This window comes from Streptomyces sp. NPDC002104 (assembly GCF_053593795.1).
The window spans coordinates 1-55,591 of record NZ_JBSFDF010000039.1; the positions used below are offsets into that span (position 1 = coordinate 1).

Sequence of the window (55,591 nt, forward strand, 5' to 3'; positions counted from 1 at the left end):
AGTGGGGCCTGGACTACATGAACTCCCGCTACGGCAGCCCCCAGGGCGCCTGGACCTTCTGGCAGAACCACCACTGGTACTAAACCACCAGCGGACCACGCGGACCACGCGGATCACGTGGACCACGCGGACCAGCGGACCAGAGCGGAACACCAGCGCATGCGAAGGCCCCGGCGGCCGACCTCCCCAGGTCCGGCCTCCGGGGCCTTCGCGATCCCATCCCACAGGGTCCAAAGGCGGCGCAGCAGTGCTACAGCCGCTGGATGATGGTGCCGGTCGCCAGCGCGCCACCCGCGCACATGGTGATCAGCGCGAACTCCTTGTCCCGCCGCTCCAGCTCGTGCAGGGCGGTGGTGATCAGCCGGGCCCCGGTCGCACCGACGGGGTGGCCGATGGCGATGCCGCCGCCGTTGACGTTGACCTTCTCCAGGTCCTGGTCGAAGACCTGGGCCCAGCTGAGGACGACGGAGGCGAAGGCCTCGTTGATCTCGACGAGGTCGATGTCCTTCAGCGACATGCCGGCCTTGCCCAGTACCGCCCGCGTCGCGTCGATCGGCCCGTCCAGATGGAAGTGCGGGTCGGAGCCGACCAGCGTCTGGGCGACGATCCGGGCGCGCGGCCGCAGCTTGAGCGCGCGGGCCATCTTGCGCGAGGCCCACATCACGGCGGCGGCGCCGTCGGATATCTGCGAGGAGTTCCCGGCGGTGTGCACGGCGGTCGGCATGACCGGCTTGAGCCGGGCCAGGCCCTCCATGGAGGTGTCGCGCAGGCCCTCGTCCCGGTCGACCAGCCGCCACATGCCCTGGCCGGCGGCCTGCTCGGCCTCGGTGGTGGGCACCTGCACGGCGAAGGTCTCCCGCTTGAACCGCTCCTCGGCCCACGCGGTGGCGGCCCGCTCCTGGGACAGGACGCCGAGGCGGTCCACGTCCTCGCGGGTCAGGCCCCGGCGCCGCGCGATGCGCTCGGCGGCCTCGAACTGGTTCGGGAGGTCGACGTTCCACTCGTCCGGGAAGGGCTTGCCCGGGCCGTGCTTGGAGCCGGAGCCGAGGGGGACGCGGGTCATGGCCTCGACCCCGCAGGCGATGCCGATGTCCATGACACCGCCGGAGATCATGTTGGCGACCATGTGGTTGGCCTGCTGGGAACTGCCGCACTGACAGTCCACGGTGGTCGCGGCGGTCTCGTACGGGAGGCCCATGGCCAGCCAGGCGTTGCGGGCCGGGTTCATCGACTGCTCGCCGGCGTGGGTGACGGTGCCGCCGACGATCTGCTCCACGCAGTCGGGCTGGATTCCGGTGCGGGCGAGGAGTTCGCGGTAGGTCTCGCCGAGGAGGTAGGCGGGATGAAGATTGGCGAGCGCGCCCCCGCGCTTGCCGATCGGGGTGCGTACGGCTTCGACGATGACGGGTTCCGCGGCCATGAGCTCGTCCTCTCCTGCTCCTGCGTAGCGCACAGCGCGCATCGGCTAGCGCGCCTCAGCTGACGGGCGGGCCGTCCCGGCGCCCCACCCGAACTAGTACGCGTTCTAGTTCTCCCCGCAGTCTTATGACCAGAACACCCGGTACGCAAGGGTCTTGCACGCGGCTTCCACGGATTCCACACGCAACAGTTGGCGCGGGGCCCCTTGTCACTTCTAGAACTCGTTACTACCTTCAAGCCAACTTCTGATGGGCCGTCAGACCTTGGAGTCGCCCGATGACCTGCCCCGCACTGCCCGAAGGCTTCGACGCCACCGACCCGGACGTGCTCCAAGACCGGGTCCCGTACCCCGAGTTCGCGTCGCTGCGGCAGACCGCACCCGTGTGGTGGTGCCCGCAGGAGCGGGGCATCACCGGCTTCGACGACGAGGGGTACTGGGCCGTCACCCGGCACGCGGACGTCAAGTACATCTCCACGCACCCGGAGCTGTTCTCCTCCACCACCAACACGGCGATCATCCGCTTCAACGAACACATCCAGCGCGATGCGATAGATGCCCAGCGACTGATCATGTTGAACATGGATCCGCCGGAACACACCCGCGTACGCCAGATCGTGCAGCGCGGCTTCACCCCGCGGGCCATCCGCGGGCTGGAGGACGCCCTGCGCGACCGCGCCCGGAAGATCGTCGCGGAGGCCGTGGAGGCCTCCGCCGACGGCAGCTTCGACTTCGTCACCCAGGTCGCGTGCGAACTGCCGCTCCAGGCCATCGCCGAACTGATCGGCGTACCGCAGGAGGACCGGTCCCGGATCTTCGACTGGTCGAACAAGATGATCGCGTACGACGACCCGGAGTACGCGATCACCGCCGAGGTCGGCGGCAACGCCGCGGCGGAGCTGATCGGCTACGCGATGAACCTGTCCGCCGCCCGCAAGGAGTGTCCGGCCAAGGACATCGTCACGCAGCTCGTGGCCGCCGAGGGCCAGGGCAACCTGGGCTCCGACGAGTTCGGCTTCTTCGTCCTCCTTCTGGCGGTCGCGGGCAACGAGACCACCCGCAACGCCATCAGCCACGGCATGCACGCCTTCCTGACCCATCCCGAGCAGTGGGAGCTGTACAAGCGCACCCGGCCCTCCACCGCCGCCGAGGAGATCGTCCGCTGGGCCACCCCCGTGGTGTCCTTCCAGCGCACCGCCACCCAGGACACCGAACTGGGCGGGCAGAAGATCAAGGCCGGCGACCGCGTCGGCATGTTCTACTCCTCCGCCAACCACGACCCCGAGGCCTTCACCGACCCCGAACGCTTCGACATCACCCGCGACCCCAACCCCCACCTGGGCTTCGGCGGCGGCGGCCCGCACTTCTGCCTCGGCAAGTCGCTGGCCATCATGGAGATCGACCTGATGTTCAACGCCCTGGCCGACGCCCTGCCCGACCTGCACCTCGTCGGCGAGGGCCCGCGCCGGCTGCGCGCGGCCTGGCTGAACGGCATCAAGGAACTCCGGGTCAGCCACGGCTGACCCGTGACCCAGGACGGCAGGGGCCCCACCTCCCACGCCCGGCCCCTGCCGTCCCTGACCACCCCCACCACCCCCGACCACCCCCGCCACTCCCGGCCACCCCCGCCACTCCCGGCCACCCCCGACAACCCCTCGGTTGTTACCCACCAGTCACCGGTCGTTACCATCCCGCCACCTTCGGGATCATTGCCTTGGCGGCGGGCCGGACCCCAGACTGCCCGGATGAACCTCGATGACCCCAGCGCGAGACGTTGGCAGCGGCTGCCCACGACGTGGCAGCGGATGGTCGATCTCGGCGACGGGTCCGAGCCCCTGAGCCAAGGGGTCCTGGCCCTCATCGAGGCCGCCCGCGAGGAGCCTGAACTGCGCCGGCTCTACCCGTACACCAGCCACTTCACCCTGTGGTTCAGCGCCTCCGCGGGCCACCCCTTCGCCGTGACCGCCCCGGCAGTGGAACCCCTCCCCGACGGCCGCTTCCGCGTCCGAGGCCCCCGCCAGACCACGGTCCTGGGCGAAGCCGACACGGCCCGGGCGGCCATAGCCCTGGTAGTGGCGAACCTCCCAACGGAATAGCCCCGGCCCACCCCATCCCAGCCCCTCCGGCGCTCGAGGCCCGGCGGCCCGGCCCCCAGCAACGACGCCCCACGGGCGGGTCCGGGGCGCAGCCCAAGGCAGCCCGGGGCGCGGCCCCAAGGGGCCCGGGCGCAGCGCAAGGCAGGTCCGGGGCGCAGCCCCAAGGAAGCGCGGGCGCAGCCCGAAAGGGGCCAGGGGCACGGCCCCAAGGCAGGCCGGAGGCGCAGCCCGAAGGTGGCCCGGGGCGCAGCCCCAAGGGGCCCGGGCGCAGCCCGAAGCAGGTCCGGGGCGCAGCCCCAAGGGGGCCCGGGCGCAGCCCGAATCGGGTTCGGGGCGCAGCCCCAAGGCAGGTAGGGGACGCAGCCCGAAGATGGCCCAGGGCAGAGCCTCATGGTGCCCGGGCGCAGCCCGAAGGGGTCCGGGGCACAGCCCCGAGGGGCCCGGGGCGCAGCCCCGAGGGGCCCGGGCGCAGCCCGAAAGGGGTCCGGGGCGCAGCCCCGGGGAACGGGCGAAGGGTGGGTAGGGGACCTCGCCCCGCAGGGCCGAACCACCCGCACCGGCCCGCCGCCCCGCCCCGTACCACCCAGCCCCACTCCGGTCCGGTCCGGCCCGCCCCGCCCCACTCCGCCCAGGCCGGGCCGGCCCCGCCCCAAGTGGCGCAAGCCACCCCGCGGGCGGATCCTGGCAGAACGCGGCGATCCATCGCGAAGGGGTGCCGGGGCGGGCTGCTACACCGCCCCGGCACCCCTTCGCGCGTCACCCGACCGCACCCGACCCCACAGCTCAGGCCCGAGTCCGCTCCGCGGACCCCGCGGACCCCGCCCCCACCCGTTCCGGCCTCCGAGGCCGCGGCACGGAAACCCCGGCCGGCACCGCATCCCCCCGGGGACCGGACAGTACGTACACGAGCCCGAACCCGGCCCCCACGACCACCGCACCCCCGACCGCGTCGAGCACCCAGTGGTTGGCGGTGGCAACGATCGCGCACACGGTGATCGTCGGATGCAGCGCCCCCAGCAGCTTCTGCCACCCCCTCGGCGCGAGCGTGACGATCACCACCCCGCACCACAGCGACCAGCCGAAGTGCAGCGAGGGCATCGCCGCGTACTGGTTGGAGATCGCCGTCATGGCCCCGTAGCTCGGGTTCGCCAGGTCCTGCACCCCGTGCACGGTGTCGATGAACCCCAGCCCCGGCATCAGCCGCGGCGGCGCCAGCGGGTACAGCCAGAAACCTATGAGCGCCAGCACGGTCGCGAGCCCCAGGGAGGCCCGCGCCCAGCGGTAGTCCTTGGGCCGGCGCCAGTACAGCACCGCGAGGATCGCCAGCGGGACCACGAAGTGGAAGGACGTGTAGTAGAAGTTGAAGAACGCCTCCAGCCACGGCACGCTCACCACCGCGTGGTTCACGGCGTGCTCGATGTCGATGCCGAGCGCCTTCTCGATCCCGTGGATCCGGCTGCCGTTGCCCTCCGCGAGCGTGCGGCTGGTGGGCGCGGCGGCCCGGATGTGCGAGTAGAGCGAGTACCCGACCCGTATCAGGAGCAGTTCCAGCAACAGGTTCGGACGCGACAGCACCCGCCGCCAGAACGGCAGCAGCGGCACCCGCGCCCACCGCGCGGGCGCGGGCCGGCCGTAGGCCGTGGGGACGGGCTCGCGCCAGTACGGGGACGAGCGCGGCAGGAACGGCACGGCGCAGGCCGCCGCGAGGGCCGCGAGGAGCAGCACGTTGTCCCGTACGGGCGCCAGCGCGACCAGGTTGGGCAGCAGCACGTCGCTCGGCAGGGTCATGGCGAGGACCACGGCCACCGGCCACACCGGCCGGTCGGCGGCCCGCTTGCCGACCTTGCCCGCGACGGCGAGCAGCACCCACAGCAGCTGGTGGCGCCAGCCCGTCGGGGACACGGCGACGGCCACGCAGCCGGTGATGGCGACGGCGAGCAGCAGCTGGCCGTCCCGCGCGTAGCGGGCCGCGCGGCGCAGGCCGATCCAGACGATCGCGGCCGCGAGGGCGGCGTAGAGCAGGATCTCGCCGGGGCCGGACAGGCCCAGGCGCAGCAGTGCGCCGTGCACGGACTGGTTGGCGAGGCCGTCGGGTGCGCCGCCGAGCCCGGTGCCGACCAGGTGCTGGACCCAGTACGTCCACGAGTCGCTCGGCAGGGCCGCCCAGGACAGCGCGGTGGCGCCGGCGAAGGTCACGGCGGCGGAGCGCGCGGAGGTCCTGCGTCCGGACAGCCACAGCAGCGGTGCGAAGAGCAGCAGCGCGGGCTGGAGGGCGGCGGCCAGGCCGATCAGGAACCCGGAGGGGCGTTCGCTCGGGACCCGGAACACGGCGAGGAGCACCAGCAGCACCGGCAGCACGGCGGTCTGCCCGGGCATCGCGGCCTCGCGGACGGGCAGCGAGACCATCATCAGCGCGACCAGCACGGGCGCGGCGAGCAGCGCGGTGCGCCGGGGCACGGGGTCGGGCAGGGCGCGCGCGGCGACCAGCCCGACGGCGGCGACGAGCAGCAGGGTCACGCAGGTCCAGGCCACCTCCAGGGAGGGCGCGGCGAGGCCCAGGAGCGGCTTGAGGACCAGCCCCGCGAAGGGGGTCCCGGTGAACTGGCCGTTCGTGTAGAGCGAGCCCGGCAGGCTGCCCGGGAGGTGGAAGCCGCTGAGCCACTCGCCCGGTGGCACGCGCAGCACGACCGAGGCCTGCCTGACGGCGAGCACCAGGGCCAGCGCCCACAGCATGAGGCGTGCCGCCCCGAGTCTTCCGCCGCTACCGCCTATGACCCCGGCATGTCCGTTCGCACCACTGTGCTCCGCCGCGTTCGCCACGCCTCGCCGGCCTCCCGCCCTGTTGACTGCAACCCCGACTTCGCCTGGCTGCCGCGTTTCGTACTGCGTTTCATACCGCGCGCTTCATTTACCCGGACGACGATATCCCCCGCGCGATACCTAGGATGGCGGGCATGAGCATCGTGAAGATCAACGCCCTCACCGTCCCGGACGAACAGCGCGCGGTTCTGGAGCAGCGGTTCGCCTCCCGCGCCGGCTCCGTGGAGAACTCGGACGGCTTCGAATGGTTCGAGCTGCTCCGGCCCGTCGAGGGCACCGACCAGTATCTCGTGTACACGCGGTGGCGTTCCGAGGAGGACTTCCAGGCGTGGATGGAGGGCCCCATGAAGGCGGCCCACCAGGGCGGCGGCGCGGGCGGCTCGGCGGGCGCCGAGGGCGGTGCGGAGCGGCCGAAGCCCGCCGCAACGGGCTCGTCGGTGTGGTCGTTCGAGGTCGTGCAGCAGGCTGCGCCGAAGCAGGGCTGAGCACCGGCCGGGCCCGGAGCCACGGCTCCGGGCCCGGCCGTCTCCCTTCGCCTTCGCCTTCGTCCTTCTCCGTTCGCCCTTCGCCCTTCGCTGCCGTCCGGCTCAGCCCCAGAAGGCGTTCATCTCGTCGATGTCCTCGATGCAGACGTCGAGGTCGCTGATCTTCCCGCCGACGATCGTGAAGAAGATGCCCTCGTGGATCTCGATCCCGCGGTCGCCGCGATCGGCGCGCGTTGTGTGGAAACTCATGACGTGGCCGCGGCCGTCGGCGAGCAGTTTGTCCAAGTGGAGCCGCATGGTGCCGCGCGTCTCCTCTCCCATCCGGCGGTAGAGGTCCAGAACTGCCTCGCGCCCCTTGTGGTGTCCGGAGATGGGGCTGCTGCCGGGGACGTGCTGGATGACGTCGGCCGTCATCATGGTGCTCAGCTTCTCCATGTCGCCCTGGCCGAAGGCCTCGTAGCCGCGGCGGATCAGGGCACAGTCAGGATGCTCCGACATGACGGTCACGCCCTTCGTGCGTACGTTTTGACCCTTTTCCTATCATCGGCCCGGCCCTGTGGATATTCCAACGCGGACGGCCGCGGACCGCTCCACAATGACGGCATGACCAGCAACGAGCCGCTCCTCACAGCCACGTCGCCGATGCCGACCACAGCCCGCCCACCCACCCCCGTCCCCTCTCCCTCCCCATCCGGGACCTGGCAGGTGATCGCCGAGCCGTTCACCACCCCGGACGCCACGCTGCTGCGCCGCGGTTACTACGCGGAAGTGGCCGGCCGGTACTGGCGGCGGTCCGTGACCGAGGCCGAGATCGACCAGGGCCTGCTGGACTTCCCGGACGACGACCTCACGGCGCCGACGGGCCGGTTCGTGGTCGGCAGACTGGACGGTCGGCCCCTCGCCTGCGGCGGGATACGCCTCCTGGATCCCGTCACCGCCGAGCTCACCCGGTTGTACGTGGACCCGCGCGCCCGCGGTACGGGTGGCGGGGCGGCCCTGCTCCGGGTCCTGGAGGACGCGGGCCGCGCGCTGGGCGCCGAGCGGGTCCGGCTGGACACCCGCTCCGACCTGGTGGAGGCCCGCGCGCTGTACGCGCGCCACGGGTACGCGGAGATACCCGCCTACAGCTCCGGCCCCTACGCCGAGCACTGGTTCGAGAAGCGCCTGGCCTGACCGCTCACCCGGCGGGGCAGCCCACGGGGACCGGCGGCTCACCGGGACCGGCAGCTCACCGGGACCGGGGGCTCACCGGGATCAGCGGCTCACCCGGCACGGTGGTTCACCTGGCGGAGTGGTCCCGGCGGGGCAGGGCCTCGTAGGGCTCCTCGTCGACGGAACCGCAGAGCTCCGAGTTGATCTCGGCGACCAGCTCGGACAGGTCGGTCGGGCGGTCCGCGGTCCACCAGTCGCCGAGCAGTTCGGCGAGCGACTCCTCCCGCGCGGCGGACAGCTTCAGCGCGCTCTCGCGTCCCTTGTCCGTCAGGACCAGCGGCAGACCGTCGCGGACGGCGAGCCCCCGTTCCTCGATCTGGCGGCCCGCGTCCGTGATGGCCCGCAGCGGCACCATGGTCTTCTCGGCGAGCACGGCCGGGTCGGCGCTCCCGTACCTCTTGATCCGCAGCAGCAGCCAGCTGGCGGCGGGCAGCAGGTCGTAGCCGGCCTTCTCGGTGATCTTCTCGTAGACGTGCTTGCGGCCCTGGAGGGTCCCGAGCACCGTCAGGGCGCGGGCGACCTCCTCCCGCGATGAGCGCTGGACGGGGTTGGAGGCGAGGGTCTCGGTGACATCGGGGGCCGTCACCGAAGCGCGCAGCTTGTCCTCCTTGAGGAACCAGGCCACGACGAAGGCCACCAGCACCACGGGCGCCGCGTAGAGGAAGACGTCGGTGATGGAGGTGGCGTAGGCGTCGAGCACGCGTGGTCGCAGCACGGCGGGGAGGGCCCCGATGGCGCGCGGGTCGGCTTCGAGCCTGCCCGCGTCCACCCCCGGCGGCAGCGGGATCCCCTTGAGCGCACCGGCCAGCTTGTCGTCGAGCCGGTTGGTGAAGATCGTGCCGAAGATGGCGACGCCGAAGGAGGCGCCGATGGACCGGAAGAAGGTGGCACCGGAGGTGGCGACGCCGAGGTCGGCGTAGCTGACGGAGTTCTGCACGACGAGGACGAGCACCTGCATGACGAGTCCGAGGCCGGCGCCGAAGACGAAGAAGTAGACGCTCATTTCCCAGGTGGAGCTGGTGCGCTCCAGCTGGTGCAGGAGCAGCAGCCCGACCGCGGTCAGGGCCGTGCCCGCGATCGGGAAGACCTTCCAGCGCCCGGTGCGGCTGACGATCTGACCGGACACCGTGGAGGTGATCAGCAGTCCGAGCACCATCGGCAGCATGTGGACGCCCGACATGGTCGGGGAGACGCCCTGGACCACCTGGAGGAAGGTCGGCAGGTAGACCATCGCACCGAACATCGCGAAGCCGACGATGAAGCTGATGAGCGAGCAGAGGGTGAAGGTCCGGATCCGGAACAGCTTGAGCGGGAGCACCGGCTCCACGGCCCGCCGCTCGACGAGCACGAAGCAGACCAGCAGGACGAGGCCGAGCACCGCGAGCCCGATGATCTCCGGGGAACTCCAGCCCCACGTCCCCCCGAGCGAGGCCACGAGCACCAGACAGGTCGCGACGGAGGCGATGAGGAAGGTGCCGAGGTAGTCGATGGTGTGCTTCTCGGTACGCACCGGGATCTTCAGGCTGGCGGCGATGACGACGAGGGCGACCAGCCCGATGGGGAGGTTGATGTAGAAGACCCAGCGCCACGACAGATGATCCACGAACAGTCCGCCCAGCAGCGGACCCAGCACGCTGGTGGCTCCGAAGACCGCGCCGAAGAGCCCTTGGTACTTGCCGCGTTCGCGCGGCGGGACGATGTCCCCGACGATCGCCATCGACAGCACCATGAGCCCGCCGCCGCCCAGCCCTTGGAGCGCGCGGAAGCCGATGAGCTGCGGCATGTTCTGCGCGAGGCCGCACAGCGCGGACCCGATCAGGAAGAGCACGATGGCGGACTGGAAGAGCTTCTTGCGCCCGTACTGGTCCCCGAGCTTGCCCCACAGCGGCGTGGCGGCCGTCGAGGCGAGCATGTAGGCCGTGACCACCCACGACAGGTGCGCCATACCGCCGAGATCGCTGACGATCGTCGGCAGGGCCGTCGACACGATGGTCTGGTCGAGCGAAGAGATGAGCAGCCCCAGCAGCAGCGCTCCGATGGAAACGAGCACCTCACGCGAGGCGTGTTCGGCGCTGGGGCCGGATGTCCGCTTCCGCGGGCCGGGCTCCGTGGTCACGTCCTGCACCATCGGCTCCTCCTCGGGCCTGATCGACTCCTCCATCCTGAGCGGTGTGTCCCGTTATGGCCTCTCGGGCGGGTTGGGCGGGTTACCGGGGGTCTGCATAATCGCTGGCAGCGGCCAGGTCGTCTCTTTCGGATCTTGTCGGCTGAGTCCGCGGCGTCTGGTGCCGTGCCTGGCCGCACTGCCAGGCGTCGCGGGCCCGGCAAGATCCGAAAGAGACGGCCTAGGGGAGGGATTCGAGTGAGCACTGAGCACTGTCCGGATTGCGGCACGACGGAAGGCCCCTGCGACTGCGCACCAACCTTCCAACCCCTCCGCATCCGCCCCTACATCTCCCTCCCGACCCCACCCCGAACCCCGGCAACCCCAGCCCACTCGGGCGCGGCAGACGCCCCGGCCCACCCGGCTTCGCCGGCACACCCAGGCCGGCCTGACACCCCAGCCCACCCGGGCGCGGCAGGCACCACGAACCACCCGGGCCCACCAGCCACCCCAGCCCACCCGGCTTCCCCCGCAAACCCGGGCCGACCTGGCTCCCCAGCCCACCTTGACGCGCCAAGCACCCCGCCGTACCCGGGCGCGGCAACCACCATGAACCACCCGGGCACGCCAAACTCCCCGGCCCACCTAAGCGCGGCAGGTGCCGCGGGGCACGCGGGCCCACCAGCAGCTCCTTCACACCCAGGCGCGGCAGCGGCCTCCACCCACCGGGGCGCAGCCCCCGGCCCCGCAGACCCCTCGGCGCACCCCGGCCAACCGGGCACCGCCTCCGCCCGCCCCGGTCCGGATGACACCCCGCCACGCCACACCGACCCGGTGGACACCGCGCCGTACCCGGTCCGCACGGCCAATCTGCCGCCCTACACCGGCCCCGCAGGCGCCGCCGCCCACCCCGAGCCGACCATCACCGGCCCGGCGGGCAGCTCGCCGCACCAGGCCGGCGGGGCGGCCGGCTTCCCGGCCTACCCCGGCCCGGTCGACCCCGCGTCGCCCCACCCCGGGCCGGCCGACAGCGCCGGCAACCCGTCACGCCCCACCCGCCAGACCCCCGCCGCGCAGCCGCCGACCGGGGCTGACACTCCCGCGTACGGGACGCCCGTAGCGTCCCTGCCCGAAGAAACGATGCAGCTGCGCCCCGTCCCGGCGTACGAGCCGTACGCCGCTCCCGGGACACCCGGGGCCAACGGCCCACACGGGTCGCCCGAGGCCCACACGGCGAACCAGCCCGGCCCGGCCTACGACGCCCACGGACCCAACGGCGCAGGCGGGCCGTACCCGCCCAGACCCCCGCGGCGCCGCATACGCCCGATCCCCGCCGCCGCAGCCGCCATCGTGCTGATCGGCGCAGCCGTCCTCGCCCTGCGGTTCACCTCGGGTTCCGCCTCGCCGGATGCCAGCCTCGCCGACGCGAAGCCCTCCTCCCCCTCGGCCGGCCTCGCCCAGGCCGCCCCGTCACGGCCCGCCGGGAGCACCAGCCACTCTCCCTCTCCCTCCCCGTCGGCGTCCCCCTCCCCGTCGCCCTCCCCCAGCCCCTCCCGGTCGACGTCCGCTTCCCCGTCCCCCTCGGCCTCCCCCACCCCGACCCGTTCCTCGACCCCCTCGGCCGCGCCGTCGCCCACCCCGAGCCGGAGCTCCTCGCCGACCTCGCGGCCCCCGACGCACGCGCCGACCCTGCGGTACGGGGACTCGGGCCCCGAGGTCGAGAAGCTCCAGCGCCTGCTCGCGGCGCAGGGCATCTACCGCGGAAGGTACGACGGCCGGTACGGCGCCCGTACGGAATCGGCCGTCTCGACGTTCCAGGCGTACAACGGCATCGACGAGGACCCTTGGGGCGTCTACGGTCCGGCGACCCGTCGCGCCTTGGAGGGATAGAACACACCGCATCCGGTGGCGAGCACCCCTCCCCGTTTTGTATTCTTCAGGAACAAAGTGGTTCCGTCCTCACTCCCTGACCGGTGGACGGAACCACTTGTTCTCTTTCCCGTCCCGTCTGGAGCCTCTCCGATGCCGGCCAGCACCACCACCGCCCCCGCACCCACCCCCACCGTCCTGACCGCCAAGGCCCTGCTCCTGGACATGGACGGCACCATCGTCAACTCGGACGCGGTGGTCGAGCGCTGCTGGTACGACTGGGCCGTCGCCCACGGCCTGGATCCGGAGGAATCCCTCAAGGTGGTCCACGGCCGCCAGGGCTACGCCACCATGGCGATCCTTCTCCCGGACCGCCCGATGGAGGAGAACCTCGCCGAGAACGCGGTGATGCTCGCCCGCGAGACCGCCGACACCGAGGGCGTCGTCCCGATCGGCGGCGCCCCCGCGTTCATGGCCGCCCTCAGCGCACTCCCGCACGCCCTGGTCACCTCCGCCGACACGGCCCTGGCCACGGCCCGGATGACGGCCGCCGCCCTGCCGATGCCCGAGGTCCGGGTCACCGCCGAGTCCGTGCAGGCCAGTAAGCCCGACCCCGAGGGCTTCCTGATGGGCGCGGCAGCTCTCGGCGTGGACCCGGCCGACTGCATCGTCTTCGAGGACTCGGCCGCCGGCATCGCCGCGGGCCAGGCCGCGGGCATGCGGGTCATCGGCGTCGGCCCCCGCGCCGCCGCCCACGGCCCGACCGCCCACGTCCTCGACCTGACCGCCGTCGCCGTGACCGCCTCCCCCGACGGCTCCATCACCCTCACCGTCCAGCCGGCCTGACCCGGACAGCCGACCGCGCCGCCGGCCGGCCGTACGACCCGACACCCTGGTCGAGCGGCCGGCCGGCAACGGCATGACGGGCGGGGCCGGGCCCGACGCTGGACGGCCGGGCGGAACAGTTCCAGGCGAACCCCGTCGACCGGATGACCGAAGCCGGCGCCTTCCGGGAACGGGCTGACATCACGCCCTTCCCCTCCCCCGCCGATCCGGTGCGCACTGCCACCACTCGATCCGGGCACGGTTCCCTCAGGCGACGCAGAACTCGTTCCCCTCGGGGTCCTGCAGCACCACCCCGTAGTGCGTCTCCAACTCGTCCAGCACACGCAGCACCGTCGCCCCCGCCCCGGTGAGCCGCTTCACCGTGTCGTCCACCCTCCGTATCCGGAGCTCCATCGGAACTCCGCGCCCGCCGCTGACCTTCAGGTCCCAGTGCATCCGGTTCTTGCCCGTCTTGGGCTCCGGAACCTGCTGGAACCACACCCGGGGCCCCCGCCCGGACGGGTCCACGATCGACTCCGGCAGGTCCCCCACCCCATCGGGCAGCTCCTCCTCGGGCACCCCCATGCCCTCCCAGTACGCGCGCCAGGTCGCATGCCCGTCCGGAGCCGGCTCCGGCACGTAGCCCAGCGCTTCGGTCCAGAACGTCACCATCACCCGCGGATCGGCGCAGTCGACGGTCAGCTGCAACGTGGTCTCCATGCCCTCAGCCTCGCAGCCGGGTCTGACAACGCGAGGTACCGCCGGGCAACGCGAGGTACGGTCGGGCTCCGCGCACCGGATCGCCGAACGCGCGGTACGAGCACGGGATTACGGGATCACTGGATCACGGGATCACGGGATCACGGGATCACGGGATCACGGGATCACGGGACGACAGAACCACGGATCACGGACACGGATCACGGACCACGGGGGACATGCCATGACCGAACTGATCGCACTCTTCGCCCTGATGGGGATCACGGGGCTCTATGCCGTCGTCAAGGTGATGCGCCGGGAAAGGCGCCGCCACGCGGACCCGGCGGACGGTCTGCTGATCGAGCTGGAGCGCACCGAGCAACTGCGCAAGGACCGGACCACCTACAGCTCCCACACGGTCCACAACAACCCCTTCACCACCCGACCCTGATTTTCAATCACGGCGCCGCCCCCGGAACGACCGGGCGCGGCGCCGTCGTCATGCCCGCCGCCCGCGCGGCCACCGCCGCCTCCCCCGGACGACTCAGGAGCGGGCCGGGACATTGACCCCACCCCCACCCAACCTGCCCAAGCCGTCCCACATCCCCAACTCCCCCCACCCCGAGGCCCGTCACCCACCTCGCCATGACATGCTCATGCCTTCAAACTGTCACCTCGCGCCCATCCCCACGAAACCCGGCGCGGCCAGCATGGCCGGGCCCGACAACCCACCACCCACCACCCGCACCCACCACCCGCACCCATCAGCCCACCCACCCGCACCCTCCCAGGAGCCCTCATGCCCTCCATCTACGCGCGTCGACTCGGCGCATTCGCCTCCATACTCGCGGCCGCCTCCCTGACCACCCTCCTCTCCGCCCCCACCGCCGCCGCCTCCCCTCCCACCCCCATCAGCGCCGCGGCCGCCCGCTCCTACCTCGCCACCGTCACCCCCAAGACCGAGGGCACCACCAGCGGTTACAGCCGCGACCTCTTCCCGCACTGGAGCACCGTCTCCGGCACCTGCAACACCCGCGAGACCGTCCTCAAGCGCGACGGCTCGGGCGTGGTCCAGGACTCCGCGTGCGCGGCCGTCAGCGGCAGCTGGTACTCCGAGTACGACGGCGCCACCTGGACGGCCGCCTCGGACCTCGACATCGACCACATGGTCCCCCTCGCCGAAGCCTGGCGTTCCGGCGCCAACTCCTGGACCACCGCCAAGCGCCAGCAGTTCGCCAACGACCTCACCCGCCCCCAGCTCATCGCGGTCACCGACAACGTGAACCAGGCGAAGGGTGACCTCGACCCCGGCAAGTGGCTCCCGCCGCGCACGGCGTACCGCTGTACGTACGCGCGCATGTGGGTCGAGGTGAAGCAGTACTGGGCCCTGAGCATGGACTCGACCGAGAAGACGGCCCTGGTCAACATCCTCAACGCCTGCTGACCCCGCCACCCCCGCACGGCCCGCCTCCCCACCACCCCTGGCCAAAGATCTTTCCCCCGCCAGGGGGAGGTGGACCACCCCCTCCGCGTCGTACGGTGACCGAACGGCAAGGCCGGACGAAGGAGGGGGAGTTGCATGGGGGCATTGCGCCTGGGACCGCTGCTGCGCCACGTCGACTGGGACACGGGCGACTCCGCCACCCTGTGGATCGAGGCGGACCGCCCGTGCACCGCCGAGGTGCGCTGCGCCGACGGCTCCGGCGGGAGCGTGCACACCTTCCAGATAGCCGGCCACCACTACGCCCTGATCACCGTCACCGGCCTCACCCCCGCCTCCACCACGGGCTACGAGGTCCTCCTCGACGGTCTCCGGGTCTGGCCGCTGCCCGACAGCCCGTTCCCCGCGAGCACCATCACCACCCCGCCCGCGCGCAGGTCCGGGTCCACGGCCGCTCCCGATCTGCGCCTGACCTTCGGCTCCTGCCGCCAGGCCGCCCCGCCTGCCGACAAGCGCGGACCGCACGGCCCCGACGCGCTCGACACACTCGCCGCCGCTCTGGCCGCCGACCCGGAGGCGGTACGGCCCGACGTCCTGCTCCTCCTCGGCGACCAGGTGTACGCGGACCAGCTCTCCCGCTCCACCCGCCGGTGGCTGGCGGCCCGGCGGGACCTGCGCGAGGCCCCCGGCGCCCAGGTCGCGGACTTCGAGGAGTACACCCGGCTCTACTACGAGTCCTGGCTCGATCCGGAGATCCGCTGGCTGCTCTCCACCGTCCCGAGCCTGCACATGTTCGACGACCACGACGTCATCGACGACTGGAACACCAGCGCCGCGTGGCTGGCGCAGATGCGGGCCACCCCGTGGTGGCAGGAGCGGGTCGTCAGCGGCCTCATGTCGTACTGGGTGTACCAGCACCTCGGGAACCTCTCCCCCGCCGAACTGGCGGCCGATCCCGTCTTCGAGGCGGTCCGGGCGACCCCCGACGGCACCGACGCGCTACGGGCCTTCGCCACCTCGGCGGACGCCGACCCGGCCACGGTCCGCTGGAGCTACCGCCGCGACTTCGGCCGGTCCCGGCTGCTGATGGTGGACACCCGGGCCGCCCGGGTGCTCGCCGAGGACGCGCGGGCCATGCTGGACCCGGCGGAGCAGCGGTGGCTGCGCGAGAACGCCCTGGCCGGACACGGGGCTTACGACCACCTCCTCATCGGCTCCTCACTGCCCTGGCTGATGCCCCCGCTCGTGCACGACGCGGAAGTGTGGAACGCCGCGCTGTGCCGCGGGGAGCGGGGCCCGCGGTGGGCGCGGATCGGCGAGGACCTGCGCCGGCGGAGCGATCTGGAGCACTGGGCGGCGTTCCCGGCCTCGTTCGCGGCGCTGAGCGACCTCATCGAGGAGGTGGGCACGGGCCCCCGGGCACCGGCGACGGTGTGCGTGCTCTCGGGAGACGTGCACCACGCGTACGTGGCCGAACCCCGAATACCCAGCACGGCGCAGGTCTTCCAGCTGACCTGCTCCCCGGTCCACAACTCCATCCACACGGCCGTGAAATGGGGCTTCCGGCTGGGCTGGTCGCGGCTGGGCCGGTGGCTGGGCCGGGGGTTCTCCCGGCACGGCCGGACGGGCCGGCCCCCGCTGAGCTGGCGGCGTACGGGCGGCCCGTTCTTCGGCAACCAGCTCATGACGCTGGCCCTGTCGGGGCGCTCCGCGCGGCTCCGCCTGGACCAGGCCCGCAAGGGCCCCCGCCTGGTGACGGTGCTGGACCGCGAGCTCACACCTCCCCACTGAGGTGCGGGGCGGGGCGGACCCGTCACGCCGGAGCGCGGCCCCGGGCGTCCGACCCGTGGACACCCGGCGTACGCTGTTCCGCTGTCAGCCGCCCCTGCCGCTCCCCCGCGACGTCGCGGCGCCTCACGCCGAGGCACGTCAACCGGACTGGGGAGTCCCGTTTTGCTTGAGACTCTGGGCTCGCTGACTGCGAGCCCGTGGATCTACGCCCTCGTGGCGGTGTCCATCCTGCTCGACGTGTTCCTTCCGGTGCTGCCGAGCGGGGTGCTGGTGGTCACCGCGGCGGCCGCCGCAGCAGCGGCCGGGGCCGCGGGGCCCGTACCCGTACCCGTGCCCGGTCCGTCCCAGGTGCCGGACATCCTGGCCCTGCTGGTGACGGCCGTCACCGCCTCGGTGCTGGGCGACATGGCCGCGTACCGCCTGGCCCGGCGGGGCGGGGCCCGGCTCGACCGGGCCATCGCCCGTTCCCGCCGGCTCACCCGGGCCCACGAGCGCCTCGGCACCGCCCTGGCGCGCGGCGGCGGCGCCCTGGTGGTGGTCGCCCGCTTCGCCCCGGCCGGCCGCTCGGTGGTCTCCCTCGGCGCGGGCAAGACGCACCGCACGGTCCGGGAGTTCCTGCCCTGGTCGGTCCTGGCCGCCATCGCCTGGGCCGGCTACAGCATCGCCCTCGGCTATTTCGGCACCCAATGGCTGGGCACGACCTGGCTGGGCACCGCGGTCTCCCTCCTCGCCCTCGTGGCCGCCGGCTCCCTGGCAGCCTTCGTGGTCCGCCGCCCCGGGCCCACCCCCGCTCCCACTCCCACCGCCTGACTCCGCCACCCGACCCCACGCCTCCCTCCCCCGGGCGGAGCAGTGGGCTCACCCGTTCACCCGGCAGCGATCGCCGCGTCCGCACCGGGCTCCTAGCGTCCAGAGAACGGTGCGCACCCGAATCCGCGCCGCGCTGTTCCCGGAGCCCGAGGAGTCCTCTCCATGCCCGCCACCCCCCACAGCCCCCGCACCCCCAGCCGGACCCGCAACCGCCCCCTCCCCCGCCTGCTGGCCATCGCCGCCGCGACCGTCGCCTTCGCCGCGGCAGCGCCGCCGACCCTCGCCCAGGCCCAGCCCTCCGGCAGCGTCTCCCCGACCAACGTGGCCCCCGGGGACCGGGTCAGCCTCAACGTCACCGGCTGCGGCACCCGTACGGGCAAGGCCACCTCCCGCGCCTTCGGCGACGTCTGGCTGACCCCCGGCAACGCCGAGGCCACCAACCTCTTCGGCTCCGCCACCACCTCCCGGAACATCAGCGCCGGCTCGCATCCCGTGACCTTCGAGTGCGGCGGCCCCGGCGGCGAACGCGTCACGGTGGCGCTGAACATCACCCCGGGCGCCGCCCGCGGCGGACTCGGCGGCAGCGTCGGCTCCATGAGCCCGGGCCAGATCGCCCTCGGCGGCTCCCTCGTGGCCGCCGCACTGGGCGCCGGCGCCTGGATCCTGCGCCGCCGCACGGGCCACGCTTCCTGAGGCACCGCACGGTCACGCCTCCTGACCCGCCGCACGGGCCAGGCCTCCCAAGCCAGCGCACGGGCCACACCTCCTGAGGCACCGCACGGTCACGCCTCCCAAGCCACCGCACGGACCGCACCTCCCAAGCCCCCGCACGGTCCACGCCTCCCAAGCCGGCCACGGGAGTGGCCGATGGTCCCGCCCCATTCGGGACTTTCCCCACTCCCGCCCGGGGGCCCGCCCCCGCAAGGCTGAGTCCACGCACCGCTGCCCCTCAAGGAGCCCGCCATGGACCAGAGCCCGCGCCCCGTGATCGCCGCCGTCGACGGTTCCGCGAACGGCAACCGGGCCCTGGAATGGGCCGTCTCCCAGGCCCTGATGACCGGCGCCCCGCTGCGCATCGTGCACGCCCGCCTCTACATGAACACCATCGGCGCAGCCCTGTCCGGCGGTTTCGCGGAGCCCGGCCCCGACGACGATCCCGTACTGATCCGGGTCCGCGAGGCCCTCGACGGCCGCGCCGGACTCCCCCCGATCGAGTACGCCTCGTACCCCGGCGCCCCCGACCGGGTGCTGCCCCAGCTGGGCGAGGACGCCCAGGTGATGGTCCTCGGCTCGCGCGGCCGCGGCGGCTTCGCCAGCCTGCTCCTCGGCTCGAACGGCATCGCCTGCGCCAGCCAGGCCGCCTGCCCCGTGGTGGTCGTCCCGCGCGCCGAGCCGCCCCTGCACGACCCGTACGGGCAGGTCGTGCTCGGCCTCAACAGCGCGGCCCCCGACGAGAGCACCACCTTCTTCGCCTTCCGCGAGGCGGCCCGGCGCGGGGCCCGGCTCCAGGTCGTCGTCGCGCACGCCTGGCCCGGCCGTACCTTCACCGCCGCCGGCGCCATCGGCACGGCCGCGCACGAGGAGACCGCGAACGCCCACGCGATCTCGTCCCTGGCCGCCGTACACCTGCGCCCGTACGCCGAGCGGTTCCCGGAGGTGGAGATCGAACAGCTCGCGGCGCCGGGCGACGCGGCCGGCCACCTGGTCGCCGCCTCGCAGGCCGCGGACCTGATGGTCATCGGCCGCCACCGCAAGCGCCCGCTCTCCCCGCGCCTGGGCTCCGTCACCAACGCGGTGCTGCTCCACACCGGCTGCCCGGTCGCGGTGGTCCCCCTGGAGGAAACCGCCGTCCCGGCCGCGGCCTGAACGCCGGCCCGCCCCTCACCCGGCCACGGCCGCCGCCCCGGCCCCCCTGACCTGAAGCCCGCCCAACAGGTCCCTGGTCGCCTCGGCGACCGCATCGACGGCGGCGTCGAAGACCTCCTGATTGTGCGCGGCCGGCGCCCTGAACCCGGACACCTTCCGCACGTACTGCAGGGCGGCGGCCCGAATCTCCTCCTCGGTCGCCTTCTCCGGAATCGCGGGCGGACGCAACGTCTTGATCGATCGGCACATACCCCCACTATCCCGCTTCCCCACCACCCCCACACGCCCCCGAACGCCCAGAACCGACAAGCACACGGCACACAACAGCCCCCAACCAAGATCGGTAAGACCCGCCGGGCGGGAGGGGCCACCGGTCCGCACCTCAAGTACGACTGCGCGGCCGTCGAGCGGATGCAAAAGACCCCCCGCCGTGATCGGCGGGGGGTCTTTCCACTGGTGGGCGCGGACGGTTTCGAACCGCCGACATCTGCTTTGTAAGAGCAGCGCTCTACCCCTGAGCTACGCACCCGTGGATGAGTGGACAGCCTACATGCCGCGCACACCCCCCACGCAAACCCGTTCCCGTGGGGGAGAATGGACCGGGGCAGGGGAATTGCGGACGGACCGGGTACGGGAGAGGCGACTGTGACGACGGCACCCCGGCGGTGGTTCGGCGGCGGGCGGGACGAGAGTCGGCGGGCGGATGCCCAGGCGGCGAAGGACGCTGCCGCGGCGGCGTTCTACGAGCTGGACACCGCGCAGCGGGATCTGCGGATCTCGATCGAGACGATCGCGGCCGCGGACGGCTCGCCGGAGGCGCGGAGGGTGGGCGAGGGGTTCGTCGCGCTCGGGCAGCGCATCGACCAGGTGAGTCACGTGTACATCGACGCCGTCGACGCGCACGATCTCGATCGGGTGGAACTGGAGGCGTCCGCCGCGACGCGGGCCCGGGAGGAGCTGACGCGGGCCAAGGAGGAGCTGGTACGGGTCAAGGGTGAGCTCGACCGGTTCGCGGTCGGGCTGCAGCCCTTGCTGGACCGGGCCGAGACGCAGCTGGCGCGGGTCGCGCCCGCGCGGGAGCGGGCCAGGGCCGCGCTGCTCGCGGCGAGCACGGCGCTGGACGAGGTGCGCGGCAAGGGGATCCGGGCCGACGACCTGGCGGCGCGGCTGGCCGCGCTCGGGCCGGAGCTGACCAAGCTGAACCAGGGCGCCGCGCAGCACGGCGTGCAGGAGACCGTGCAGCGCGCCGACCGGATCCTGCGCGACGCCGAGGCGATACGGGCCGAGGCGGCGCGCCTCCCGGAGCGGGCCGCGGAGATCGACCGGCGGCTGGTGAGCCTGCGGACCCGGGCGCAGGCCCTGCGCAACCGGGCGGACCGGGTGGATCCGGTGCTCAGCGAGCTGCGCCGGCGGTTCAGCGCGGCCTGCTGGCAGGACCTCCAGCACGTTCCGGAGCAGGCGGTACGGGACGTGGCGCAGGCGGAGGAACGGCTCGCGGAGGCCGGCCGGGCGCGCGACCAGCAGCAGTGGGCTGTCGTAGCGGCCCTGGTGGATGCGGTGCGGGCCGCGCTGGACGCCACCGACGAGGCGGTGTCGGCGGCGCAGGACCGGCTGACCCGGCTGGAGGCGGTGGCGCGGGATCCGCAGGCGGAGGTGCAGCGGACCCGGTTCGCGCTGCGGGACGCGCAGCGCCTGGCGATGGAGGGCCGTACGGTCCCCGAGGAGCGGCACGCGCGCCCGCTGGACGACGCGGTGGCACGGGTGGCGCGGGCGCTGGCCGCGCTGGAGGACCGCCATCCCGACTACTGGGCGTTCCTTCAGGAGATGGAGGCCGTACGGTCCTCCGTGCAGCGGGTCGTGACGGACATCCGGACCGAGCGCGGCCACGGCTGACCAGGCCCGGCGGTGGGCCCGGACTTGTCCGGGTGGGGGCATCGGCGGATGCTGGAGGGGCCAGACCGGAGCAGAGGAGGGCGCCATGGCCGCCCACGCTTCCCCCGCAGGCCGGCGGCCCGACGGGTCGCCCGCGTCGCAGGAGCCGTACGCGCCCCACGCGCTCTACGGCTGCCACGAACCCCATGAGCACTACGCGCCCTTCGTGGCCCACGAGCCGTACCCGACGACGGCGCCGCCCCGGAACACGCCGGGGATCCTGCACCGCATGATGCGTCCCGTCAACGCGCGCCTCGACGAGCACCTGCCCAGCGATCACCGGCTCAGCCAGGTCTACCGGGTCGGCGCCGGCCTGACCGGACTGCTGCTGGTGGTCTTCGGGATCCTGGGGCTCATCGACCGGATCGGGTTCTTCGACACCGGCGGGGACACCGTCCTCGCGCTGAACACCAACGGTGCGCTGAGCGTGCTGTCGATCTGCATCGGGCTGCTGCTGTTCGCCGGGATGGTCATCGGCGGCAGCTTCGCCTCGACGCTCAACATCGTGCTGGGCGTGCTGTTCATCGCGAGCGGGTTCGTGAACCTCGCGCTGCTCGATACGAAGATGAACTTCCTGGCCTTCCACATCCCCAATGTGCTGTTCAGCTTCGTGGTGGGCGTGATGCTGATGTGGTTCGGGATGTACGGGCGGGTGGGCAGCGCCCTGCCGCACGACAACCCGTACTGGCGTGCCCGCCACCCCGAGCAGGCGGCTCGGGAGGAGCGGGCACGGGCCCGTACGGGTATGGGTACGGGTGTGGGTACAGGTCTAGGAGCGGGCGGGGGGCCCGTCGGCAGGCCGGCGTAAGCGCGGAGGCGGCGGCCGTCGGACCAGCTGGACCGGCTGGACCGGCTGGACCGGCTGCCGCCGCCCAGCACGACCTACGAGGGCGGCGACGAAGGGCAGGGCTCCGGTCGGGCCGCCCTTGTCGTCGCTCCCGCGTGAGAACGCGCGAAACACCCGGAAGCAGTCGTTCCGGTACTGCGTCACAATAATTGCTAATTAACGATTACTTGTGCAAATATTTGCCCTGCCAGGGGGTACACAGGGGAGCAAGTAGGGACCAAAGCCCCGGCAGGGAGAGGGGAATCGGAGTGAACGGCAGCATCAGCGAGGCCGCGTACGCCGGCCGCGGGGTCCACAAGGCGGCGGTGGAAGAACTGGCCCGCCGGATCTTCGACGGCACGTACGGCGAGGGCGCCACGCTGGACCTCCCCCACCTGCTGGAGGAGCTCGACGTCAGCCAGACGGTGCTCCGCGAGGCCATCAAGGTGCTCATGGCCAAGGGCCTGCTGGACGCCCGCCAGAAGCGCGGCACCTTCGTGCGCCCGCTCACCGACTGGAACCTCTTCGACGCCGACGTGCTGCGCTGGAAGCTCGCGGCCGGTGCGCCCGACTGCTTCTTCTCGGACCTGCTCGAACTGCGCCGCTCGATCGAGCCGGCCGCCGCCGCGCTGGCCGCCGTACGGGCCACCGAGCAGGACCTGGCCGCGCTCGACGCGGCGCTGGCCGCGATGGCGGCGAGCGACTGCGACCCCGTGCTGCACGTACGGGCGGACGCCTCGTTCCACCTGGCGCTGCTGACGGCCTCGCACAACCTGTTCTTCACCCAGATGTACCGGGTGATCGTCCCGGCCCTCGTGGAACGCGACCGCACGGTGCACGAGGGGGACTTCGAGCACCCGCACGCGATCCACCGGGCCGTGGTCGACCAGGTACGGGCCGGGGACCCGGACGGGGCGTACAGGGCCGTGCTCGACCTCCTCGACATGGCCAAGCGCGACCACCCGTAGAACCCGTAGCCCGTACAGCACGTAGCCCGCAGCCCGTAAGCCCGCAGCCCGTAGAACCCGTAGGAACACGCAGACCCCGTCCTGCCACCCCCACCAGGAGAGGACACCGTCCGCCGTGAAGATCACCCGCATCGAGACGTTCTTGGCCCCGCCCCGCTGGACGTCCGTCCGCGTCGAAACCGACGACGGCGCCGTCGGCCGGGGCGAGCCCGCGCTCGCCGGCGGCGACCGGGACTTCGGGCTCGACTTCCACGGCCGGGTCTCCCCCGCCAACGCCCGCAGGATCCTGCCCCTGCCGGCCCCCGAAGACGGTTCCTTCGCCGCGTGGTGAGCCCCCACCACCACCCGGCGGCATCCGCACACCCCCCACATCAGAAGGCAGGCATTCCCATGGAGTTCGGCGCAGCGCTGCGACAGGAGCGGCTCGTCGCCATCGTCCGCGGACGGGACCCCGAGGCGTCCTTCCGCACCGTCATGGCCCTCGTCGAGGAGGGCGTCCCGCTCATCGAGGTCTCCCTCAGCGGGACCGACGCGCTGGACGTCATCGGCCGGGCCCGCAAGGAGCTCGGTGACGAGGCGTGGCTGGGGGCCGGTACGGTCCTCACCGCCGAGGACGCCCAGCGGGCCGCCGGGGCCGGGGCCAACCTGATGGTCACTCCGGGCCTCGGCGCCGGCGTGGACGAGTCCGTCCGGCAGGGGCTGCCGGTACTGGCCGGGGTCATCACCCCGACCGAGGTCATCGCGGCCGACGCGGCGGGGGCTGCCGCGCTCAAGCTGTTCCCGGGCTCGATCGGCGGACCGGCGTACCTGCGGGCCCTGCGCGCGCCCTTCCCCGACCTGCCGTTCGTGCCGGTCGGCGGGGTGGACGCGGCCGACGCGGCCGAGTACCTGTCCTCCGGCGCGGTGGCCGTCGGCGTCGGCGCCCCGCTGGTCGGGGACGCGGCCGACGGCGGCGACCTGCTCGCGCTGCGGCGGCGGGCGGCGGAGTTCAAGGCGGCCTGCGCGTGACCGGGCCCGGCACCATCGGCGCCGCCGCCGGCTCCGGAGCCGGTTGTGCCCCCGAGGTCCTCACCTTCGGGGAGACGCTGCTCGCCCTGCGCGGAAGCGGCCCGCTGCGTCTGGGCGGGAGCATGGAGATCTCCGTCGCGGGCGCCGAGTCGAACGTCGCGATCGGCCTGGCCCGGCTGGGGCACGCCGTCCGCTGGGCGGGCGCGGTCGGCGAGGACGAAGCCGGTGATCTGGTCCTACGGACCCTGCGTGCCGAGGGCGTCGACGTCTCCGGAGCCTCCCGCGACGACGGCGGTGCCCCGACCGGGCTGATGCTCGCGGAGCCCGGGCCGCCGGAGGTCACGCGGGTGCACTCCTACCGCGCGGGCTCGGCGGGCTCCCGCCTCACGGCGTGTTCCCTGGAGCGGGCCTTCACCGCGGCCCCGCCGAAGGTCCTGCACCTGACGGGGATCACCCCGGCGCTGTCCCGCTCGGCCCGCTCGGCCTGCGCGCTCGCGCTGCGGCTCGCCGCCGAGCACTCGGCGCTGGTCTGCCTGGACGTGCGCTTCCGGTCCCGGCTGTGGTCCGCCGAGGAGGCGGCGGAGGTGCTGCGCGCGTGGGCGCCTTCGGTGGACGTCCTGATCGCCTCCGACGACGAACTCCCCCTGTGCCTCCCGGCCGGGGTCCCGGGCGACCCCGGCGACCCGGCCCTCCGGGCGAAGGAACTCCACGCCCTCGGGGTCGGCGAGGTCGTGGTCAAACTCGGCGCGGCCGGGGCGACGGCCTACGGGGACGACGGCTCGGAGGTCCACGCCCCGGCCCGGGCGGTCCGCGGGGCCGGCGGGGCCGGCACGGGTGACGTCTTCGTGGCGGGATACCTCTCGGCGTTCCTCGACGGGGCCTCGGCCCGGGCCCGCCTGGACCGTGCGGTCACCACGGGCGCCTTCGCGGTGGCCTCCCGGGGCGGCTGGGAGGGTGCGCCGACCCGGGCCGAACTCGGCCTCCTGTCCGCCCCGGCGGGCACGGTGGTCCGCTGAGCCCCGGCGGGGCCGGGCCGACACGGGGGTGCGGCCCGGCTCCGCCGGTTCCGGGCCGGCCCTGCGGGGCCGTCCCCCACCCCGCCCTTCGCCCGTTCCCCGGGCTCCGCCCGGACCCGTACGTGCGCTGCGCGCACGCGCCCTCAGACGCCGGGCGGGCTGGATACATCCGGCCCGCCCGTCCCTTGCGGCGCGGAGGTCCGGCGCGGAGCCCCGGGGCGGAGCCCCGGGGAACGGGCGAACCGGGGCCCCGGACGGAGTCCCGGGGGGCAGGGACCTCGCCCCCCGGAGCCCGGGGAACGGGCGAACCGCGGGTCCCCCCGGACGGAGTCCGGGGGGCAGGTCAGGGGACCTCGCCCCCGGGGCCCGGGGAACGGGCGAACCGGGGGTCCCCCCGGACGGAGTCCGGGGGGCAGGTCAGGGGACCTCGCCCCCGGGGCCCGGGGAACGGGCGGACCGGGGGTATCCCCGGACGGAGTCCGGGGGGGAGGGCAAGGGGGCCTCGTCGGACGGAGTCCGGGGGGAGGGCAGGGGGGCCTCGCCCCCGCAGGGCCCAGCCGCCCCCCGGCCCGGATCCCCCGCGCGGGGATTCCGGAGGCCGGCCGGCACTGCGTAGCCTGTACCGCATGCCCCGTTATGAATTCCGCTGCCGGACCTGCGAAGACACCTTCGAGGTCAGCCGGCCCATGGCTGAGTCCTCCGCACCCGCCGACTGCCCCGCCGGGCACGCCGATACCGTCAGGCTGCTCTCCGCCGTCGCCGTCGGCGGAACCAGCGCAGCCCCCGCCGCGCCCATGGGGGGCGGCGGCGGAGGCTGCTGTGGCGGGGGTGGCTGCGGCTGACCCGGCTCGGCGCTCGGCGCTCAGCGCTTGCGCGACAGGGTGATGCCGTCGGAGATCGCGAGCAGCACCGATTCCATGCGGGGGTCCGCCAGGACGTGCTCGTTGTAGGCCTGGACCCCCGCCGCTCCACCGGTCGCGGCCGGGTCCAGCACCGAGCCGTGGAACAGCGTGTTGTCCGTGACGAGCAGCCCGCCCGGGCGCAGCCGGGGCACGAGCTCCTCCCAGTAGGCGATCTGGCTCTGCTTGTCCGCGTCCATGTACGCCAGGTCGATGTGCGGTTCCGCCGGCATCGCGCGCAGCGTCTCGATCGCGGGAGCGATCCGCAGGTCGATGCGGTCCGCGACCCCGGCCTTCGCCCAGGCCTCGCGCGCGTACGCCGTCCACTCCTCCGAGACGTCGCACGCGATGAGGCGTCCGTCCGCGGGCATGGCCTGGGCCATCGACAGGGAGGAGAAGCCGGTGAAGGTGCCGATCTCCACGATGTGCCGGGCGCCGGTCAGCCGGACCAGAAAGGCCAGCAGCGGCCCCTGTTCCTGAGCCGACTGCATTCCGGCCGAGTCCGGGAACACCTCGTAGGTGGTCTCCACCAGCCCCCGCTGGACCTCGTCCAGCGGGGGGTTGTGCGCGAGCACGTACTGGTAGAGCTCGTCTGTGATCTTGGTGCTGTTGCCCTTGGTCATGGGGCCAGTGTGCCCATGATCAGGCGGCGGGGGCGGCGAGTCTCGCGACTTCGCGGGTGAACGCGCGCACGATCTCCTCACCGGCCAGCACGCCCGCCTGCGCCAGCGCCGTCACGTGCGGCGCCGTCCAGCCGGCGTCGGCCAGCTCCCCGTGGCCCGGCCGCCAGGCCGTGTCCGCCGCGAGCAGCAGGTCCGCGTCGAGGAGCGAGTCGCCCGCGGCCAGCGTGCTGGTGGCCCCCGTGCGCCGGGCCACCTCGTGCATCGCCGCGCTCTTGGTCAGCGGCCGCGGGACGGCGTAGATCTTGCGGCCCTGGAGCGAGACCGTCCAGCCGCGCGCCTCGGACCATTCCGTCAGCGCCTTGATCCACTCGGCGGGGACCAGCGCCCGCTCCACGACGAGGTACGCGAACAGGTCCTCGGCCACCCGCGCCTTGCGCAGCCAGGCCGGGTCGGCGACGGACAGCAGGTGCGCGTTCATCTCCTCCAGCGGCGCGGACTCCGCGGCGAGCCGCGCCGCGACCTGGCGGCGCCAGTCCCGGTCCGGGACCCCGTCCACCAGCAGCTGGCCGCCGTTGGCGCAGATCGCGTACTTCGCCGGCCTGCCGGGGAAACGGATGCGCTGGTACTGCTTGCGGGTCCGGGTGGTGGTCGGCACGAACACCGCGTCCGGGTCGGCGGACAGTTCCGCCAGCAGCCCCGCCGCCGTCTCCGTCATGTACGACAGCGGCTTGCTCTCGTGCACCTCCACGCACAGCAGCCGCGGGGCCACCGGGTCGGGCATGGTCAGGCCGAGCGCGGCCGCCGAGTAGATGAGCGTACGGTCGAGGTCACTGGCTACGAGAACGGTCACTTGGTGGCCACGGCCTTTCCGTCGGCGCCCGTGGCGCCGCGCGTGAAGCGGGGATGGATGAGTCCTACGCAGCTGTACGGCAGGCCGTCGACCTCTTCCACCGGCACCCCCCGCTGCTCCGCGAGGAGGCGTACGTGGTCCAGGTCGGCCCCGGCGCCGCGCTGCGCGAGGATCTTCCACGGCACCCGGCGCAGCAGCACCCGTGTCGTCTCGCCGACGCCGGGCTTCACCAGGTTCACGTCGTGGATCCCGTACTCCTCGCTGATCCGCTCCACCGCCCGCCAGCCCACCCAGGTCGGCGTGCGGTCGGCGGCGAGGAGCTCCTTGACCTCGGCGTCCACGGCCTCGGCCACCTCCTCGAAGTGCGCGGAGACGGTGTCGACGAACGCGACGGAGACATCGGCGCCGGCGAGCTCGCGGTAGAACTTCGCGCCGTGGAAATCGGCGGGCCCGACCAGGTCGGACCTGAGCACCGTACGCGAGACCAGTCCGGAAACGGTGGAATTCAGGCAGGCGGAGGGGATCAGGAAGTCCTCGCGGGTGCCGTACGTCTCCACGCACGAGCCGGGGTCGGCGAGGACCACGATCTCCGGGTTGAAGCCCTCGAACTCGCCCAGGGCCTCGCGCAGTTCGCGGGTGATGGCGCCCTTGCCGGTCCAGCCGTCGACGAAGACCACGTCGGCCGGGTCGTGGTGGGCGGCCAGCCAGCGCAGGGCGTTGGCGTCGATGCCGCGGCCGCGCACGATGGAGACGGCGTAGTGCGGCAGGTCCAGGCCGTGCCGGGCCTGCGCCCAGCGCCGCATGAGCACGCCCACGGGGGTGCCGGCGCGGGCCAGGGAGACCAGGACGGGAGAGGGCGAGCGCTCCGCGAGGACCGTCTCGGTGACGGTGCCGACGGCGCGGGCCATCCGGGCGGCGGAGGCGGTCAGCGCGCTCTGGTAGAGCTGCTGGTACTCCGGGGACGGCTGGAACTCCACCGGCAGCGATTCCGCGTAGTGCGCGCCGCCGGCCTGGATGGCCTCCTCGCGCTCCTCGGTCGGGGCCTCCAGCTCGACCTCGGAGAGGTCCTGGAGCAGCCAGCCGACGTCCTCGGCGGCGTAGGAGGAGAAGGCGGGCCCGCGCAGTGGTTCGCCCAGGGGCCCGTGCTGGGGCTCGGTCATGATCGGCTCCTGCCGGTCGGGTACGTACGAAGGGATGACCGCCAGCAGGACCCGGCCGGTGTGCGGCGCGAGGGCCGCGAGCAGACCGGTACGGAGTTCGGCGGTGTCCCCGGCGGAGTCCACGACGGCGACCACGGCGTCGAAGCGGGCGCCCGCGGTGCCGGCGGCGACGTTGTACGCGTACCGGTCGCCGGGGCCGTCGGCCGGGGCGTCGTGGGCGGGGAAGACGAGCCGGGTGCGGATGGCGTAGCCGGGGTCGTCCACGGCGAGCACCGGCGAGCGGGTGGTGGTGGAGAAGCGCACCTCGGCCGGCGCTGTCGCCCCGCCGGACGCCTCCAGGGCCTGCGCGAGGCGCAGCGGGGCGTACATCAGCTCCTCGGTGCCGAGTACGAGGACCCGTGCGGGGGCCGCGCCGAGCGCGGCCTCGATCCGGTCCGCCATGGCCGGCAGGGCGGCCTCCAGGGCTGCGCGGTGCGCCGGGGTGAAGCCGTGGCGTCCGCCGTCGGGTATGCCGGCCGGCCAGTCCAGTTCCACGCGGGTGAACGGGTGCGGGCCGTCCGCCGGGGCGCCGCCGCGGGCCGCGGAACCCGCCGGGGCGGCCTGCGCCTCGTACCGCTCCACCAGGGCCTGCCCCTTCGCCAGCACCCCCTCCGGGAGGGAGACCGTGCCCGAGGCCAGGGCCATGAGGTCCACGCGGGCGCCCAGCTCCCGGGCGAAGGCGACGAGGCGGTCGCGGTCGGCCGGGGAGCGCATGTCGACCAGGGCGACGACCACGTAGTGATCGCGCGGGTGGCGGGCGTGGAGGTCGGCGATGGTGTTCAGGACGGTGTTGCCGGTGGAGAACTCGTCGTCGACGAGGACCAGCGGGCCCGGGCCCGCCAGCAGCTTGGGGTCCTCCGGCACCAGCAGGTGCGAGGTGGCGTGCGAGTGGGCCTCCTCGAAGCCGCCCGCGGCCTCCACGCCGGGCACGGGGCGGCGGGTGGAGTGCAGGTAGGGGGCGCTGCCCAGGCCGTCGGCCACGCAGTGGCCGAGCCCGGTCGCGGTCTCCGCGTAGCCCAGGACCACCGCCGAGGCCGCCGCCTCCTCGCCCAGCAGCTCACGGACCCGCTCACCGAGCCCGTACCCGGCCGCGTACACGGCAGCCGGGGACTGCGGGACGTGCTTGCCCAGCACCCGGGACACGAGCAGGTGGGCCCGCTTGGGGTTGCGCCGCAGCGCCAGCCCCAGGAGGTCCCGGAGCGCCGGCCCGCCGGTCCCGTCACCCGTCCCGTCGTCCAGGCTCACGCCCAGCCGGTCCGCGACCCACGTTCCCGACCACACCGCTTCGATCGTCTTGCCCTTCTTCGCAGTCAACGGCCCGCTCACACCTGGAGCCCGGCCGTGAGGAGATCGACGAAGCCGACCTCCTCCTTCGCCACACCGAAGACCTCGGCGCGCAGCATGGTGCGCTCCGCCCAGGCCCGGTGGGGCTTCACCTCGTTCATCTTGTTCGTGTAGGCGGAACGCATCACTCCGCCGCCTCCGCGCTCGGGGCGCAGGATGTCTTGAGCATCGCTGAACTCCTCGTGCGACACCACCGAGAGCGCGTGGACCGGGGTGACGTGGGCGGGGTGGATGCAGGTCTTGCCCAGCAGCCCGTTGGCCCGGTCGAGCTCGATCTCGCGCAGCAGCCCGTCCAGGTCGTGCTCGATCAGCGCGGTGCGCAGCTCCTCGACGCCCTCCTCCAGGAAGGGGCTGCGGCGCAGCTGCGGCTTGAAGAGCCGCTGCTGGCTGCGGAAGTACTCCCAGACGGGCCCGGTGACGGTGAAACCGGTGCCGTCGGCGCGGCTGAGCACGTTGACCACGTCGGCGATCACCCCGGCGACGATCTGGACGTCGTAGGCGGTCATGTCGGGGGTGCGGCGCAGCCCGTAGGCGGAGCAGAAGTCGGTCACGCCCAGGCGCAGGGCCAGGACCCGCTCGCGGTACTTGTTGACCGTGCGGGAGATCCCGGCGAGGGCCTCGACCCGGGTTTCCAGGTGGAGCAGCTCGGGGGTCTCCAGGACGGGCATCGCGTACAGCCTCGGCAGGCCGCTCGCGGCTTCCGCCTGCGCGACGGCGTCGAGGAAGGCGATCCCCCGGCTCTCGCTGAACTTGGGAAGCACGAATCCGGCCAGTCGCGCCGCCGAGCCGCCGAGCCGGTGCACGAGGTCGGGGATCTGCTCGGGTTCGCGGACGCGGATGAAGAGCAGGGGGAGCTCCGCCGGGTCCTCGTGGAGGGCGGCGAACTGCCGGACGAGGTTCTCCTCGCCGCCGACGACGTCCGCGTCGCTGATGGAATCCTCCAGGCAGAGGACCATGGAGACGACTCCGAGGCCGGCCTGCTTGCGGATGTCACGGGCGAGCTGGGGCCGGGTGGCCGGGCTGTAGAGCGTGGCTCCCAGGGCGGCGGCGAGCGTGGCGGCGGGGGAGGCGGCGGTGAACTCTGCCGGCTCCTGGTGGAAGAGGTCCTTGCGGACGGTGGGCGAAATATGCCCGAAGTGACGCATGTGCTTCCCCCGTACAGGCTCGGCGGCCGATCTGGCGTGGCCGGTAATAGTACGTACGAACGTGAGTCAAGAGTTCCTCAAGCACATGAAATCCAGGTAACCCTCTTGCACCATGCCCAGGTCTCGCGATCCGGACAAGGTCTACGGGGGGCCGCATTGTCCCGGTCCCGCCCGGGAGGGCAGGATGACCGCCATGACGCACGCGATGCAGAAGGGCTCCAACATCCCCGTGGCCGCCGTGGCGGTCCGCGCGGTGCTGCGCTGGACCGCGGGGCCCGACGTGCCCGACGTGGACGCCTCCGCGCTGCTCGTGGGGGCGGACGGGCGCGTGCGCTCGGACGAGGACTTCGTCTTCTACAACCAGCCCCGGCACCCCTCGGGGGCCGTCTGGCGGCTCGGGAAGAAGCAGCTCGGCGACGGCATCACCGACGCCGTCCAGGCGGACCTGCGGGCCGTCACACCGGCCGTGGACCGGATCCTGGTCGTCGCCTCCGCCGAGGACGTCCCCTTCGAGCGGGTCCGCGACCTGCGGATCCTGCTCTACGACGCCACGGCGACCGGCGGCTCCGAACCGCTGGCCTACTTCGACGTGCGGCCGGAGACGGGCGCCGAGACGGCGCTGATCTGCGGCGAGCTGTACCGGCGGGCCGACGCGTGGAAGTTCCGCGCGCTGGGCGAGGGCTACTCCAACGGGCTCGTCGGACTGGCCACCGACCACGGGATCTCCGTGGACGAGAACGCCCCGGAGGCCCCGGAGCAGGGACAGGGACAGGCCCAGGGACAAGGGCAGGGACAGGGACAGCCCCAGGCGCAGGCCGCCACGACGGCCCTCGCACCGCCCACCCAGGCCCCGCCCGTCGCCGAGCCCGCCTACGGCTACCCGCAGCCCGTGGCCCAGGCCCCGGTGCCGGCTCCGGGCGGGGACCCGTCCTTCCGGCTCCCGGCGCAGGGCCCGCAGTTCATCCGCCGCTGAGCCCGGCGGCCGTCGCACGCGCCCGCGCAGGGGCCGGCGCACGAGCCCGCGCGGGCGCCCCGGCCGCTCCACGGCCCCGGCGGCCCGCTCAGGTCTTGGTCTTGTAGCCCCGGCCCCACTGGAGGCCCCACCCGTACAGCCGGTCGAGCTCGGCCTGGAACCCGTACACGAAGGTGACCTCGCGCCGCACGATCAGTTCCCCCTTGACGTTCTCGAGGGAGACGACGGCGCAGGAGCGGGCGTGCGGGTGGCGCTCCTCCAGCGGGATCTCGATGCGCGGCCCGGTGATCGGGTAGAGGGTGACCAGGGCGTGCGTCCGGTCGAAGGCCGGGGTCTGGTCGTAGATGTAGACGAAGACCAGCAGCCGCTTGATCTCCTCGGCGTGGTCGAGGTTGACGAAGATCGTCTCGCCGGAGGGCGCCCCGAACCGGTCGTCCCCGCTGAGCTTCACGTACGGCGGGCTGTTGATGTCCCCGTGCAGGTTCCCCAGGGGCTGGACGACGCCCCGGGTGCCGTCGGTCAGCTCGTAGAGGCAGCCGATGTCGAGGTCGACATTGACCATGCCCTGGGTGTGCGCCTGCACCATATCGGGTTTGAACAGCTTGAACGGGTGCCGGAAGAGCTGCCCGCTCTGGCCGGGGCTGCGGCCGCCTATGTCCGAGGTCCGCATCCGCCAGGAGAGGTTCACGCGCAAGTTGCCGTGCACCGCCCCCTGTTTGGTGAGCGACACCGTCGGATGGCGTTTGGTCAGCTCGATCGCGTTCGACGAGGCACTGCCCGACTGGAACTGCGTGCCGCGGCTGCCCCTGATGCCGTCGAAGAATCCCATCCCCACAACCCCCCTGCTCCCTTGGCCCGCTTGGCCCCCTCAGGCACGCCGGGGTTCGGTCCCGGCATGCGGACGGGGCGGCCCGGTGGGTCCGTGGACCCGCCGGACCGCCCCGCACTTGAGCGTTCCGCATTACCGCCGCGATCATGCCTCGGCGGTGGAACCCTCCAGTTCCAGGCGCTTGTTGCGGCGCACGGAGGACCAGAAGGACCAGGCGATCAGGACGACGCCGACGAGGCCGGTGATGACCTCGTTGATCTCGTACTGGATGGTGACGAGCAGGAGGACGGCGAGCGCGCCGATGGCGTAGTGCGCGCCGTGCTCCAGGTAGACGTAGTCGTCGAGGGTTCCCTGGCGGACCAGGTAGACCGTCAGCGACCGGACGTACATGGCACCGATGCCGAGGCCGAGGGCCATGATCACGATGTCGCTGGTGATGGCGAAGGCGCCGATGACCCCGTCGAAGGAGAAGGAGGCGTCGAGGACTTCGAGGTAGAGGAACATGAAGAACGCGGCCTTGCCGGCCATGGCGACGACCGAGACGGATTTACCGCTCTTCTTCGCCTCTTCCTCCAGCTCGTGCTCGTGCTCCTCCTCTTCCTCCAGCTTGTTCTCGAAGTAGCCGGAGAGGCCGCCGACGATCATGTAGGTGACCAGGCCGAAGATGCCGGAGATCAGGACGGTCTGCGCCTTGTCCACGTGCACGCCGCCGTGCTGGTGGGCGTTGACGGCGAAGGTCATCGAGGTGACGGCCAGGACGATCAGCGCGATGCACGCCGACAGCATGTCGATCTTGCCGAGCTTGGCGAGCGGACGCTCCAGCCACGCGAGCCACTTGATGTCGCGGTCCTCGAAGATGAAGTCGAGGAAGATCATCAGCAGGAACATGCCACCGAAGGCGGCGATGGACGGGTGTGCGTCCGTGACGAGCTGCTTGTAGCGGTCCGGTTCGGACACCGCGAGGTCGACGGCGTCGATCGGCCCGATCTTGGCGCTGATCGCCACGATCACGATCGGGAAGACCAGGCGCATGCCGAACACGGCGATGAGGACACCGACGGTGAGGAAGATCTTCTGCCAGAAGGCATTCATCTTCTTCAGGATTCCGGCGTTGACCACCGCGTTGTCGAAGGACAGCGAGATCTCAAGGATGGTCAGGATCGCAACGACCCCGAAGGCCTCCCACCCCCCGTAGAGCACCGCTGCGACCAGTCCGAGCGCAGTGACTGCGAACGACCAGCCGAAGGTTTTCAGAACCACTGGCATCCCATCGTGTTGTACGGCTTTACGAAACGTTGACCCCGAAGTCTAGAGCGATGCCGCGGAGCCCCGACGCGTACCCCTGCCCCACCGCACGGAACTTCCATTCGCCCCCGTACCGGTAGACCTCGCCGAAGATCATCGCGGTCTCGCTGGAGGCGTCCTCGGAAAGGTCGTAGCGGGCCAGTTCCTGACCGTCCGCCTCGTTCACCACCCGGATGAAGGCATTGCTGACCTGGCCGAAGCTCTGCCGGCGGGCCTCGGCCTCGTGGATCGAGACCGGGAAGACGATCTTGTCCACGCCGGCCGGGACCTTGGTGAGGTCGATGATGATCGACTCGTCGTCCCCTTCACCCTCGCCGGTGAGGTTGTCCCCCGTGTGTTCGACGGAGCCCTCGGGGCTCTTCAGGTTGTTGTAGAAGACGAAGTACTCGTCCCCGAGCACCCGGCCGTTGTTGCACAGGAGTGCGCTGGCATCGAGGTCGAAGTCGGCGCCCGTGGTCGAGCGCGCGTCCCATCCGAGGCCGACCAGAACCCGGGTCAGGTTCGGTGCGGCTTTGGAGAGGGAGACATTGCCCCCCTTGGCGAGTGTGACGCCCATGTTGTGGTCCTCCCCGGACGACGGTGGCGGTGTGGCGAAGTGACGGTACGGCGTAAGGCGGTGTGACGGTAAGGCGGTAAGGCGGTGTGACGGTACGGCGGTACGGCCGTAAAGCCGGTCCGGCGCCGTACACACGAGTGCACGGCGCCGGACGGATGGTACGACTGCTCTGGCCGAGCAGGCTCAGACGTTGACGCCGAAGTCCTGCGCGATGCCGCGCAGGCCCGAGGCGTAGCCCTGGCCGATGGCGCGGAACTTCCACTCCGCACCGTTGCGGTAGAGCTCGCCGAAGACCATGGCGGTCTCGGTCGAGGCGTCCTCCGACAGGTCGTAGCGGGCGAGCTCGGCGTTGTCGGCCTGGTTCACGACGCGGATGTACGCGTTGCGGACCTGGCCGAAGCTCTGCTGGCGGCTCTCGGCCTCGTAGATCGAGACCGGGAAGACGATCTTGGCCACGTCGGCGGGGACGCCGGCGAGGTTGACCTTGATCGCCTCGTCGTCGCCCTCGCCCTCACCGGTGGTGTTGTCACCGGTGTGCTCGACCGAGCCGTCGGGGCTCTTCAGGTTGTTGAAGAAGACGAAGTTCGCGTCGCTGGCGACCTTGCCCTGGTCGTTGGTCAGGATCGCGCTGGCGTCGAGGTCGAAGTCGACACCGGTGGTGGTGCGAGCGTCCCAGCCCAGACCGACGATGACCGCGGTCAGGTTCGGCGCGGCCTTGGACAGCGAGACGTTGCCGCCCTTGCTGAGGCTGACTCCCACGGGTCCTCCATAAGGTTTTGTGTGGGGCGGGGCCCCGTCGTGCGGTTGCTATCGGATCAACGTTTCGATCCTAGTGACGGGTTCCCGCCTGTACGGGCTTATTCCAGGCGAACGGGCCCGCGTGCCTGCCGGCACCGTGCCCATGAGCCTGCGGTACGGACTCAGAGGCTGTCGAGGGCCTTGATGTACTCGTTCAGGTCACGCGCGTCGGGCAGTCCGTTGACGACGCTCCAGCGCACGATGCCCTCCCGGTCGATGACGAAGGTGCCGCGCACCGCGCAGCCCTTCTCCTCGTCGAAGACCCCGTAGGCGCGGGAGACCTCGCCGTGCGGCCAGAAGTCCGACAGCAGCGGGTATTCCAGCCCCTCCTGCTCGCCGAAGACGCGCAGGGTGGGCACGGAGTCGTTGGAGACCGCGAGGAGCTGCACGTCGTCGTTCTGGAAGCGCGGCAGCTGGTCGCGCAGCTCGCAGAGCTCGCCGGTGCAGACGCCGGTGAAGGCGAAGGGGTAGAAGAGCAGCACGACGGCCTTCTCCCCCCGGAAGTCGGAGAGCCGCACGGCCCTGCCGTGGTTGTCCTTGAGCTCGAAGTCCGGGGCCTTGCTGCCGACCTCGATCGCCATCTGTCGCATCCCTTCGTCCCGCGTTCGTCCCGCATCCCTGCGTTGGGCTGTTCGGGTGATCCCAGCTTATGGGCCCGTTCGTGGACCCGCTGGCGGGCCCACCGCGCGTCCGGCTCCGCTCCGCCCGCGAAACGCACACACCCCGCCCGCCGGGAAGCATCCGGCGTGCGGGGTGCGTGTGTGGTCCGCATGACTGCGGGGCGCGGCTCAGCGCTTGGACTTGGCCGTCTTCGGAGTCGCCAGCTTGGTGGCGGTCCACTCCTTGCCGACGGGGAGACCCTTCGCCAGCGAGAGGCCGGCGGTCTCGGCGGCCTCGCTGATGTCGCTGGCCTCGACAAAACCGTCCTTGCCGGTCTTGGGGGTCACCAGCAGGATCAGTGCGCCGTCCTCGACCAGCTCGGTCGCGTCGACCAGGGCGTCCGTCAGGTCGCCGTCGTCCTCCCGGAACCACAGCAGAACCGCGTCTGCGACATCGTCGTAGTCCTCATCGACGAGTTCGGTGACGTGATCCTCTACGGCATCACGGAATTCCTGATCGACGTCGTCGTCGAAGCCGATTTCCTGGACCACCTGTTCGGACTGGAAACCCAGCCTGGCGGCCAGGTTCTCCGCGTGGTCCGCGGTCGCGCTCACGGGGTGCCTCCTGCTCATGTTCGGTGAATGTTCTTCGGCGGCGCGCGTACGCGCAGCATGGGCGTAGTCCACACGGGAGCGGCGGATCGCGCAAGTACCCGGTCGCCGAGACCGTCGAAACGGTGACGATTGCGGCCGTCTCGCCGCAACTTTCAGCCCTTCCGCATGTACCCCTGGTGATTCATCCCACACCATTCCACCTCATTCGGCGCGGCCCCGGGACTTTCGCACCTGTTTGAGGGACGAACGGCCTTGCGAAGGGGTTGATCGACATGGGCGTAAGGTTGCGGTTTGGGCGTTGTCGTCGCCGCAGCCAGCACAATCCCGCCACCTCAAGGGATTACCCAACGGTAAAGATGACGATTTCTGCCGAGCGTAAGACCATGGGAGGCGGCGAGACTCAAGGCACGACTCCCCCGACAGCGAAGGAACAGCGTGGCTTCCGCATCCGATCGCAATCCGATCATCATTGGTGGCCTGCCGAGTCAGGTACCGGACTTCGATCCGGAAGAGACGCAGGAGTGGCTCGACTCCCTTGACGCGGCCGTCGACGAGCGGGGCCGCGAGCGCGCCCGCTACCTGATGCTGCGGCTGATGGAACGGGCCCGCGAGAAGCGCGTGGCCGTGCCCGAGATGCGCTCCACGGACTACGTCAACACGATCGCCACCAAGGACGAGCCCTTCTTCCCCGGCAACGAGGAGATCGAGCGCAAGGTCCTCAACGCCACCCGGTGGAACGCGGCCGTCATGGTCTCGCGCGCCCAGCGTCCCGGGATCGGCGTCGGCGGTCACATCGCCACCTTCGCCTCCTCCGCCTCCCTCTACGACGTGGGCTTCAACCACTTCTTCCGGGGCAAGGACGAGGGCGACGGCGGCGACCAGATCTTCTTCCAGGGCCACGCCTCGCCCGGCATCTACGCCCGCGCCTACCTCCTGGACCGGCTCTCCGAGCAGCAGCTCGACGCGTTCCGCCAGGAGAAGTCGAAGGCCCCGTACGGCCTCTCCAGCTACCCGCACCCGCGGCTCATGCCGGACTTCTGGGAGTTCCCGACCGTCTCGATGGGCCTCGGCCCGCTCGGTGCGATCTACCAGGCCCGGATGAACCGGTACATGGAGGCCCGCGGGATCGCGGACACCTCCAAGTCACACGTTTGGGCGTATCTCGGCGACGGCGAGATGGACGAGCCCGAGTCGCTCGGCCAGCTCTCCATCGCGGCCCGCGAGCACCTCGACAACCTGACCTTCGTCGTCAACTGCAACCTGCAGCGCCTCGACGGCCCGGTCCGCGGCAACGGCAAGATCATGCAGGAGCTGGAGTCGCAGTTCCGCGGCGCCGGCTGGAACGTCATCAAGCTGATCTGGGACCGCTCCTGGGACCCGCTGCTGGCCCAGGACCGCGACGGCATCCTGGTCAACAAGCTCAACACCACCCCGGACGGCCAGTTCCAGACGTACGCCACCGAGACCGGCGCGTACATCCGCGAGCACTTCTTCGGCGGCGACCACCGGCTGCGCGCCATGGTCGAGAACATGTCCGACCAGCAGATCCAGCACCTGGGCCGCGGCGGTCACGACCACAAGAAGGTCTACGCGGCCTACGCGGCGGCCAAGGCCCACAAGGGCCAGCCGACGGTGATCCTGGCGCAGACGGTCAAGGGCTGGACCCTCGGCCCGAACTTCGAGGGCCGCAACGCGACCCACCAGATGAAGAAGCTGACGGCCGACGACCTCAAGCGCTTCCGCGACCGCCTGCACATCCCGATCACGGACGCCCAGCTGGAGGACGGCGCGCCGCCGTACTACCACCCGGGCCGCAACTCCCCCGAGATCCAGTACATGCACGACCGCCGCAGTGCGCTCGGCGGCTACGTGCCGACCCGCGTGGTGCGCGCGAAGCCGCTGCAGCTGCCGGGCGACGCCACCTACGCGGCCGCCAAGAAGGGCTCGGGCCAGCAGTCGATCGCCACCACCATGGCCTTCGTCCGCATCCTGAAGGACCTCATGCGGGACAAGGAGATCGGCAAGCGCTTCGTGCTGATCGCCCCCGACGAGTACCGCACATTCGGCATGGACGCGTTCTTCCCGAGCGCCAAGATCTACAACCCGCTGGGCCAGCAGTACGAGGCGGTCGACCGCGACCTGCTGCTCGCGTACAAGGAGTCCCCGACCGGCCAGATGCTGCACGACGGCATCTCGGAGGCGGGCTGCACGGCCTCGCTGATCGCCGCGGGTTCGGCGTACGCCACGCACGGCGAGCCGCTGATCCCGGTCTACGTCTTCTACTCGATGTTCGGTTTCCAGCGCACGGGTGACCAGTTCTGGCAGATGGCCGACCAGCTGGCGCGCGGTTTCGTCCTCGGCGCGACCGCCGGCCGGACCACCCTGACGGGTGAGGGCCTGCAGCACGCCGACGGCCACTCCCAGCTGCTGGCCTCGACCAACCCGGGCTGCGTGGCGTACGACCCGGCCTACGGGTACGAGATCGCGCACATCGTCAAGGACGGTCTGCGGCGCATGTACGGCCCCGACGCCGAGGACGTCTTCTACTACCTGACGGTCTACAACGAGCCCATCCAGCACCCGGCCGAGCCGGCCGGCGTGGACGTGGACGGGATCCTCAAGGGCATCCACCGGATCTCCGAGGGCACCTCGGGAGCCGTCGGGGCGCAGATCATGGCCTCGGGCGTGGCGGTGCCGTGGGCGCTGGAGGCGCAGCGGATCCTGGCCGCCGAGTGGAACGTCCGGGCGGACGTCTGGTCGGCGACCTCCTGGAACGAGCTGCGCCGCGAGGCCGTCGCCGTGGAGGAGCACAACCTGCTCCACCCGGAGGAGGAGCAGCGCGTCCCGTACGTGACGAGCAAGCTGTCCGGTGCGGAGGGCCCGTTCGTGGCGGTCTCCGACTGGATGCGGGCGGTCCCGGACCAGATCTCGCGCTGGGTGCCCGGCACGTACACCTCGCTGGGCGCGGACGGCTTCGGCTTCGCGGACACGCGGGGCGCGGCCCGGCGCTTCTTCCACATCGACGCGCAGTCGGTGGTCCTCTCGGTGCTGACCGAGCTGGCCAAGGAGGGCAAGATCGACCGTTCGGCGCTGAAGCAGGCGATCGACCGGTACCAGCTGCTGGACGTCCGGGCGGCCGACCCGGGCGCGGCCGGGGGCGACGCGTAGCCGTCACTCTTCCGAGGGGGCGCTGGGACATTTGTCCCAGCGCCCCTTACTTGTTCTTTACGATGCTGGGCATGAAGCAACCCTCCCGCCAGTCGCGGTGGGAGCGCCGGACGCAGACGCCTCTGCTGGTGCTCGCCCTGGGATTCGCCGTCGCCTACGCCGTGCCCATCGTGGCGCCCGACGCCAGCCCGTGGGTGCATCACGCCTGCACGCACGCCGAGTGGGTGGTGTGGGCCGCCTTCGCCGCCGACTACGTGGTCCGGCTGGGCCTGGCGCACTCGAAGCGGGCCTTCGTACGGACCCACTGGATGGACCTGGCGGCGGTGCTGCTGCCGATGATCCAGCCGCTGCGGCTGCTCAGGGTGGTCTCCACGCTGATGCTGGTGGGCCGGCGGGCCCGGATGGCCCCGCAGATCCGGCTGACCACGTACGTGGCGGGCGCGGTGGTCGGGCTGCTGATGTTCGGCTCGCTGGCGGTGCTGAGCGTGGAGCGGGACGCCCCCGACGGCAACATCAAGAACCTCGGGGACGCCCTGTGGTGGTCGGTGACCACGATGACGACGGTCGGCTACGGGGACCACTCCCCCACCACCGGCCTCGGACGGCTCCTGGCGGTCGGGCTGATGCTGTCCGGGATCGCGCTGCTGGGTGTGGTGACGGCCAACATCGCGGCCTGGTTCATCTCCCGTTTCGAACGCGACGACCTGGTCGAGCGGGCCCAGACGGCGGCGATCTCCGAACTGACGGCGGAGGTACGGGCGCTGCGCGCCGAGGTCGCCCGCCTCGGCGGGGCCCCGGGGGCCGGCCTGGCCGCGGGGGCCGGCCTGGTCCCGGGGGCCGGCCTGGCCACGGGGGCCGGCGGGGTCCCGGGGGCCGGCCTGGTCCCGGGAGTCGCGGGCCCCGCCGCCGACCCCGCCCCGGGCGCCGGGGTCGGCGTCCAGGGCGGGCCGGTGCAGGCGGGCGGCGGCTCCGTCAGCGCTCCCACACCTTGAACGCCCTGACCTGGTAGGGCGACTGGGGCAGCCACACCCCGTCGCCCGGGTAGGTCTGGAACTCACCGGTCTCGGCGCATTCGGCCGACTGGTAGGTGGTGACCGGGCGGCCGGTCCGGTTCGTGAGGGACTGGGCGGTGGTCCCGGCGGGCAGGGCGGTGCAGCTGTTGATGTCGAGGGTGCTGAGCTCGTGGGTGGTCCGGGCGCCCTTGAACTCCGGCTTCGCCCACAGGCACAGCTGCCCGGTGGCGCAGGCCCCGAGCGCCGGCGGCCCGGCGGCCCGCCCCTTGGCCTTCGCCCGCCCGGAGGCCCGTACGGGAGCCGGGGCGTCGGCGCGGGCCTGCGCCCGGGCCTGTGCGTGAGCCGGCGCCGTGGCGAGGCCCGGGGCGAGGCCCGCCGCGTGGGCGGATTCCGCGGTGCCCGGGATCAGCAGGGTGGCGGCGAGAACGGTGGCCGTGGCGGCGGTGCGCTGCGGGAAAGTGGTGCTCCACGTACGCATGACGGGTCAACTCCTGGTGGACGAACGGGCCCCGGACCGTTTCCGGAGGCTCCGTCGGCACCACGCTGACCTGCGCGGACGCCCCGGCGGAAGGGCTCGCGGGCGGGTCCACCCTGATAGGCGACGGCCCCGCCGCAACCTCCCGGCGGGGCCGTCGTACGCGCGGCGTTGACGCTTCCGCGGCCCCTTCCGATCGGCGGCGGACGGGGCCGCGGAAGCGCGGGAGGCGCCGCCCGGGCCGCAGCGGGCGGCTCGGACGGCGCCGGTTCCAAGGACGCGCGGCCAAGACGACCTAGATGTGGGCCGCGCCCGCGCCCGCCGCCGCGTTCTCGCCGCGCTTGGTGAAGCCGGCCACCACCGCGGCGAGTACCGCGACCACGCCCGCGACGGTGAAGGCCGTGCTCATCCCTGACACGAACGTGTCGTGCGCGACCCCCGTGATGGTCGCCGCGAGCTGCTCGGGAGCCCCCGGCGGGACCGGGGCGATGCCGACCTGGATGCCCTTCTCCGCGAGGTCCGCCTGCTCCGGGGTGAGCGGCGGCAGCCCGGCCCCGGCCCAGTTGTCCTCGAGGACGCTGCCGACCTTGCTCGCCATGACCGCGCCGAGCACGGCGGTGCCCAGGCTGCCGCCGACCTGCATGGCGGCCTGCTGGAGGCCGCCGGCGACGCCCGAGAGCTCCAGCGGGGCGTTGCCGACGATGACCTCGGTGGCGCCGACCATGACGGGCGCGAGTCCGAGGCCCATCAGGGCGAACCAGAGCGACATGGTGGGGGTGGAGCTGCCCGGGGTCAGCTGGGCCATCCCGAAGCAGGCGACGGCGGTGGCGATCATTCCCGCGACGAGCGGCGGCCGCGGGCCGACCTTGGTGATGGCGAGGCCCGCGAGCGGCGATCCGATGATCATCATGCCGGTGAGCGGCAGCAGGTGCAGACCGCTGTCGACGGGGCTCATGCCGTGGACGTTCTGCAGGTAGAAGGTGACGAAGAACAGCCCGCCCATGAAGGCGAAGGCCATCAGGACCATCAGCACCGTGCCCGCGGACAGCGGCAGCGAGCGGAACATGCCGAGCGGGATCAGCGGCTCGGAGACGGAGTTCTCCCAGAAGGCGAAGGCCACGAAGCACAGCACGGAGCCGCCGAGGAAGGCGAGGGTCTTCGTGTCTCCCCAGCCCCATTCCGAGGCCTTGATCAGCGCCCAGATCAGCGAGAACATCCCGGCCGACAGCAGCAGGATGCCGAGGACGTCGAAGGAGCGCGGGGCGTTCTCGGCCCGGTGGTCGACCAGGATGAACAGGCCGAAGGCGAGCGCGAGGATGCCGACGGGGACGTTGATGAAGAAGACGGACTGCCAGCTCACGTTCTCGACGAGCAGGCCGCCGACGATCGGCCCGGCGGCGGTGGACGCGCCGATGACCATGCCCCAGATGCCGATGGCCATGTTGAGCTTCTCGGCCGGGAAGGTCGCCCGCAGCAGGCCCAGCGCGGCGGGCATCAGCAGCGCCCCGAAGACGCCCTGCGCGACGCGGAAGCCGATGACGAGCTCGACCCCGCTGGAGAGGCCGATGGCCGCCGAGGAGACGGCGAACCCGGCGATGCCTATGAGGAAGGTCTGCCGGTGGCCGAAGCGGTCGCCGAGCTTGCCCGCGGTGATGAGGGAGACCGCGAGGGCGAGCAGATAGCCGTTGGTGATCCACTGGACGTCGGCGAGCGAGGCGCCGAGGTCCTTCTGGATGGCCGGGTTGGCGACGGCGACGATCGTGCCGTCGAGGGTGACCATCATGACGCCGATCGCGACGGCGAACAGGGTGAGCCACGGGTGGCCCCTGAGGCCCGTACGGGCCGGTGCGGGGCCCGGGTCCTTGGTGAGCGAGAGTGCGTCCCCGCCGTCGACGGTGGTCTGACTAGTCATGCGGACAGATTAGTGACAGCGACTGACACTTCACAGACCGCTTCGTCGGACAGTCACTGTCAGGTCGGTCACAGGTACCCTGACCGCCGTGATGACCGATCAGCGGCCCGCGTCCGCACCGCCGGCCGGACTGCGCGAGCGCAAGAAACGGCGCACGCGCGACGCACTGCTGCGTGCGGCCCTCCTCCTCTTCATCGCCCAGGGGTACGAGGAGACCACCGTCGACGAGATCACCGACGCCGTGGACGTCTCCCAGCGGACCTTCTTCCGGTACTTCGCCAACAAGGAAGAAGTCGCCTTCGCCGTCCAGGACCTGGTCGAATCGCACTTCGTCGCGGCACTGGAGTCCCGCCCGCCGGCCGAGGGCCCCTTCGAGGCGATGCGCTCGGCCGTGCTCGCCGCCTGGGACACCGTCGACGAGGCCATCTCGGACCTGGTCCCCATCGACCTGTACATGCGCAGCTACCAGCTGATCGAGTCCACCCCGGCCCTGCTCGCCGTGCACCTGCGGCGCTCCACCGAACTGGAGGAGCGCATCGCCCGGCTGCTGGCCTGCCGCGAGGGGCTGGACGTGGACGCCGATCCGCGTCCGCGCGTGGCCGTCGCCGCGTTCACGGGCGTGATGCGCGTCACCGGACGGCTCTGGGGGCAGGGCGAGGACACCAGCGTGGCCGCCATCCGGCGGATGACCGAGGTCTACCTCGACCAGATCGGCCCGGCGCTGGCCTCCGACTGGCGCCGGCCCGCCTGACCTGCGCGGTTTGCGCCCGGCCCGCGAAGTCCCGTACGGAGGCGGGCGCCCGCGCGCGCGGTCCCGTACGGGAGCACCCGCCGGCGGGCGTCCCACGGCCGGCCGTGACTCCCGTCACCCGGCGCGCAGGCACCCGCCGCGGTCTCCTAGGCTGGACGCAGTGAACCTGCCCGGCCCCGCCCACACCCACTTCCCCGACGCCCCCGCGCGCCCGGCCGCCCTGCGCGCCCTGCTCGCGCTGACGGTCGTCTTCCTGATGCTCGCGACCACCGGCTGGACGGCCGTCTACCGGTCCGCTGACGACCCGTCCCCGCGCGAGGCCGCGCTCACGTCCTGGGCGGCGGCCCGCTTCGAAGGCCGGGCCCTGCCCGCCGCGGACGCCCCGGCGCCCGTGGTGGCACGTTTCTTCGCGAGCCTCGACGGCGCCCAGCGCGCCCGGCTCGCCGAGGGTCACCCGCTGGTGGTCGGCAATCTCGACGGTGTGCCGCCCGCTGTCCGCTACCGGGCCAACCGGATGGCCCTGAAGCAGGCCGCGCGGGCCGAGGACAGCCGCGCGCACGACATCACGCTGGCCCCCTCCGACCGCGCCGTCGCCGCCCGGCGCTCCCACCGCTTCGAGTCCCTCGCCGAGCCCGGCCGGCAGATCCTCGTCTTCGACCCCACCGGCGGCGCCCTCGTCGCGGAGGTCTTCGGCGACCTCGGCGAGGCCCGCCGGGTCTCGGTGGTCGTCCCCGGGGTCGACACCGACGCGCTCACCTTCGAGCGCTCGGTGCGCAAGCTGACCGCACCGGTCGGCATGGCCGAGTCCCTGTACGAGGCCGAGCGCGCGGCCGCCCCCGGCGGCCGGACCGCGGTCATCGCCTGGGCCGGCTACACCGCCCCGACCGGAGTCGGCATGGACGCGGCGACCGGGCGGCTGGCCGTGGACGGTGCGGTCAGGCTGCGCTCGCTGGCCTCCGGGCTGCCGGGGCGCGCGAGCGTGGCCCTGTTCTGCCACAGCTACGGTTCCGTGGTGTGCGGGGTGGCGGCGCACGAACTGCCGCCCCGGGTCACGGACATCGTGGTCGCGGGCAGCCCCGGCATGCGCGCCGGGAACGCCGCCGAGCTGCACACCTCCGCGCGGGTCTGGGCGATGCGCGACGCCGGCGACTGGATCGCCGACGTGCCCCACCTGGAGTTCGGGGGCCTGGGCCACGGCGCGGATCCGGTCTCCGGGGAGTTCGGCGCGCGGGTCCTGTCGGCGGCCGGAGCCAAGAGCCACACCGGCTACTTCGAGCCAGGCACCGAATCCCTGGACAACTTCGCCAAAATCGGAACCGGTGCGTTCGGTTCCACCGTGTGCGCCACCGGGGACGACACCTGCCGGCGCGGGACATCCGGTACGGACGGCGCCTGACCCCTCGGCCGACCCGAAATCGGACCTCGCAGCGGGGGGACGCCCGGGGGTTCGTCCCTTTACGATGTGCCGCATGGGTGACGTACTGGCCGGAAACCATGCCGTCTGGGAGTTCGACCGCACCACGAACTCGCTCATCATCCGCTTCGCACGGGGGATGCGAACGCCCAGACTCTGGCACGCCCTGGGGGAACGCCGGATTCCGCTGGAAGCGCTGTCCGGGGTGGGCCTGACCGTGGGACGGCGGGACACCCCGGTGCTGCACGCCCGCGTGCGGGTGGGAGCGGACCCCCTGATGGACGCCGCGGCGGGGCAGTTGCGGGACGCCTGCGATCCGTACCGGCTGGCGCTGCCGGGCGGCGGCGCCGGGGACGGGGCCGTCCGGGCGGCGGCCTTCGCCGAGGCCCTGCGCGAACGGCTCGGCCCGGCCGAGCCGGCCGAGCGGTTCCTCGTCGCCGCCCCGGAGCCGCCGGCCACGCTGAAGGCGTACGACGCCCGGCTCTCCTTCGACGGCGGCGCCGTCTCCTTCCGCTGGTCGCGCACCGGGGCCACCAGCGCCAAGTGGAAGGCGGGCGACCAGCGGTACCCGCTGGCCGCCCTGACCGGGCTCGTCTGGCACTCCCCGGAACGCTCCGGCGGGCACCTGCGGCTGTTGCCCCGCGAGGGCGCCGGCGATCCCCGGCCGGACCACGACCTCGCCTCCGCGGTCTTCGCCGTGGGGTACGGAGCCGTGCACGAGTCGCTGCCGTTCGCGGCGGCGGTGCTCGTGGCGCTGCGGGCCCGGGCGGTCGTCGCCTCCGGCGTGGGGGCGGCCCGGGTCCCCGGGCCCCGGGACTGGGAGCGGATGCAGCATCTCGCCGAGCTGCACGGGGCGGGGCTGCTCACGGACGCGGAGTACCGGGCCCTGCGCGACCGCTTCACGGCCGGGCGGGGCTGACCCCGCGAGGGTCCCGGGCCCGGCCCCGCGGGGCCCGTCCCCTACCCGCCCGTTCCCCCGGGATCCGCCCCGGACCCCGGTCCTCGAACGCCGGGCGGACTGGAGAACTACCCCTCGCGGGCCGCCGACGTGGAGCTCATGTCCGGGTAGCGGTCGCCCGCGACCTGGGCCGCTATCGGGTCCAGGAGGGACAGTTCGGCGGCCGTCAGGGTGATGCGGGTCGCCGCCGTGTTCTCCGCGAGGCGGGAGGGCTTGCGGGTGCCCGGGATCGGGACGACCGTCAGGCCGTGCACCGCCGCCCGCTGCTGCACCCACGCCAGGGCGATCTGCGCCGGCGTCGCACCGCGGGCCGCCGCGATCTCCCGTACCGGCGCCAGCAGCGCCCCGTTCGCCTTCGCGTTGTCACCGGTGAACCGGGGCTGGTACTGCCGGAAGTCATCGGCCGTCAGATCCGCCGAAGCGTCCGCGAAGGCCCCGGTCAGGAAGCCGCGCCCGAGCGGGGAGTACGGCACGAAGGCCACGCCCAGCTCCGCCGCCGCGCCCACCGCGCTGCGCTCCACGTCCCGGCTGAACAGCGACCACTCCGACTGGAGCGCCGCGATCGGGTGCACCGCGTGCGCCTCGCGCAGCTCGGCGCCGGTCACCTCGCTGAGCCCGAGGTGAAGGACCTTGCCCTCCTTGACCAGCTCCGCCATCGCGCCCACCGACTCGGCGAACGGAACGGCCGGATCCCGCCGGTGCATGTAGTAGAGGTCGATCACCTCGGTGCCCAGCCTGCGCAGACTGTCCTCCACCGCGCCACGGATGTACGCGCGGTCGTTGCGGACGCCCCGGTACTGCGGGTCGTCCGTCCGCTCTATGGCGAACTTCGTGGCGAGGGTGATCCGGTCGCGGTGCGCGGCCACGAACGGCGCGAGGAACTCCTCGTTGGCGCCGCGCCCGTAGACGTCTGCGGTGTCGAAGAGGGTGACCCCCGCGTCCAGCGCCGCGTCCAGGGTCTGCCGGGCCGCCGCCTCGTCCGTGTCCCCGTAGAACTCGCTCATGCCCATGCAGCCGAGGCCCTGGACGCCCACCAGCGGTCCGCCCCGGCCCAGTTCGACCTGCTCGATCGGTGCCGTGTTGCCTGCCGTGTTCCCTGCCGTGTTGCCGGTCATGTCCGGTCTGCCTCTCCCGCGACGGCATCCGCGACGGCGGTGCACATCGCATACGTGTCGATCTTGTAGTCCAGTACGGCGAGCGCGTCGGTCAGCTCCGCGATCCGCGTCCGCACCTCGTCGCGGGTGCGCTCCAGCAGTTCGCGCCGGGCGTCGGCGGTGTGCGGGCCCTCGCGGACGAGTTCCGCGTACCGGACCATGTCCGCCACCGACATTCCGGTGGTGCGCAGCTTCCCGACGAAACCCAGCCATTCGAGGTCCTTGTCGGTGAACCGGCGCTGCCCCGAGTGCGAGCGGTCCACGTGCGGCATGAGGCCGATCCGCTCGTACCAGCGCAAGGTGTGCTGGGTCAGACCGGTCCGTGCCTCGACCTCGCTGATCGTGTACCGCGTCCGCGTCTGCAGGGTGGTCTGCGTCAGGCTCATGTCTCCACGCTAAATCCTTGGAGTGCACTCCAAGCAAGTACCCTCGGCCGCATGGAGAGCTTGCAGAGTCTGCGCATCATCGAGAACTGGCCGGTCCCGACCGCCGCCGCGGCCGTCGTCCACGCCGACGGGACCGTGCTCGGTACGCACGGCCCGGTGGACCACCGCTTCCCGCTGGCCTCCGTCACCAAGCCGCTCAGCGCCTACGCCGCCCTCGTCGCCTATGAGGAGGGCGCGATCGAGCTGGACGAGCCGGCCGGGCCCGCGGGCTCCACCGTGCGCCACCTGCTCGCCCACACCAGTGGCCTGGCCTTCGACGAGCACCGGGTGACGGCCCCTCCCGGGGAGCGCCGGCTGTACTCGAACGCCGGTTTCGAGGAGCTCGGGGACCACATCGCGAAGGCCACCGGGATCCCCTTCGCCGCGTACCTGGCCGAGGCCGTCTTCGAGCCGCTCGGCATGGCGTCGAGCAGCCTGGAGGGCTCGCCCGCCAAGGACGGCGTCTCCACCGTCTCCGACCTCCTGCGCTTCGCCGCCGAGCTGCAGCAGCCCCGGCTGCTGGACGTGCGCACCGTGGCCGAGGCCACCTCGGTGGTCCACCCCGGGCTCAAGGGCGTCCTGCCCGGCTACGGCCACCAGTCCCCCAACGACTGGGGTCTCGGCGTGGAGATCCGCGACGGCAAGGCCCCGCACTGGACGGGCGCCGGCTCCTCGCCGCGCACCTTCGGGCACTTCGGGCAGTCCGGGACCTTCCTGTGGGTGGACCCGGACGCCCGCGCCGCCTGCGTGGCGCTGACGGACCGCGCCTTCGGGCCGTGGGCGGTCGAGGCCTGGCCGCCGTTCACCGACGCCGTGCTCGCCGAGCTCCGCACCCGCTGAGGGCCCCTACGGGAACTCCCAGATCAGCACCTCGGCCGGCGATCCGGCGACCAGTTCGAGCTCCGGCTCGCCGGTGATCCGCGCCGAGTCCCCGGGCTCCAGTTCCTCGCCGTCCAGCCGCAGGTCTCCCCGTACGACGTGCAGGTACGCCCGCCCGGCGGCCGGTACGGCCACGCGCTCGCCCGCGCCCGGACGGCGTACGTGCAGGACGGCCCCGGCGGCGGGCACGGCGTAGGACGCGCCGTCGGCGATGCCCCTGACCAGCGTGTACGAGGGCTCCCCGGCCGGAGCCTCCCGGTCGGCCGGGGCCAGCCACATCTGGACGAAGCGGAGCGGGGCGGGCCCGTCGTTGCGTTCCACGTGCCGGGTCCCGGACGCCGCGGCGAGGTGCTGCACGTCGCCGGGCCGCACCAGGGTGGCGGAGCCCGTGGCGTCGCGGTGGGTGAGCTCGCCCTCGGCCACCCAGGTCACGATCTCGGTGTGGCTGTGGGGGTGCTCGTCGAAGCCCGCGCCGGGGGCGAGGCTCTCCTCGTTGCACGCCAGGAGCGGGCCGAACCGCAGGTTGTCGGGGTCGTAGTGCGCGCCGAAGGAGAAGGCGTGCCGGGTGGTGATCCCCGCTCCGCCGGCGTCGGGGTCCCCGCCCTCGTACCGGTCGGAGCCGCGGCGTACATCAATCATGGACGCCACCGTAGCCTCCGGGGCGCGGCCGGGGACGGGACCGGACTCCGCGCAGCCGTCCCGATAAGGCAGTCTTGTCACGTGCCCCAACCCGAACGTGAGCATTCACCCGTGGTCCACTCCGCGCATCCGGCTCCGGCCCATCCGCACGCGGCGACGCTGCGACGACTGGAGAAGTCCTCCGGCCGGCTCGCCGCCAACGCCATCGCGCGCATGGACGAGACGCTGTCGTGGTACCGGGCGATGCCACCGGAGAACCGGTCCTGGATCGGCCTGGTGGCCCAGGCCGGCATCGCCGCGTTCACCGAGTGGTTCCGGCATCCGGAGACCCCCCAGGCGATCTCCACCGATGTCTTCGGGACGGCTCCGCGCGAGCTGACCCGGGCGATCACCCTGCGCCAGACGGTCGAGATGGTGCGCACCACGATCGAGGTCATGGAGACCGCGATCGACGAGGTCGCCGCGCCCGGCGACGAGTCGATCCTGCGCGAGGCGCTGCTCGTGTACGCCCGGGAGATCGCCTTCGCGACCGCCCAGGTGTACGCGCAGGCCGCCGAGGCGCGCGGTGCGTGGGACGCCCGGCTGGAGTCCCTGGTGGTCAACGCGGTGCTGTCCGGGGAGGCCGACGAGGGTGCGCTGTCCCGGGCCGCGGCCCTGGGCTGGAACTCTCCCGAGCACGTGTGCGTGGTGCTGGGCACTGCCCCGGAGGGCGACAGCGAGCTGACGGTCGAGGCGATCCGGCGGGCGGCCCGCCACCACAAGCTGCAGGTGCTCACCGGTGTGCTGGGCGACCGGCTCGTGGTGATCGCGGGCGGCAGCGACAATCCGATGCAGGTGGCGAAGTCGCTGATCGGGCCGTTCGCGGCGGGTGCGGTGGTCGCCGGACCGGTGGTCCCGGACCTGCTGAACGCGACGAAGTCGGCGCAGGCCGCCGCGGCCGGGCTGAAGGCGTGCACGGCGTGGCAGGACGCGCCGAGGCCGGTCCTCGCGGACGATCTCCTGCCCGAACGCGCGATCGCCTCCGACCCTTCGGCCCGCGAGCAGTTGGTGGAGGAGATCTACAGACCACTCGAAGAGGCCGGCTCGGCGCTGCTGGAAACGCTGAGTGTTTATCTGGAGCAGGCGAGCAGCCTGGAAGGCGCAGCTCGGATGCTGTTCGTCCACCCGAACACCGTGCGCTACCGGCTGCGACGTGTGACAGACGTCACCGGCTGGTCGCCCTCCGATGTCCGTTCCGCGTTCACTCTGCGAATCGCCCTGATCCTCGGGCGTCTGGCCGACGGCGATCCTCAGTCCTAAGCTTTTGTCGGACATCAACAATTACCCCGATGGTTCTTCGTCCCTGTCCCCACGGGCGGCGCGGACCGAACACAAGAGAGAGTGTGAGGGTGCTCGTACTCGTCGCTCCCGGCCAAGGCGCACAGACGCCCGGCTTCCTGACTCCCTGGCTCGAACTGCCCGGCGCCGCTGACCGCGTCGCCGGCTGGTCGGACGCCATCGGGCTCGACCTTGCCCACTACGGCACGAAGGCCGACGCGGACGAGATCCGCGACACGGCCGTCGCACAGCCCCTGCTGGTGGCCGCCGGCCTGCTCGCCGCGGCCGAGCTCACCGCCCTTCCCGCGGTCGGCCCCGGGGCCTTCGGCGCCGTGGCGGGCCACAGCGTCGGCGAGATCACCGCCGCCGCGTACGCCGGGGTGCTGTCCGACACGGACGCGCTGTCCTTCGTACGGACCCGCGGGCTCGCCATGGCGGAGGCCGCGGCGATCACCGCGACGGGCATGGCCGCCGTCCTCGGCGGGGACCCGGACGTCGTCGTCGCGCACCTGGAGAAGCTGGGTCTGACCCCGGCGAACGTCAACGGCGCGGGCCAGATCGTGGCCGCCGGGACCATGGAGCAGATCGCGGCCCTGGAGGCCGACAAGCCCGAGGGTTCCATGAAGGTCGTCGCCCTCAAGGTCGCGGGCGCCTTCCACACGCACCACATGGCTCCGGCCGTCGCCGGTCTGGAGAAGGCCGCCGAGGCCCTCTCCCCGGCCGACCCGGCGCTGACGTACGTATCGAACAAGGATGGTCAGGTCGTGACCACGGGCGCCGACGTCGTCGCCCGGCTGGTTGGCCAGGTGGCCAACCCGGTCCGCTGGGACCTGTGCATGGAGACGTTCGCCGCACGGGGCGTCACCGGGATCGTGGAGCTGTCCCCCGGTGGCACCCTGACGGGTCTGGCCAAGCGCGCGCTGAAGGGCGTACCGAGCGTGGCGCTGAAGACCCCGGACGATCTCGACAAGGCCGCGGCGCTCGTCACCGAGCACGCGGTCTGAGAGAAGGAGCCCACTCAGCATGTCGAAGATCAAGCCTGCCAAGGGCTCCCCGTACGCCCGCATCCTCGGAGTCGGCGGCTACCGTCCGGTCCGCGTGGTGCCGAACGAGGTCATCCTCGAAACCATCGACTCCTCCGACGAGTGGATCCGCTCGCGGTCCGGCATCGCGACGCGGCACTGGGCCTCGCCCCAGGAGACCGTCGCCGCGATGTCGGTGGAGGCCTCGGGCAAGGCCCTGGCCGCCGCCGGGATCGCCCCGGAGAAGATCGGCGCCGTGATCGTCTCGACGGTGTCGCACTTCAAGCAGACCCCGGCCGTGGCGACCGAGATCGCGCACCGCATCGGCGCGGGCAAGCCCGCCGCCTTCGACATCTCCGCGGGCTGCGCCGGGTTCGGCTACGGCCTGACCCTGGCCAAGGGTCTCGTCGTCGAGGGTTCCGCGGAGTACGTCCTCGTCATCGGCGTGGAGCGGCTCTCGGACCTGACCGACCTGGAGGACCGCGCGACGGCCTTCCTCTTCGGTGACGGTGCGGGCGCCGTGGTCGTCGGTCCCTCGGACGAGCCGGCCATCGGCCCCACGGTGTGGGGTTCGGAGGGCGACAAGTCGGAGACCATCAAGCAGACCGTGCCGTGGGACGAGTACCTCGGCAAGGACGGCGGCGAGAAGTTTCCGGCCATCACGCAGGAGGGTCAGGCGGTCTTCCGCTGGGCCGTCTTCGAGATGGCCAAGGTGGCCCAGCAGGCGCTCGACGCAGCCGGGATCACCGCTGATGACCTGGACGTCTTCATTCCGCACCAGGCGAACATGCGGATCATCGACTCGATGGTGAAGACTCTGAAGCTGCCGGAGCACGTCACGGTCGCCCGTGACATCGAAACCACCGGCAACACCTCGGCCGCCTCGATCCCGCTCGCAATGGAGCGGCTCCTGGCGACCGGAGCGGCGAAGAGCGGCGACACCGCGCTCGTCATCGGCTTCGGGGCGGGGCTCGTCTACGCCGCCACGGTCGTTACCCTCCCCTAGGGCCCGGGATCCGCATCCCGGGCTCCGTTCGAACCCCAGCTAGCTATAGAAGGAGCGCCAACATGGCCTTCACCCAGGAAGAAATCGTCGAAGGTCTCGCGGAGATCGTCAACGAGATCGCCGGCATCCCGACCGAGGACGTCCAGCTCGAGAAGTCCTTCACCGACGACCTGGACGTCGACTCGCTGTCCATGGTCGAGGTCGTCGTCGCCGCCGAAGAGCGCTTCGAGGTGAAGATCCCGGACGAGGACGTCAAGGGTCTCAAGACCGTCGGCGACGCCGCGAGCTACATCCTCAAGCACCAGGCCTGAGCCTGACGAGCGTTTGTCGCCACCTGGCGGTGGCGCCGTGACAATTCACCCCCTGAAACGTGGAGAAAGAATTCCTGTGAGCCCGACCAATCGCACCGTGGTCGTCACCGGTATCGGCGCAACCACTCCGCTGGGTGGCGACAGCGCTTCGACCTGGGAAGGCCTGCTTGCCGGCCGTTCCGGCGTAAGGCCCCTCGAAGGTGAGCGCTTCGCCGAACTCCCGGTCCGTATCGCCGCCACCGCCGCCGTGGACCCCGGTGAGGTCCTCCCGCGGCCGCTGGCCCGCAAGCTGGACCGTTCGGCCCAGTTCGCGATCATCGCGGCCCGCGAGGCGTGGGCCGACGCCGGTTACACCGCCCCGGCGGGCGAGGACGCGTCCATCGCGCCCGAGCGCCTGGGCACCGTCATCGCTTCCGGCATCGGCGGCGTGACCACCCTGCTCGACCAGTACGACGTACTGAAGGAAAAGGGTGTGCGCCGGGTCTCCCCGCACACCGTCCCCATGCTCATGCCCAACGGCCCGTCGGCCAACGTCGGCCTGGAGGTCAACGCCCGCGCGGGTGTGCACACTCCGGTCAGCGCCTGCGCGTCCGGCGCCGAGGCCATCGGCTACGCCGTCGAGATGATCCGTACCGGCCGTGCCGACGTGGTCGTCGCCGGCGGCACCGAGGCGGCGATCCACCCGCTGCCGATCGCGGCGTTCGCCAACATGATGGCGATGTCCAAGAACAACGAGAACCCGACCACGGCCTCCCGTCCGTACGACAAGGCCCGCGACGGCTTCGTCCTCGGCGAGGGTGCCGGCGTCATCGTCCTGGAGTCCGCCGAGCACGCCGCCGCGCGCGGCGCCCGTGTCTACTGCGAGGTGCTGGGCCAGGGCCTGTCCGCGGACAGCCACCACATCGCGCAGCCGGAGCCCACCGGCCGCGGTGTCTCGGCGGCCCTGCAGAACCTGCTCGACAACACGGGTCTGGACCCGGCCGAGCTGGTCCACGTGAACGCGCACGCCACGTCCACCCCGCAGGGTGACACGGCCGAGCTGAAGGCCCTGCGCAAGGTGCTGGGCGACGACCTCGACCACATCGCGATCTCGGCCACGAAGTCGATGACCGGTCACCTCCTGGGTGGCGCGGGCGGCATCGAGACCGTCGCGACGGTGCTGGCGCTGTACCACCGCCTCGCCCCGCCGACGATCAACCTCGACGACATCGACGACGACATCGACGCGGACATCGTGCGCGACGAGCCCCGCAAGCTGCCGGCGGACGGCCCGATCTCCGCGATCAACAACTCCTTCGGCTTCGGCGGCCACAACGTCTCCCTGGCCTTCAGGACCGTCTGAGCCAGGCGCTGACACACCGAAGGCCCGCCCGGGTGTCCCGGGCGGGCCTTCGGCATGTCCGGGGCTCAGACCACCTGGTGGAGCCAGCGGACCGGGGCGCCCTCGCCCGCGTAGCGGAAGGGTTCGAGCTCGTCGTCCCAGGGTTTGCCGAGCAGTTTGGCGATCTCCTCCTCCAGGTCGGTCTCGCCGTGCGCGGACCGGGCGAGGGCGGCGCGCAGCCGGTCCTCGGGGATCAGGATGTCGCCGTGCATGCCGGTGACGGCGTGGAAGATGCCCAGGTGCGGGGTGGAGCTGTAGCGCTCGCCCTCGGCGGTCGGACAGGGTTCCGCGGTCACTTCGAAGCGGAGCAGGTGCCAGCCGCGCAGCGCGGAGGCGAGTTTCGATGCGGTGCCCGCCTCGGCCTGCCAGGAGAACTCGGCTCTCCAGGTGCCCGGGGAGGCGGGCTGACGGATCCAGTCGAGGTTCACCCGCACCCCGAGCACCCCCGCAACAGCCCATTCCACGTGCGGGCAGAGCGCGCGCGGTGCGGAGTGCACGTACAGGACTCCACGTGTCGTCACCGGGACCTCCAGTGTGGGACGAGGTCGGGAATAAACTCCAGAAAACGGACAGTATGTGACGTGATGTAATGTAACGGAAATTATTTGACATTGCGTCGCGGGACTTGCGGCCGAAACGCCACGGGAAAAAGCTACCGTGCGCCGGGGGTCATGGTGTGACGTACGGTCGCTCCGAGACCCGTAAACACAGAGCATTCACTCAGCAGGACGCCACCGGACGACGCGGCGGCGACGAGGAGGGACCGTCCGCATGCGCACCACCGCCCCACGCCGCCGCGCGCGTCGGAGTTCCGCGGGCGCGGGTGCGGGCGCAGCGGGCGCCGTG

Annotated in this window: 55 protein-coding genes and 1 tRNA gene (1 of these 56 cut by a window edge); 33 read left to right on the forward strand and 23 right to left on the reverse strand. The window is 72.2% G+C overall.

All coding sequences use genetic code 11. The annotated features are described in order from the left end of the window. Positions 1-83, forward strand: an 83-nt coding sequence (locus ACWCP2_RS27325; protein ID WP_450911288.1) for an aggregation-promoting factor C-terminal-like domain-containing protein, incomplete at its 5' end; no start/stop codon positions are given. 167 nt (positions 84-250) lie between these two features. On the opposite strand, the gene ACWCP2_RS27330 is transcribed toward ACWCP2_RS27325, so the two are convergent. Further along, positions 251-1,420: a steroid 3-ketoacyl-CoA thiolase gene (locus ACWCP2_RS27330; RefSeq protein ID WP_450911237.1), complete on the reverse strand. Its 1,170-nt coding sequence runs from the start codon at positions 1,418-1,420 to the stop codon at positions 251-253. Between the two features lie 275 nt (positions 1,421-1,695). Here ACWCP2_RS27330 and ACWCP2_RS27335 point away from each other — a divergent pair, with 275 nt between their 5' ends. Next, positions 1,696-2,940, forward strand: coding sequence for a cytochrome P450 (locus ACWCP2_RS27335; protein WP_450911238.1), 1,245 nt, complete (start codon positions 1,696-1,698; stop codon positions 2,938-2,940). Positions 2,941-3,162: 222 nt separating this feature from the next. Next, the gene (locus tag ACWCP2_RS27340) at positions 3,163-3,513 is read left to right on the forward strand and encodes a DUF6193 family natural product biosynthesis protein (protein ID WP_450911239.1); all 351 of its coding nucleotides are present in this window, start codon (positions 3,163-3,165) and stop codon (positions 3,511-3,513) included. 783 nt (positions 3,514-4,296) lie between these two features. On the opposite strand, the gene ACWCP2_RS27345 is transcribed toward ACWCP2_RS27340, so the two are convergent. After that, a complete protein-coding gene (locus ACWCP2_RS27345; protein WP_450911240.1) occupies positions 4,297-6,246 on the reverse strand; it encodes a bifunctional glycosyltransferase 87/phosphatase PAP2 family protein in 1,950 nt (649 codons plus the stop codon). 221 nt (positions 6,247-6,467) lie between these two features. On the opposite strand from ACWCP2_RS27345, the gene ACWCP2_RS27350 reads away from it, so the two are divergent. Beyond that, positions 6,468-6,818 (forward strand): antibiotic biosynthesis monooxygenase family protein, encoded by a 351-nt coding sequence (locus tag ACWCP2_RS27350; protein WP_450911241.1) that lies wholly within the window; start codon positions 6,468-6,470, stop codon positions 6,816-6,818. Between the two features lie 102 nt (positions 6,819-6,920). Here the strand turns inward: ACWCP2_RS27350 and ACWCP2_RS27355 are convergent, their stop codons facing one another. Then, complete coding sequence (locus ACWCP2_RS27355; RefSeq protein WP_450911242.1) at positions 6,921-7,316, reverse strand: nuclear transport factor 2 family protein; 396 nt, start codon at positions 7,314-7,316, stop codon at positions 6,921-6,923. A 144-nt stretch (positions 7,317-7,460) separates the two neighbouring features. On the opposite strand from ACWCP2_RS27355, the gene ACWCP2_RS27360 reads away from it, so the two are divergent. Further along, positions 7,461-7,991, forward strand: a complete 531-nt coding sequence (locus tag ACWCP2_RS27360) for a GNAT family N-acetyltransferase (RefSeq protein WP_450911289.1) — start codon at positions 7,461-7,463, stop codon at positions 7,989-7,991. Between the two features lie 106 nt (positions 7,992-8,097). On the opposite strand, the gene ACWCP2_RS27365 is transcribed toward ACWCP2_RS27360, so the two are convergent. Continuing rightward, positions 8,098-10,158 (reverse strand): DHA2 family efflux MFS transporter permease subunit, encoded by a 2,061-nt coding sequence (locus tag ACWCP2_RS27365; protein ID WP_450911243.1) that lies wholly within the window; start codon positions 10,156-10,158, stop codon positions 8,098-8,100. 810 nt (positions 10,159-10,968) lie between these two features. Between ACWCP2_RS27365 and ACWCP2_RS27370 the strand changes: the two genes are divergently transcribed. Continuing rightward, positions 10,969-12,024 carry a peptidoglycan-binding protein gene (locus ACWCP2_RS27370; protein WP_450911244.1) on the forward strand — a complete coding sequence of 352 codons (1,056 nt, stop codon included), beginning with the start codon at positions 10,969-10,971 and terminating at the stop codon, positions 12,022-12,024. Positions 12,025-12,156: 132 nt separating this feature from the next. Continuing rightward, on the forward strand, positions 12,157-12,849 hold the full coding sequence (locus tag ACWCP2_RS27375; protein WP_450911245.1) for an HAD-IA family hydrolase: 693 nt from the start codon (positions 12,157-12,159) through the stop codon (positions 12,847-12,849). Positions 12,850-13,095: 246 nt separating this feature from the next. Here ACWCP2_RS27375 and ACWCP2_RS27380 read toward each other — a convergent pair whose 3' ends face one another. Beyond that, on the reverse strand, positions 13,096-13,548 hold the full coding sequence (locus tag ACWCP2_RS27380; RefSeq protein ID WP_450911246.1) for a VOC family protein: 453 nt from the start codon (positions 13,546-13,548) through the stop codon (positions 13,096-13,098). A 223-nt stretch (positions 13,549-13,771) separates the two neighbouring features. On the opposite strand from ACWCP2_RS27380, the gene ACWCP2_RS27385 reads away from it, so the two are divergent. The 6 genes from ACWCP2_RS27385 (at position 13,772) to ACWCP2_RS27410 (ending at position 19,435) form a co-directional block, all read left to right on the forward strand. After that, entirely contained in the window at positions 13,772-13,978 is a 207-nt protein-coding gene (locus ACWCP2_RS27385; RefSeq protein ID WP_450911247.1) for a hypothetical protein, read from the forward strand. Positions 13,979-14,326: 348 nt separating this feature from the next. Continuing rightward, positions 14,327-14,971, forward strand: coding sequence for an HNH endonuclease family protein (locus ACWCP2_RS27390; protein WP_450911248.1), 645 nt, complete (start codon positions 14,327-14,329; stop codon positions 14,969-14,971). A gap of 135 nt (positions 14,972-15,106) precedes the next feature. Next, on the forward strand, positions 15,107-16,759 hold the full coding sequence (locus ACWCP2_RS27395) for an alkaline phosphatase D family protein (RefSeq protein ID WP_450911249.1): 1,653 nt from the start codon (positions 15,107-15,109) through the stop codon (positions 16,757-16,759). A 162-nt stretch (positions 16,760-16,921) separates the two neighbouring features. After that, on the forward strand, positions 16,922-17,569 hold the full coding sequence (locus ACWCP2_RS27400) for a DedA family protein (protein ID WP_450911250.1): 648 nt from the start codon (positions 16,922-16,924) through the stop codon (positions 17,567-17,569). Between the two features lie 162 nt (positions 17,570-17,731). Beyond that, positions 17,732-18,262, forward strand: a complete 531-nt coding sequence (locus ACWCP2_RS27405) for a hypothetical protein (RefSeq protein WP_450911251.1) — start codon at positions 17,732-17,734, stop codon at positions 18,260-18,262. Between the two features lie 270 nt (positions 18,263-18,532). Next, a complete protein-coding gene (locus tag ACWCP2_RS27410) occupies positions 18,533-19,435 on the forward strand; it encodes a universal stress protein (RefSeq protein WP_450911252.1) in 903 nt (300 codons plus the stop codon). Between the two features lie 15 nt (positions 19,436-19,450). Here ACWCP2_RS27410 and ACWCP2_RS27415 read toward each other — a convergent pair whose 3' ends face one another. Both ACWCP2_RS27415 and ACWCP2_RS27420 read right to left on the reverse strand, forming a co-directional pair. Next, positions 19,451-19,684, reverse strand: coding sequence for a DUF2277 domain-containing protein (locus tag ACWCP2_RS27415; RefSeq protein WP_450911253.1), 234 nt, complete (start codon positions 19,682-19,684; stop codon positions 19,451-19,453). Between the two features lie 205 nt (positions 19,685-19,889). Continuing rightward, positions 19,890-19,964, reverse strand: a tRNA-Val gene (locus ACWCP2_RS27420). Positions 19,965-20,080: 116 nt separating this feature from the next. On the opposite strand from ACWCP2_RS27420, the gene ACWCP2_RS27425 reads away from it, so the two are divergent. From ACWCP2_RS27425 to ACWCP2_RS27455, 7 genes are all read left to right on the forward strand, one after another. Beyond that, positions 20,081-21,328 (forward strand): hypothetical protein, encoded by a 1,248-nt coding sequence (locus ACWCP2_RS27425; protein ID WP_450911254.1) that lies wholly within the window; start codon positions 20,081-20,083, stop codon positions 21,326-21,328. A 268-nt stretch (positions 21,329-21,596) separates the two neighbouring features. After that, positions 21,597-22,175, forward strand: a complete 579-nt coding sequence (locus tag ACWCP2_RS27430) for a DUF4383 domain-containing protein (RefSeq protein ID WP_450911290.1) — start codon at positions 21,597-21,599, stop codon at positions 22,173-22,175. A gap of 287 nt (positions 22,176-22,462) precedes the next feature. Further along, entirely contained in the window at positions 22,463-23,161 is a 699-nt protein-coding gene (locus ACWCP2_RS27435) for a FadR/GntR family transcriptional regulator (RefSeq protein WP_450911255.1), read from the forward strand. 115 nt (positions 23,162-23,276) lie between these two features. Then, positions 23,277-23,492, forward strand: a complete 216-nt coding sequence (locus ACWCP2_RS27440) for a hypothetical protein (RefSeq protein ID WP_450911296.1) — start codon at positions 23,277-23,279, stop codon at positions 23,490-23,492. A 59-nt stretch (positions 23,493-23,551) separates the two neighbouring features. Next, positions 23,552-24,169 (forward strand): bifunctional 4-hydroxy-2-oxoglutarate aldolase/2-dehydro-3-deoxy-phosphogluconate aldolase, encoded by a 618-nt coding sequence (locus ACWCP2_RS27445; protein ID WP_450911256.1) that lies wholly within the window; start codon positions 23,552-23,554, stop codon positions 24,167-24,169. Further along, positions 24,166-25,185, forward strand: a complete 1,020-nt coding sequence (locus tag ACWCP2_RS27450; protein WP_450911257.1) for a sugar kinase — start codon at positions 24,166-24,168, stop codon at positions 25,183-25,185. Before ACWCP2_RS27445 ends, ACWCP2_RS27450 begins: the two co-directional genes overlap by 4 nt. A 626-nt stretch (positions 25,186-25,811) precedes the next feature. Continuing rightward, positions 25,812-26,027 carry an FmdB family zinc ribbon protein gene (locus ACWCP2_RS27455; protein ID WP_266909095.1) on the forward strand — a complete coding sequence of 72 codons (216 nt, stop codon included), beginning with the start codon at positions 25,812-25,814 and terminating at the stop codon, positions 26,025-26,027. A gap of 20 nt (positions 26,028-26,047) precedes the next feature. Here ACWCP2_RS27455 and ACWCP2_RS27460 read toward each other — a convergent pair whose 3' ends face one another. Genes ACWCP2_RS27460 through ACWCP2_RS27475 form a run of 4 tightly spaced genes read right to left on the reverse strand, consistent with a single transcriptional unit; the run spans position 26,048 to position 31,245 of the window. Continuing rightward, positions 26,048-26,707 carry an O-methyltransferase gene (locus ACWCP2_RS27460; RefSeq protein ID WP_450911258.1) on the reverse strand — a complete coding sequence of 220 codons (660 nt, stop codon included), beginning with the start codon at positions 26,705-26,707 and terminating at the stop codon, positions 26,048-26,050. A 19-nt stretch (positions 26,708-26,726) separates the two neighbouring features. Continuing rightward, positions 26,727-27,557, reverse strand: a complete 831-nt coding sequence (locus ACWCP2_RS27465; RefSeq protein WP_450911259.1) for an HAD family hydrolase — start codon at positions 27,555-27,557, stop codon at positions 26,727-26,729. Continuing rightward, entirely contained in the window at positions 27,554-30,070 is a 2,517-nt protein-coding gene (locus ACWCP2_RS27470) for a phosphoribosyltransferase (RefSeq protein ID WP_450911260.1), read from the reverse strand. The genes ACWCP2_RS27465 and ACWCP2_RS27470 overlap by 4 nt, the downstream gene beginning before the upstream one ends. A gap of 8 nt (positions 30,071-30,078) precedes the next feature. Beyond that, entirely contained in the window at positions 30,079-31,245 is a 1,167-nt protein-coding gene (locus ACWCP2_RS27475) for an HpcH/HpaI aldolase/citrate lyase family protein (protein WP_250745557.1), read from the reverse strand. Positions 31,246-31,429: 184 nt separating this feature from the next. On the opposite strand from ACWCP2_RS27475, the gene ACWCP2_RS27480 reads away from it, so the two are divergent. After that, positions 31,430-32,218 carry a TerD family protein gene (locus tag ACWCP2_RS27480; RefSeq protein ID WP_450911261.1) on the forward strand — a complete coding sequence of 263 codons (789 nt, stop codon included), beginning with the start codon at positions 31,430-31,432 and terminating at the stop codon, positions 32,216-32,218. Between the two features lie 88 nt (positions 32,219-32,306). Here ACWCP2_RS27480 and ACWCP2_RS27485 read toward each other — a convergent pair whose 3' ends face one another. The 6 genes from ACWCP2_RS27485 to ACWCP2_RS27510 form a co-directional block, all read right to left on the reverse strand. After that, positions 32,307-33,047: a TerD family protein gene (locus tag ACWCP2_RS27485; protein ID WP_450911262.1), complete on the reverse strand. Its 741-nt coding sequence runs from the start codon at positions 33,045-33,047 to the stop codon at positions 32,307-32,309. Between the two features lie 144 nt (positions 33,048-33,191). Beyond that, positions 33,192-34,307: a DUF475 domain-containing protein gene (locus ACWCP2_RS27490; RefSeq protein ID WP_450911291.1), complete on the reverse strand. Its 1,116-nt coding sequence runs from the start codon at positions 34,305-34,307 to the stop codon at positions 33,192-33,194. Positions 34,308-34,332: 25 nt separating this feature from the next. Further along, entirely contained in the window at positions 34,333-34,908 is a 576-nt protein-coding gene (locus tag ACWCP2_RS27495; RefSeq protein ID WP_383944165.1) for a TerD family protein, read from the reverse strand. A gap of 183 nt (positions 34,909-35,091) precedes the next feature. Further along, positions 35,092-35,667 (reverse strand): TerD family protein, encoded by a 576-nt coding sequence (locus ACWCP2_RS27500; RefSeq protein WP_254385430.1) that lies wholly within the window; start codon positions 35,665-35,667, stop codon positions 35,092-35,094. 161 nt (positions 35,668-35,828) lie between these two features. Beyond that, entirely contained in the window at positions 35,829-36,287 is a 459-nt protein-coding gene (locus ACWCP2_RS27505) for a peroxiredoxin (protein ID WP_450911263.1), read from the reverse strand. Between the two features lie 207 nt (positions 36,288-36,494). Continuing rightward, positions 36,495-36,920: a DUF3052 domain-containing protein gene (locus tag ACWCP2_RS27510; protein ID WP_266877468.1), complete on the reverse strand. Its 426-nt coding sequence runs from the start codon at positions 36,918-36,920 to the stop codon at positions 36,495-36,497. 435 nt (positions 36,921-37,355) lie between these two features. Here ACWCP2_RS27510 and aceE point away from each other — a divergent pair, with 435 nt between their 5' ends. Both aceE and ACWCP2_RS27520 read left to right on the forward strand, forming a co-directional pair. Then, positions 37,356-40,088 (forward strand): pyruvate dehydrogenase (acetyl-transferring), homodimeric type, encoded by a 2,733-nt coding sequence (aceE, locus tag ACWCP2_RS27515; RefSeq protein ID WP_450911264.1) that lies wholly within the window; start codon positions 37,356-37,358, stop codon positions 40,086-40,088. A gap of 71 nt (positions 40,089-40,159) precedes the next feature. Further along, complete coding sequence (locus ACWCP2_RS27520) at positions 40,160-41,080, forward strand: potassium channel family protein (protein ID WP_450911265.1); 921 nt, start codon at positions 40,160-40,162, stop codon at positions 41,078-41,080. Here the strand turns inward: ACWCP2_RS27520 and ACWCP2_RS27525 are convergent. Beyond that, entirely contained in the window at positions 41,061-41,579 is a 519-nt protein-coding gene (locus ACWCP2_RS27525) for a peptidase inhibitor family I36 protein (protein WP_450911266.1), read from the reverse strand. The two genes, ACWCP2_RS27520 and ACWCP2_RS27525, sit on opposite strands and share 20 nt — an antisense overlap. Before the next feature lie 292 nt (positions 41,580-41,871). Continuing rightward, the gene (locus ACWCP2_RS27530; RefSeq protein WP_450911267.1) at positions 41,872-43,488 is read right to left on the reverse strand and encodes an MFS transporter; all 1,617 of its coding nucleotides are present in this window, start codon (positions 43,486-43,488) and stop codon (positions 41,872-41,874) included. A gap of 91 nt (positions 43,489-43,579) precedes the next feature. On the opposite strand from ACWCP2_RS27530, the gene ACWCP2_RS27535 reads away from it, so the two are divergent. From ACWCP2_RS27535 to ACWCP2_RS27545, 3 genes are all read left to right on the forward strand, one after another. After that, positions 43,580-44,239, forward strand: a complete 660-nt coding sequence (locus tag ACWCP2_RS27535; protein WP_450911292.1) for a TetR/AcrR family transcriptional regulator — start codon at positions 43,580-43,582, stop codon at positions 44,237-44,239. A gap of 256 nt (positions 44,240-44,495) precedes the next feature. Then, positions 44,496-45,635 carry an alpha/beta hydrolase gene (locus tag ACWCP2_RS27540; RefSeq protein WP_450911293.1) on the forward strand — a complete coding sequence of 380 codons (1,140 nt, stop codon included), beginning with the start codon at positions 44,496-44,498 and terminating at the stop codon, positions 45,633-45,635. 73 nt (positions 45,636-45,708) lie between these two features. Continuing rightward, positions 45,709-46,572, forward strand: a complete 864-nt coding sequence (locus tag ACWCP2_RS27545; protein WP_450911268.1) for a DUF4429 domain-containing protein — start codon at positions 45,709-45,711, stop codon at positions 46,570-46,572. A 107-nt stretch (positions 46,573-46,679) separates the two neighbouring features. Here ACWCP2_RS27545 and ACWCP2_RS27550 read toward each other — a convergent pair whose 3' ends face one another. Both ACWCP2_RS27550 and ACWCP2_RS27555 read right to left on the reverse strand, forming a co-directional pair. Beyond that, positions 46,680-47,726, reverse strand: a complete 1,047-nt coding sequence (locus tag ACWCP2_RS27550) for an aldo/keto reductase (RefSeq protein ID WP_450911269.1) — start codon at positions 47,724-47,726, stop codon at positions 46,680-46,682. Next, complete coding sequence (locus tag ACWCP2_RS27555; RefSeq protein ID WP_450911270.1) at positions 47,723-48,151, reverse strand: MerR family transcriptional regulator; 429 nt, start codon at positions 48,149-48,151, stop codon at positions 47,723-47,725. The genes ACWCP2_RS27550 and ACWCP2_RS27555 overlap by 4 nt, the downstream gene beginning before the upstream one ends. Positions 48,152-48,202: 51 nt before the next feature. On the opposite strand from ACWCP2_RS27555, the gene ACWCP2_RS27560 reads away from it, so the two are divergent. Then, positions 48,203-49,030, forward strand: coding sequence for a serine hydrolase domain-containing protein (locus ACWCP2_RS27560; protein WP_450911271.1), 828 nt, complete (start codon positions 48,203-48,205; stop codon positions 49,028-49,030). 6 nt (positions 49,031-49,036) lie between these two features. On the opposite strand, the gene ACWCP2_RS27565 is transcribed toward ACWCP2_RS27560, so the two are convergent. Further along, positions 49,037-49,708 (reverse strand): pirin family protein, encoded by a 672-nt coding sequence (locus ACWCP2_RS27565; RefSeq protein ID WP_450911272.1) that lies wholly within the window; start codon positions 49,706-49,708, stop codon positions 49,037-49,039. 111 nt (positions 49,709-49,819) lie between these two features. Here ACWCP2_RS27565 and ACWCP2_RS27570 point away from each other — a divergent pair, with 111 nt between their 5' ends. The 5 genes from ACWCP2_RS27570 (at position 49,820) to fabF (ending at position 54,706) form a co-directional block, all read left to right on the forward strand. After that, complete coding sequence (locus tag ACWCP2_RS27570; RefSeq protein ID WP_266877476.1) at positions 49,820-51,007, forward strand: PucR family transcriptional regulator; 1,188 nt, start codon at positions 49,820-49,822, stop codon at positions 51,005-51,007. A gap of 89 nt (positions 51,008-51,096) precedes the next feature. After that, complete coding sequence (locus tag ACWCP2_RS27575; RefSeq protein WP_450911273.1) at positions 51,097-52,029, forward strand: ACP S-malonyltransferase; 933 nt, start codon at positions 51,097-51,099, stop codon at positions 52,027-52,029. Positions 52,030-52,048: 19 nt separating this feature from the next. Then, positions 52,049-53,053 carry a beta-ketoacyl-ACP synthase 3 gene (locus ACWCP2_RS27580; RefSeq protein ID WP_450911274.1) on the forward strand — a complete coding sequence of 335 codons (1,005 nt, stop codon included), beginning with the start codon at positions 52,049-52,051 and terminating at the stop codon, positions 53,051-53,053. A gap of 62 nt (positions 53,054-53,115) precedes the next feature. Continuing rightward, the gene (locus ACWCP2_RS27585) at positions 53,116-53,364 is read left to right on the forward strand and encodes an acyl carrier protein (protein WP_243329395.1); all 249 of its coding nucleotides are present in this window, start codon (positions 53,116-53,118) and stop codon (positions 53,362-53,364) included. A 76-nt stretch (positions 53,365-53,440) separates the two neighbouring features. Continuing rightward, positions 53,441-54,706, forward strand: coding sequence for a beta-ketoacyl-ACP synthase II (gene fabF / locus ACWCP2_RS27590; RefSeq protein ID WP_450911275.1), 1,266 nt, complete (start codon positions 53,441-53,443; stop codon positions 54,704-54,706). 65 nt (positions 54,707-54,771) lie between these two features. Here the strand turns inward: fabF and ACWCP2_RS27595 are convergent, their stop codons facing one another. Then, positions 54,772-55,266 (reverse strand): DUF3145 domain-containing protein, encoded by a 495-nt coding sequence (locus ACWCP2_RS27595; protein ID WP_254385450.1) that lies wholly within the window; start codon positions 55,264-55,266, stop codon positions 54,772-54,774. A gap of 250 nt (positions 55,267-55,516) precedes the next feature. Between ACWCP2_RS27595 and ACWCP2_RS27600 the strand changes: the two genes are divergently transcribed. Continuing rightward, a protein-coding gene (locus ACWCP2_RS27600) for a GDSL-type esterase/lipase family protein (RefSeq protein WP_450911276.1) crosses the window boundary here: on the forward strand, positions 55,517-55,591 show its beginning. Its footprint extends 849 nt past the window's final position; the window shows 75 of its 924 coding nt (coding positions 1-75); its start codon is at positions 55,517-55,519; its stop codon lies off the right edge, out of view.

Bases quoted from the DNA above. Each gene is read 5' to 3' on its own strand.
- ACWCP2_RS27330 (WP_450911237.1), bottom strand. From the start codon at position 1,420: ATGGCCGCGGAACCCGTCATCGTCGAAGCCGTACGCACCCCGATCGGC.
- ACWCP2_RS27335 (WP_450911238.1), top strand. From the start codon at position 1,696: ATGACCTGCCCCGCACTGCCCGAAGGCTTCGACGCCACCGACCCGGAC.
- ACWCP2_RS27340 (WP_450911239.1), top strand. From the start codon at position 3,163: ATGAACCTCGATGACCCCAGCGCGAGACGTTGGCAGCGGCTGCCCACG.
- ACWCP2_RS27345 (WP_450911240.1), bottom strand. From the start codon at position 6,246: ATGCTGTGGGCGCTGGCCCTGGTGCTCGCCGTCAGGCAGGCCTCGGTC.
- ACWCP2_RS27350 (WP_450911241.1), top strand. From the start codon at position 6,468: ATGAGCATCGTGAAGATCAACGCCCTCACCGTCCCGGACGAACAGCGC.
- ACWCP2_RS27355 (WP_450911242.1), bottom strand. From the start codon at position 7,316: ATGTCGGAGCATCCTGACTGTGCCCTGATCCGCCGCGGCTACGAGGCC.
- ACWCP2_RS27360 (WP_450911289.1), top strand. From the start codon at position 7,461: ATGCCGACCACAGCCCGCCCACCCACCCCCGTCCCCTCTCCCTCCCCA.
- ACWCP2_RS27365 (WP_450911243.1), bottom strand. From the start codon at position 10,158: ATGGTGCAGGACGTGACCACGGAGCCCGGCCCGCGGAAGCGGACATCC.
- ACWCP2_RS27375 (WP_450911245.1), top strand. From the start codon at position 12,157: ATGCCGGCCAGCACCACCACCGCCCCCGCACCCACCCCCACCGTCCTG.
- ACWCP2_RS27380 (WP_450911246.1), bottom strand. From the start codon at position 13,548: ATGGAGACCACGTTGCAGCTGACCGTCGACTGCGCCGATCCGCGGGTG.
- ACWCP2_RS27385 (WP_450911247.1), top strand. From the start codon at position 13,772: ATGACCGAACTGATCGCACTCTTCGCCCTGATGGGGATCACGGGGCTC.
- ACWCP2_RS27390 (WP_450911248.1), top strand. From the start codon at position 14,327: ATGCCCTCCATCTACGCGCGTCGACTCGGCGCATTCGCCTCCATACTC.
- ACWCP2_RS27395 (WP_450911249.1), top strand. From the start codon at position 15,107: ATGGGGGCATTGCGCCTGGGACCGCTGCTGCGCCACGTCGACTGGGAC.
- ACWCP2_RS27405 (WP_450911251.1), top strand. From the start codon at position 17,732: ATGCCCGCCACCCCCCACAGCCCCCGCACCCCCAGCCGGACCCGCAAC.
- ACWCP2_RS27410 (WP_450911252.1), top strand. From the start codon at position 18,533: ATGGACCAGAGCCCGCGCCCCGTGATCGCCGCCGTCGACGGTTCCGCG.
- ACWCP2_RS27415 (WP_450911253.1), bottom strand. From the start codon at position 19,684: ATGTGCCGATCGATCAAGACGTTGCGTCCGCCCGCGATTCCGGAGAAG.
- ACWCP2_RS27430 (WP_450911290.1), top strand. From the start codon at position 21,597: ATGATGCGTCCCGTCAACGCGCGCCTCGACGAGCACCTGCCCAGCGAT.
- ACWCP2_RS27445 (WP_450911256.1), top strand. From the start codon at position 23,552: ATGGAGTTCGGCGCAGCGCTGCGACAGGAGCGGCTCGTCGCCATCGTC.
- ACWCP2_RS27455 (WP_266909095.1), top strand. From the start codon at position 25,812: ATGCCCCGTTATGAATTCCGCTGCCGGACCTGCGAAGACACCTTCGAG.
- ACWCP2_RS27460 (WP_450911258.1), bottom strand. From the start codon at position 26,707: ATGACCAAGGGCAACAGCACCAAGATCACAGACGAGCTCTACCAGTAC.
- ACWCP2_RS27475 (WP_250745557.1), bottom strand. From the start codon at position 31,245: ATGCGTCACTTCGGGCATATTTCGCCCACCGTCCGCAAGGACCTCTTC.
- ACWCP2_RS27480 (WP_450911261.1), top strand. From the start codon at position 31,430: ATGACCGCCATGACGCACGCGATGCAGAAGGGCTCCAACATCCCCGTG.
- ACWCP2_RS27485 (WP_450911262.1), bottom strand. From the start codon at position 33,047: ATGGGATTCTTCGACGGCATCAGGGGCAGCCGCGGCACGCAGTTCCAG.
- ACWCP2_RS27495 (WP_383944165.1), bottom strand. From the start codon at position 34,908: ATGGGCGTCACACTCGCCAAGGGGGGCAATGTCTCCCTCTCCAAAGCC.
- ACWCP2_RS27505 (WP_450911263.1), bottom strand. From the start codon at position 36,287: ATGGCGATCGAGGTCGGCAGCAAGGCCCCGGACTTCGAGCTCAAGGAC.
- ACWCP2_RS27520 (WP_450911265.1), top strand. From the start codon at position 40,160: ATGAAGCAACCCTCCCGCCAGTCGCGGTGGGAGCGCCGGACGCAGACG.
- ACWCP2_RS27525 (WP_450911266.1), bottom strand. From the start codon at position 41,579: ATGCGTACGTGGAGCACCACTTTCCCGCAGCGCACCGCCGCCACGGCC.
- ACWCP2_RS27530 (WP_450911267.1), bottom strand. From the start codon at position 43,488: ATGACTAGTCAGACCACCGTCGACGGCGGGGACGCACTCTCGCTCACC.
- ACWCP2_RS27535 (WP_450911292.1), top strand. From the start codon at position 43,580: ATGACCGATCAGCGGCCCGCGTCCGCACCGCCGGCCGGACTGCGCGAG.
- ACWCP2_RS27540 (WP_450911293.1), top strand. From the start codon at position 44,496: ATGCTCGCGACCACCGGCTGGACGGCCGTCTACCGGTCCGCTGACGAC.
- ACWCP2_RS27545 (WP_450911268.1), top strand. From the start codon at position 45,709: ATGGGTGACGTACTGGCCGGAAACCATGCCGTCTGGGAGTTCGACCGC.
- ACWCP2_RS27550 (WP_450911269.1), bottom strand. From the start codon at position 47,726: ATGACCGGCAACACGGCAGGGAACACGGCAGGCAACACGGCACCGATC.
- ACWCP2_RS27555 (WP_450911270.1), bottom strand. From the start codon at position 48,151: ATGAGCCTGACGCAGACCACCCTGCAGACGCGGACGCGGTACACGATC.
- ACWCP2_RS27560 (WP_450911271.1), top strand. From the start codon at position 48,203: ATGGAGAGCTTGCAGAGTCTGCGCATCATCGAGAACTGGCCGGTCCCG.
- ACWCP2_RS27565 (WP_450911272.1), bottom strand. From the start codon at position 49,708: ATGATTGATGTACGCCGCGGCTCCGACCGGTACGAGGGCGGGGACCCC.
- ACWCP2_RS27580 (WP_450911274.1), top strand. From the start codon at position 52,049: ATGTCGAAGATCAAGCCTGCCAAGGGCTCCCCGTACGCCCGCATCCTC.
- ACWCP2_RS27585 (WP_243329395.1), top strand. From the start codon at position 53,116: ATGGCCTTCACCCAGGAAGAAATCGTCGAAGGTCTCGCGGAGATCGTC.